Origin of the sequence: Actinomadura opuntiae (assembly GCF_030283205.1) — a bacterium.
GTDB lineage: Bacteria > Actinomycetota > Actinomycetes > Streptosporangiales > Streptosporangiaceae > Spirillospora.
The window spans coordinates 110,872-164,963 of the sequence record NZ_JASNWF010000002.1 but is presented as its reverse complement, the minus strand read 5'-3'; the positions used below and the strand labels follow the sequence as shown (position 1 = coordinate 164,963).

At 71.8% G+C, this 54,092-nt stretch carries 58 protein-coding genes, 1 tRNA gene and 1 pseudogene (2 of these 60 only partly in view); 29 read left to right on the top strand and 31 right to left on the bottom strand.

Features of this window, described 5'->3' with window-relative positions; translation table 11 throughout:
* A protein-coding gene (locus tag QP089_RS04215) for a CaiB/BaiF CoA transferase family protein (protein WP_285909916.1) crosses the window boundary here: on the top strand, positions 1-707 show its 3' portion. It extends 484 nt beyond the left edge of the window; the window shows 707 of its 1,191 coding nt (coding positions 485-1,191); the start codon falls outside the window, past its left edge; the stop codon is at positions 705-707.
* A 48-nt stretch (positions 708-755) separates the two neighbouring features.
* Here the strand turns inward: QP089_RS04215 and QP089_RS04210 are convergent, their stop codons facing one another.
* Together QP089_RS04210 and QP089_RS04205 are read right to left on the bottom strand one after the other, a co-directional pair.
* Positions 756-1,178, bottom strand: a complete 423-nt coding sequence (locus QP089_RS04210; protein ID WP_285909915.1) for a lamin tail domain-containing protein — start codon at positions 1,176-1,178, stop codon at positions 756-758.
* A 186-nt stretch (positions 1,179-1,364) separates the two neighbouring features.
* Complete coding sequence (locus tag QP089_RS04205) at positions 1,365-2,294, bottom strand: NADP-dependent oxidoreductase (protein ID WP_285909914.1); 930 nt, start codon at positions 2,292-2,294, stop codon at positions 1,365-1,367.
* Between the two features lie 83 nt (positions 2,295-2,377).
* Between QP089_RS04205 and QP089_RS04200 the strand changes: the two genes are divergently transcribed.
* Complete coding sequence (locus tag QP089_RS04200; RefSeq protein ID WP_285909913.1) at positions 2,378-2,947, top strand: TetR/AcrR family transcriptional regulator; 570 nt, start codon at positions 2,378-2,380, stop codon at positions 2,945-2,947.
* A gap of 16 nt (positions 2,948-2,963) precedes the next feature.
* Here QP089_RS04200 and QP089_RS04195 read toward each other — a convergent pair whose 3' ends face one another.
* Positions 2,964-3,092, bottom strand: coding sequence for a hypothetical protein (locus QP089_RS04195; protein WP_285909912.1), 129 nt, complete (start codon positions 3,090-3,092; stop codon positions 2,964-2,966).
* 57 nt (positions 3,093-3,149) lie between these two features.
* A complete protein-coding gene (locus tag QP089_RS04190; protein WP_285909911.1) occupies positions 3,150-3,911 on the bottom strand; it encodes an SDR family NAD(P)-dependent oxidoreductase in 762 nt (253 codons plus the stop codon).
* A 78-nt stretch (positions 3,912-3,989) separates the two neighbouring features.
* Between QP089_RS04190 and QP089_RS04185 the strand changes: the two genes are divergently transcribed.
* Together QP089_RS04185 and QP089_RS04180 are read left to right on the top strand one after the other, a co-directional pair.
* On the top strand, positions 3,990-4,574 hold the full coding sequence (locus QP089_RS04185) for a hemerythrin domain-containing protein (protein ID WP_285909910.1): 585 nt from the start codon (positions 3,990-3,992) through the stop codon (positions 4,572-4,574).
* Positions 4,575-4,593: 19 nt separating this feature from the next.
* Complete coding sequence (locus tag QP089_RS04180; protein WP_285909909.1) at positions 4,594-5,364, top strand: SDR family NAD(P)-dependent oxidoreductase; 771 nt, start codon at positions 4,594-4,596, stop codon at positions 5,362-5,364.
* Positions 5,365-5,383: 19 nt separating this feature from the next.
* Here QP089_RS04180 and QP089_RS04175 read toward each other — a convergent pair whose 3' ends face one another.
* Together QP089_RS04175 and sigK are read right to left on the bottom strand one after the other, a co-directional pair.
* Positions 5,384-6,094, bottom strand: a complete 711-nt coding sequence (locus tag QP089_RS04175; protein ID WP_285909908.1) for an anti-sigma factor — start codon at positions 6,092-6,094, stop codon at positions 5,384-5,386.
* The gene (gene sigK, locus QP089_RS04170) at positions 6,091-6,672 is read right to left on the bottom strand and encodes an ECF RNA polymerase sigma factor SigK (RefSeq protein WP_285909907.1); all 582 of its coding nucleotides are present in this window, start codon (positions 6,670-6,672) and stop codon (positions 6,091-6,093) included. The genes QP089_RS04175 and sigK overlap by 4 nt, the downstream gene beginning before the upstream one ends.
* Positions 6,673-6,807: 135 nt before the next feature.
* Here sigK and QP089_RS04165 point away from each other — a divergent pair, with 135 nt between their 5' ends.
* The 3 genes from QP089_RS04165 to QP089_RS04155 all read left to right on the top strand — a co-directional run bounded on the left by QP089_RS04165 (position 6,808) and on the right by QP089_RS04155 (position 10,613).
* Complete coding sequence (locus QP089_RS04165) at positions 6,808-8,382, top strand: molybdopterin-dependent oxidoreductase (protein ID WP_353070483.1); 1,575 nt, start codon at positions 6,808-6,810, stop codon at positions 8,380-8,382.
* Positions 8,383-8,443: 61 nt separating this feature from the next.
* A complete protein-coding gene (locus QP089_RS04160) occupies positions 8,444-9,079 on the top strand; it encodes a fasciclin domain-containing protein (RefSeq protein ID WP_285909906.1) in 636 nt (211 codons plus the stop codon).
* A 106-nt stretch (positions 9,080-9,185) separates the two neighbouring features.
* The gene (locus QP089_RS04155; RefSeq protein WP_285909905.1) at positions 9,186-10,613 is read left to right on the top strand and encodes an MFS transporter; all 1,428 of its coding nucleotides are present in this window, start codon (positions 9,186-9,188) and stop codon (positions 10,611-10,613) included.
* Here QP089_RS04155 and QP089_RS04150 read toward each other — a convergent pair.
* Complete coding sequence (locus tag QP089_RS04150) at positions 10,610-10,930, bottom strand: hypothetical protein (protein WP_285909904.1); 321 nt, start codon at positions 10,928-10,930, stop codon at positions 10,610-10,612. The two genes, QP089_RS04155 and QP089_RS04150, sit on opposite strands and share 4 nt — an antisense overlap.
* 144 nt (positions 10,931-11,074) lie before the next feature.
* On the opposite strand from QP089_RS04150, the gene QP089_RS04145 reads away from it, so the two are divergent.
* The gene (locus tag QP089_RS04145; RefSeq protein WP_285909903.1) at positions 11,075-11,596 is read left to right on the top strand and encodes a GNAT family N-acetyltransferase; all 522 of its coding nucleotides are present in this window, start codon (positions 11,075-11,077) and stop codon (positions 11,594-11,596) included.
* Between the two features lie 151 nt (positions 11,597-11,747).
* Positions 11,748-13,112: a carbohydrate-binding protein gene (locus QP089_RS04140; protein ID WP_285909901.1), complete on the top strand. Its 1,365-nt coding sequence runs from the start codon at positions 11,748-11,750 to the stop codon at positions 13,110-13,112.
* Between the two features lie 68 nt (positions 13,113-13,180).
* Here QP089_RS04140 and QP089_RS04135 read toward each other — a convergent pair whose 3' ends face one another.
* Together QP089_RS04135 and QP089_RS04130 are read right to left on the bottom strand one after the other, a co-directional pair.
* Entirely contained in the window at positions 13,181-14,746 is a 1,566-nt protein-coding gene (locus QP089_RS04135) for an outer membrane protein assembly factor BamB family protein (RefSeq protein ID WP_285909900.1), read from the bottom strand.
* Positions 14,747-14,758: 12 nt separating this feature from the next.
* Positions 14,759-15,655, bottom strand: coding sequence for a hypothetical protein (locus QP089_RS04130; RefSeq protein WP_285909899.1), 897 nt, complete (start codon positions 15,653-15,655; stop codon positions 14,759-14,761).
* A gap of 187 nt (positions 15,656-15,842) precedes the next feature.
* Here QP089_RS04130 and QP089_RS04125 point away from each other — a divergent pair, with 187 nt between their 5' ends.
* The 3 genes from QP089_RS04125 to QP089_RS04115 all read left to right on the top strand — a co-directional run bounded on the left by QP089_RS04125 (position 15,843) and on the right by QP089_RS04115 (position 19,169).
* Positions 15,843-16,085 (top strand): hypothetical protein, encoded by a 243-nt coding sequence (locus QP089_RS04125; protein ID WP_285909898.1) that lies wholly within the window; start codon positions 15,843-15,845, stop codon positions 16,083-16,085.
* 68 nt (positions 16,086-16,153) lie between these two features.
* On the top strand, positions 16,154-17,593 hold the full coding sequence (locus tag QP089_RS04120) for an MFS transporter (protein ID WP_285909897.1): 1,440 nt from the start codon (positions 16,154-16,156) through the stop codon (positions 17,591-17,593).
* Between the two features lie 94 nt (positions 17,594-17,687).
* Positions 17,688-19,169, top strand: a complete 1,482-nt coding sequence (locus tag QP089_RS04115; RefSeq protein WP_285909896.1) for an amidase — start codon at positions 17,688-17,690, stop codon at positions 19,167-19,169.
* A gap of 47 nt (positions 19,170-19,216) precedes the next feature.
* On the opposite strand, the gene QP089_RS04110 is transcribed toward QP089_RS04115, so the two are convergent.
* Positions 19,217-20,419: a lipase family protein gene (locus tag QP089_RS04110; RefSeq protein ID WP_285909895.1), complete on the bottom strand. Its 1,203-nt coding sequence runs from the start codon at positions 20,417-20,419 to the stop codon at positions 19,217-19,219.
* A 212-nt stretch (positions 20,420-20,631) separates the two neighbouring features.
* A complete protein-coding gene (locus QP089_RS04105; protein WP_285909893.1) occupies positions 20,632-21,276 on the bottom strand; it encodes a TetR/AcrR family transcriptional regulator in 645 nt (214 codons plus the stop codon).
* Positions 21,277-21,400: 124 nt separating this feature from the next.
* Between QP089_RS04105 and QP089_RS04100 the strand changes: the two genes are divergently transcribed.
* The gene (locus QP089_RS04100; protein WP_285909892.1) at positions 21,401-22,702 is read left to right on the top strand and encodes an acyl-CoA dehydrogenase family protein; all 1,302 of its coding nucleotides are present in this window, start codon (positions 21,401-21,403) and stop codon (positions 22,700-22,702) included.
* An 11-nt stretch (positions 22,703-22,713) separates the two neighbouring features.
* Positions 22,714-23,514: an enoyl-CoA hydratase-related protein gene (locus QP089_RS04095; protein WP_285909891.1), complete on the top strand. Its 801-nt coding sequence runs from the start codon at positions 22,714-22,716 to the stop codon at positions 23,512-23,514.
* Between the two features lie 25 nt (positions 23,515-23,539).
* Here the strand turns inward: QP089_RS04095 and QP089_RS04090 are convergent, their stop codons facing one another.
* Positions 23,540-25,333 carry a S9 family peptidase gene (locus tag QP089_RS04090; protein WP_285909890.1) on the bottom strand — a complete coding sequence of 598 codons (1,794 nt, stop codon included), beginning with the start codon at positions 25,331-25,333 and terminating at the stop codon, positions 23,540-23,542.
* A gap of 257 nt (positions 25,334-25,590) precedes the next feature.
* Here QP089_RS04090 and QP089_RS04085 point away from each other — a divergent pair, with 257 nt between their 5' ends.
* The gene (locus QP089_RS04085; protein WP_285909889.1) at positions 25,591-26,178 is read left to right on the top strand and encodes a COG4315 family predicted lipoprotein; all 588 of its coding nucleotides are present in this window, start codon (positions 25,591-25,593) and stop codon (positions 26,176-26,178) included.
* Positions 26,179-26,222: 44 nt separating this feature from the next.
* Here the strand turns inward: QP089_RS04085 and QP089_RS04080 are convergent, their stop codons facing one another.
* Positions 26,223-27,092 carry a helix-turn-helix transcriptional regulator gene (locus QP089_RS04080; protein ID WP_285909888.1) on the bottom strand — a complete coding sequence of 290 codons (870 nt, stop codon included), beginning with the start codon at positions 27,090-27,092 and terminating at the stop codon, positions 26,223-26,225.
* Between the two features lie 145 nt (positions 27,093-27,237).
* Between QP089_RS04080 and QP089_RS04075 the strand changes: the two genes are divergently transcribed.
* Entirely contained in the window at positions 27,238-28,155 is a 918-nt protein-coding gene (locus QP089_RS04075; protein ID WP_285909886.1) for an NADP-dependent oxidoreductase, read from the top strand.
* A 64-nt stretch (positions 28,156-28,219) separates the two neighbouring features.
* On the opposite strand, the gene QP089_RS04070 is transcribed toward QP089_RS04075, so the two are convergent.
* Positions 28,220-29,380: an epoxide hydrolase family protein gene (locus tag QP089_RS04070; protein WP_285909885.1), complete on the bottom strand. Its 1,161-nt coding sequence runs from the start codon at positions 29,378-29,380 to the stop codon at positions 28,220-28,222.
* Between the two features lie 34 nt (positions 29,381-29,414).
* Positions 29,415-30,068: an HAD-IA family hydrolase gene (locus QP089_RS04065; RefSeq protein ID WP_285909884.1), complete on the bottom strand. Its 654-nt coding sequence runs from the start codon at positions 30,066-30,068 to the stop codon at positions 29,415-29,417.
* 54 nt (positions 30,069-30,122) lie between these two features.
* Between QP089_RS04065 and QP089_RS04060 the strand changes: the two genes are divergently transcribed.
* On the top strand, positions 30,123-31,331 hold the full coding sequence (locus tag QP089_RS04060) for an ROK family transcriptional regulator (RefSeq protein ID WP_285909883.1): 1,209 nt from the start codon (positions 30,123-30,125) through the stop codon (positions 31,329-31,331).
* A 9-nt stretch (positions 31,332-31,340) separates the two neighbouring features.
* Here the strand turns inward: QP089_RS04060 and QP089_RS04055 are convergent, their stop codons facing one another.
* A complete protein-coding gene (locus QP089_RS04055; protein ID WP_285909882.1) occupies positions 31,341-32,054 on the bottom strand; it encodes a dienelactone hydrolase family protein in 714 nt (237 codons plus the stop codon).
* A 102-nt stretch (positions 32,055-32,156) separates the two neighbouring features.
* Here QP089_RS04055 and QP089_RS04050 point away from each other — a divergent pair, with 102 nt between their 5' ends.
* Complete coding sequence (locus QP089_RS04050; RefSeq protein WP_285909881.1) at positions 32,157-32,984, top strand: helix-turn-helix domain-containing protein; 828 nt, start codon at positions 32,157-32,159, stop codon at positions 32,982-32,984.
* 11 nt (positions 32,985-32,995) lie between these two features.
* On the opposite strand, the gene QP089_RS04045 is transcribed toward QP089_RS04050, so the two are convergent.
* A complete protein-coding gene (locus QP089_RS04045) occupies positions 32,996-34,468 on the bottom strand; it encodes an MFS transporter (protein ID WP_285909879.1) in 1,473 nt (490 codons plus the stop codon).
* 261 nt (positions 34,469-34,729) lie between these two features.
* Here QP089_RS04045 and QP089_RS04040 point away from each other — a divergent pair, with 261 nt between their 5' ends.
* Positions 34,730-35,278: a cadmium resistance transporter gene (locus tag QP089_RS04040; RefSeq protein ID WP_285909878.1), complete on the top strand. Its 549-nt coding sequence runs from the start codon at positions 34,730-34,732 to the stop codon at positions 35,276-35,278.
* A gap of 12 nt (positions 35,279-35,290) precedes the next feature.
* On the opposite strand, the gene QP089_RS04035 is transcribed toward QP089_RS04040, so the two are convergent.
* Positions 35,291-36,421: a serine/threonine-protein kinase gene (locus QP089_RS04035; protein WP_285909877.1), complete on the bottom strand. Its 1,131-nt coding sequence runs from the start codon at positions 36,419-36,421 to the stop codon at positions 35,291-35,293.
* A 112-nt stretch (positions 36,422-36,533) separates the two neighbouring features.
* Here QP089_RS04035 and QP089_RS04030 point away from each other — a divergent pair, with 112 nt between their 5' ends.
* Together QP089_RS04030 and QP089_RS04025 are read left to right on the top strand one after the other, a co-directional pair.
* Complete coding sequence (locus QP089_RS04030; RefSeq protein ID WP_285909876.1) at positions 36,534-37,232, top strand: SDR family oxidoreductase; 699 nt, start codon at positions 36,534-36,536, stop codon at positions 37,230-37,232.
* A gap of 68 nt (positions 37,233-37,300) precedes the next feature.
* Positions 37,301-37,426 (top strand): hypothetical protein, encoded by a 126-nt coding sequence (locus tag QP089_RS04025; protein WP_285909875.1) that lies wholly within the window; start codon positions 37,301-37,303, stop codon positions 37,424-37,426.
* A gap of 678 nt (positions 37,427-38,104) precedes the next feature.
* Here the strand turns inward: QP089_RS04025 and QP089_RS04020 are convergent.
* Genes QP089_RS04020 through QP089_RS04000 form a run of 5 tightly spaced genes read right to left on the bottom strand, consistent with a single transcriptional unit; the run spans position 38,105 to position 40,783 of the window.
* Positions 38,105-38,770: a winged helix-turn-helix transcriptional regulator gene (locus QP089_RS04020; protein WP_285909874.1), complete on the bottom strand. Its 666-nt coding sequence runs from the start codon at positions 38,768-38,770 to the stop codon at positions 38,105-38,107.
* Positions 38,771-38,818: 48 nt separating this feature from the next.
* Complete coding sequence (locus tag QP089_RS04015) at positions 38,819-39,562, bottom strand: methyltransferase domain-containing protein (RefSeq protein WP_285909873.1); 744 nt, start codon at positions 39,560-39,562, stop codon at positions 38,819-38,821.
* Positions 39,562-39,912, bottom strand: coding sequence for an ArsR/SmtB family transcription factor (locus tag QP089_RS04010; protein WP_285909871.1), 351 nt, complete (start codon positions 39,910-39,912; stop codon positions 39,562-39,564). The genes QP089_RS04015 and QP089_RS04010 overlap by 1 nt, the downstream gene beginning before the upstream one ends.
* Before the next feature lie 52 nt (positions 39,913-39,964).
* A complete protein-coding gene (locus QP089_RS04005; RefSeq protein ID WP_285909870.1) occupies positions 39,965-40,375 on the bottom strand; it encodes an arsenate reductase ArsC in 411 nt (136 codons plus the stop codon).
* Between the two features lie 30 nt (positions 40,376-40,405).
* Positions 40,406-40,783, bottom strand: a complete 378-nt coding sequence (locus QP089_RS04000; RefSeq protein ID WP_285909869.1) for an ArsR/SmtB family transcription factor — start codon at positions 40,781-40,783, stop codon at positions 40,406-40,408.
* Positions 40,784-40,891: 108 nt separating this feature from the next.
* Between QP089_RS04000 and QP089_RS03995 the strand changes: the two genes are divergently transcribed.
* Positions 40,892-41,395 (top strand): ArsI/CadI family heavy metal resistance metalloenzyme, encoded by a 504-nt coding sequence (locus tag QP089_RS03995; protein ID WP_285909868.1) that lies wholly within the window; start codon positions 40,892-40,894, stop codon positions 41,393-41,395.
* A gap of 95 nt (positions 41,396-41,490) precedes the next feature.
* Here the strand turns inward: QP089_RS03995 and QP089_RS03990 are convergent, their stop codons facing one another.
* The gene (locus QP089_RS03990) at positions 41,491-42,525 is read right to left on the bottom strand and encodes a hypothetical protein (protein ID WP_285909867.1); all 1,035 of its coding nucleotides are present in this window, start codon (positions 42,523-42,525) and stop codon (positions 41,491-41,493) included.
* Positions 42,522-42,899 carry a PadR family transcriptional regulator gene (locus tag QP089_RS03985; protein ID WP_285909866.1) on the bottom strand — a complete coding sequence of 126 codons (378 nt, stop codon included), beginning with the start codon at positions 42,897-42,899 and terminating at the stop codon, positions 42,522-42,524. The genes QP089_RS03990 and QP089_RS03985 overlap by 4 nt, the downstream gene beginning before the upstream one ends.
* Positions 42,900-43,133: 234 nt before the next feature.
* Between QP089_RS03985 and QP089_RS03980 the strand changes: the two genes are divergently transcribed.
* Positions 43,134-43,469 carry a hypothetical protein gene (locus QP089_RS03980; protein ID WP_285909865.1) on the top strand — a complete coding sequence of 112 codons (336 nt, stop codon included), beginning with the start codon at positions 43,134-43,136 and terminating at the stop codon, positions 43,467-43,469.
* A 100-nt stretch (positions 43,470-43,569) separates the two neighbouring features.
* Here QP089_RS03980 and QP089_RS03975 read toward each other — a convergent pair whose 3' ends face one another.
* The gene (locus QP089_RS03975; RefSeq protein WP_285909864.1) at positions 43,570-43,929 is read right to left on the bottom strand and encodes a 5-carboxymethyl-2-hydroxymuconate Delta-isomerase; all 360 of its coding nucleotides are present in this window, start codon (positions 43,927-43,929) and stop codon (positions 43,570-43,572) included.
* A gap of 916 nt (positions 43,930-44,845) precedes the next feature.
* Between QP089_RS03975 and QP089_RS03970 the strand changes: the two genes are divergently transcribed.
* On the top strand, positions 44,846-45,244 hold the full coding sequence (locus QP089_RS03970; RefSeq protein ID WP_285909863.1) for a hypothetical protein: 399 nt from the start codon (positions 44,846-44,848) through the stop codon (positions 45,242-45,244).
* Position 45,245: 1 nt separating this feature from the next.
* Here QP089_RS03970 and QP089_RS03965 read toward each other — a convergent pair whose 3' ends face one another.
* Both QP089_RS03965 and QP089_RS03960 read right to left on the bottom strand, forming a co-directional pair.
* Positions 45,246-45,446 (bottom strand): hypothetical protein, encoded by a 201-nt coding sequence (locus tag QP089_RS03965; RefSeq protein WP_285909862.1) that lies wholly within the window; start codon positions 45,444-45,446, stop codon positions 45,246-45,248.
* A 281-nt stretch (positions 45,447-45,727) separates the two neighbouring features.
* Positions 45,728-45,798: transfer RNA gene (locus QP089_RS03960), tRNA-Gly, on the bottom strand.
* A gap of 100 nt (positions 45,799-45,898) precedes the next feature.
* On the opposite strand from QP089_RS03960, the gene dcd reads away from it, so the two are divergent.
* The 4 genes and pseudogenes from dcd (at position 45,899) to QP089_RS03940 (ending at position 49,768) form a co-directional block, all read left to right on the top strand.
* Positions 45,899-46,474, top strand: coding sequence for a dCTP deaminase (gene dcd, locus QP089_RS03955; protein WP_285909861.1), 576 nt, complete (start codon positions 45,899-45,901; stop codon positions 46,472-46,474).
* Between the two features lie 252 nt (positions 46,475-46,726).
* Positions 46,727-47,944 carry a quaternary amine ABC transporter ATP-binding protein gene (locus QP089_RS03950; RefSeq protein WP_446474009.1) on the top strand — a complete coding sequence of 406 codons (1,218 nt, stop codon included), beginning with the start codon at positions 46,727-46,729 and terminating at the stop codon, positions 47,942-47,944.
* A 166-nt stretch (positions 47,945-48,110) separates the two neighbouring features.
* A pseudogene (locus QP089_RS03945) lies at positions 48,111-48,833 on the top strand (ABC transporter permease); the annotation flags it as partial.
* A 53-nt stretch (positions 48,834-48,886) separates the two neighbouring features.
* Complete coding sequence (locus QP089_RS03940; protein ID WP_285909860.1) at positions 48,887-49,768, top strand: glycine betaine ABC transporter substrate-binding protein; 882 nt, start codon at positions 48,887-48,889, stop codon at positions 49,766-49,768.
* A gap of 136 nt (positions 49,769-49,904) precedes the next feature.
* On the opposite strand, the gene QP089_RS03935 is transcribed toward QP089_RS03940, so the two are convergent.
* Complete coding sequence (locus tag QP089_RS03935) at positions 49,905-50,666, bottom strand: ZIP family metal transporter (protein WP_285909859.1); 762 nt, start codon at positions 50,664-50,666, stop codon at positions 49,905-49,907.
* Positions 50,667-50,849: 183 nt separating this feature from the next.
* The gene (locus QP089_RS03930; RefSeq protein WP_285909858.1) at positions 50,850-52,997 is read right to left on the bottom strand and encodes a (Fe-S)-binding protein; all 2,148 of its coding nucleotides are present in this window, start codon (positions 52,995-52,997) and stop codon (positions 50,850-50,852) included.
* 312 nt (positions 52,998-53,309) lie between these two features.
* Between QP089_RS03930 and QP089_RS03925 the strand changes: the two genes are divergently transcribed.
* Positions 53,310-53,903 carry a TIGR03086 family metal-binding protein gene (locus QP089_RS03925; RefSeq protein ID WP_285909857.1) on the top strand — a complete coding sequence of 198 codons (594 nt, stop codon included), beginning with the start codon at positions 53,310-53,312 and terminating at the stop codon, positions 53,901-53,903.
* Here the strand turns inward: QP089_RS03925 and QP089_RS03920 are convergent.
* A protein-coding gene (locus tag QP089_RS03920; RefSeq protein ID WP_285909856.1) for an SDR family oxidoreductase crosses the window boundary here: on the bottom strand, positions 53,872-54,092 show its final stretch. Its footprint extends 1,288 nt past the window's final position; the window shows 221 of its 1,509 coding nt (coding positions 1,289-1,509); its start codon lies beyond the right edge, outside the window — the gene reads right to left on this strand; its stop codon occupies positions 53,872-53,874. The two genes, QP089_RS03925 and QP089_RS03920, sit on opposite strands and share 32 nt — an antisense overlap.

The following is a 54,092-nucleotide window of genomic DNA, read 5'->3' as shown; positions in this document are numbered from 1 at the left end:
GCGCGGGGATCTCGCTCGGCGACGAGCTGGCCGGCACGTTCGCCGCGCTCGGCACCCTCGTCGCGCTGCACGCCCGGCACCGGACGGGCCGCGGCCAGATCGTCGACTCCGCCCTCTACGAGGCGGTGCTCGCGCTGATGGAGTCGCTCGTCCCGGAGTGGGAGATCGCCGGCTACCAGCGGGAACGCACCGGGTCCGTGCTGCCGAACATCGCGCCGTCCAACGTCTACCCCACGCTGGACGGCCCGGTCCTGATCGCCGCGAACCGCGACACGATCTGGCGGCGGCTCGCCGCGCTGATGGGCCGTCCGGACCTGGCCGACGACGAGCGCTACGCCACGCACGGCGCGCGCGGCGCGAACGCGGAGGAACTGGACGACCTGATCGGCGCGTGGACCTCCGGCCAGAGCTCCGCGTCGCTGCTGGAACTGCTGCACGAGAACGGCATCCCGGCCGGGCTGACGTACCGCGCCAAGGACATGCTGTCCGACCCGCACTACAAGGCCCGCGAGGCGATCATCCGGATGGCGCACCCCGACTTCGGCGACTTCCCGATGCACAACGTGTTCCCGAAGCTGTCCGAAACCCCGGGCGAGGTGCGCACGCTCGGCCCCGCCCTGGGCCAGCACAACGCCGAGGTCTACGGCGACCTCCTCGGCCTGCCCCCCGACGAGATCGCCGCCCTGAAGGCGGCCGGCACCATCTGACGGCCGGACACCGCCGCCCGGATAGAGCGTCCGGGCGGCGTGCCGTTCTCAGCAGTACTTGGACGAGCCGGCGCTGCCCCACGAGCAGGAGTCCGCCGCCGCGCCGCTCGGGTAGCGCAGGTAGGCGGTGTCACCGGTGTTGTTCCAGATGTAGGCCCTGGAGCCCCAGTACCGGTTCGTCGCGGTGTTCGTCCCCCGGCCCGTGTGCACGTAGACCGACTTGTGCCCCTTGATGGTGAACGAGCCGAACGTATATGTGTGGCCGGACTTGTCGCGCAGCGTGACCCCCTTGAGCTGCTTCGACGTCGTCGAGGTGTTGTAGAGCTGCACCCATTCGGCGTTCAGCGACGTGTTCGACCCCGTGTCCGTGCCGGGCGAGTCGAAGTAGACCCGGTAGATCTGCACCGGGCTCGCGGCCTCCGCCGGCGCCGCCGCCATCAGCCCCGCCGCCACCGCTCCGGCGATGGCCACGGCCCCCGAAACAACGATCCTCTTCACCCCGGGAACCCCTTTCGTCGATCAGCGAATGCCTATTTGTACAGGTATTCGCGGACACATGGTTGGGTGTGGCCATGTGTGGGTCCGAGGGCAACCGCGAGGCCCTCTCAGACGTCCCCCGACTCCGTGTTTTCCCTGATGAAGCCCGAAGTCGCGGCGTCAGAACGTGACGACGACCTTGCCGTGGACGTGCCGTCCGGCCTGCAGCGCCACCGCGTCGCGGACCTTCTCGATCGGGAAGGTCGCGGCGATCGGGACGGTGAGCTCGCCGGCGACGATCGCGTCGGCGATCCGCTCCAGGGCGTCCGGTCGCGCGTCGAAGCCGCCGGTGGGGCGCACGCCGCCGGGAGGGGTGGGCCCCGCGGCGATCGTGGAGATCCGCTCGGGCGGGACGCCGAGCGCGAGCGCGGTCTCGGCCGTCTCGGTGCCGAACAGGTCGGTCGCCGCGGTCACGCCATCGGGAGCAATGGCCCGTACCCGGTCGGCCAGCCCGGCGCCGTAGGCCACGGGCTCGGCGCCCAGCCGCCGCAGGAACCCGAAGGTGCCCTCCGAGGCGGTGCCGATCACGGTGGCGCCGGCGAGCTTCGCCAGCTGGACGGCGAACACGCCCACGCCGCCGGCGGCACCGCCGATCAGGACGGTGTCGCCGGACCGCAGGCCGATCGCCGCCAGAGCGGCGGCGGCGCTCAGCCCGGCCACCGGAAGCGTGCTCGCCACCTCGTCGCTGACGCCGTCCGGCGTGTGAAAGAGCATGTCGAACGCCCCTGCCGGCACCTTGACCACCAGGAACTCGGCGGCGGCCCTCCCCAGCGCGCCGCCGTGGACGCGGTCGCCGGCGGCGAAACCCGTGACGCCGGCGCCGACCTCGTCGACGACGCCCGCGAAGTCGGATCCGAAGCCGGACGGCAGGGTGATGCCGAACCGCGCCGCCGCCTCGGGCCGCGCGGCGATGCTCCAGTCCATCGGGTTCAGCCCGACGGCCGTCACGCGGACGCGGACCTCGCCCGGGCCGGCGTGCGGCTCCGGGACGTCGCGCAACTCCAGTACCTCGGGACCTCCGAACGTCTCATGGATGACGGCTCGGCTCATGGCGGACCTCCTGCAGCACAGTGATAGGACTCGGTCCCATCACTGTACCCGAGTGATGGGACCAAGTCCCGTACACTGTCCTCATGGCCCGCTGGCAGCCCAACGCGTCGCAGCGACTCGTCGCCGCCGCCCTCGACCTCTTCGCGGAGCGCGGCTACGAGAACACGACGGTGACCGACATCGCGCAGCGCGCCGGCCTGACGAAGAGCACCTTCTTCCGGCACTTCCCGGACAAGCGGGAGGTCCTCTTCGGCCGGGACACGATGACCGAGCTCCTCGCCAAGGGGATCGCCGCGGCCCCCGCGACCGCCACCCCGCTCGAAGCGGTGGCGAGCGCCCTGGACGCGGTCGGACGCGAAGCCTTCACCCCCGCCCGCCGCGAGTTCGCCGCCCGCCGGCGGGCGGTGATCGTCACCCACCCGGAACTGCAGGAACGCGAGGCGCTGAAGGGACTCGCCCTCACCGCCGCGATGGCCGGCGCGCTCCAGCGGCGCGGCGTTCCCGACCTGACCTCGCGCGTGGCCGCGGAACTCGGCGCGCTCGCCATGAAGATCGCCTTCGAGCGCTGGAGCGACACGTCCAACGACGACGACTTCGGCGAACTGGCCCACCAAACCCTCCGCGACCTCCACGAGGCCAGCGCCTCCTGCTGACACGCGACGCGTCGGATCAGAAGTCGGCGCGGTGCCTGCCCTGGTACCGGGAACGCGTCGCCATCGCCGTCGCCGACGCGCCGAGGAAGGCCACGCCCCCGGCCACGAAGCCGAGCACCGCCGCCGTGACGACCATCAGGCTCACGGTTCCACCCCCGGCTTCGAGCAGCGTCGGCCTAAGTCGTGAGCGGGGGGTTCTTGGTCAGGCCTGTTCGGGGTCTTGGCCTTGGGCGGAGCGGCCGCCGTCTACCGGGACGATCGCGCCGTTGATGAAGCTCGCCTCGTCCGACAGCAGGTGGCGGACGGTGGCGGCGACCTCATCGGGGCGGCCGACGCGGCCGAGCGGGTGGAGGGCGCGCATCTCGGCCTCGATCCGCGCGACGGTGGCCGGGTCCTGCGCGGCGAGGTACGCCTCATAGCGGGCGGTGGTGATCGAGCCCAGCGCGACGACGTTCACCCGGACGCCGCGCGGGCCGTAGTCCACCGCGAGGGCGCGGCTGAAGCCCTCGACGGCCGCCTTCGCCGTCGCGTAGGTGAGCGAGCCCCGGACGGGCCGCGTCGCCTGGTGGGACGAGACGTTCACGATCGCGCCGCCGGTGCCGGCGTCCAGGAAGCGGCGGATCGCGGTCAGCGATCCCACGACGGCCGGGTCGAAGTTCAGCGCCACCGCGTCGAGGACCTCGCGCGGGTCCGGGACGTCCACGGCGGCGTCGCGGAAGACGGCGGCGTTGTTGACCCAGCCCTTGAGGGTCCCCATGGCCTGCGCGGCGTCCGCTGCCCGCGCCGCGACGGCCTCGTCCCGCAGGTCGCCGGCTACCGCCGCGACGCGCGGGCCGGTCGCCCAGTCGAGGGCGGACGGGTCCAGGTCGGCCGCCACCACGTGCCCGCCGTCGGCGAGGAGGCGCTCGGCGATGGCCCGGCCGATGCCGCGGGCGGCGCCGGTGACGACATAGGAGAGCTCCACGGTCCGGAAGGTACCACCGCGTTTGGCCTTGGACGTGGGGGCAGGGGACACCCCGACACGGGTTTCGAGGAGGAAGCGATGACCGACGTCTTCACGGTGCTGGCGAACGACCACACCGAGGTCAAGCAGATGCTCACCGAACTGGAGGCCGGCTCGGCGGGCGCGTCCCAGGCGTCCGTCCACGGCGAGGACGCGCTCCAACTGCGCAAGAAGATGGTGGAGCAGCTCATCATCGAGGAGTCCAAGCACGAGGCGGTCGAGGAGGAGTACTTCTGGCCGGCCGTGCGCGAGCTGGTGACCGACGGCGACCGGCTCGCCGACCATGCCGTCGAGCAGGAGCAGGCGGCGAAGAAGGTGCTCAACGAGCTGATCGGGCTGGACGCGGGCGAGGCGCGGTTCGAGGAGCTGCTGGCCAGCTTCGTCACCGACGGCCGCGCGCACATCGCGTTCGAGGAGACCGAGGTCTGGCCGGCGCTGCGCAGGGTCATCACCGACGAGCGGGCGGAGCAGCTCGGCGAGAAGCTCGAGAAGGGCAAGAAGACGGCGCCGACGCGCCCGCACCCGAACACCCCGCCCAAGCCCGGAATTCTCAAGGCCGCCGGGCCCGCCGTCGCGGCGGCCGACAAGGTCCGCGACAAGCTCACCGGCCGGGGCCAGGACTGACATCCCAGGAGGAACGGCCATGACCGACTCGACGCGGCTGGCGCTGGTCACCGGCGCCTCCACCGGCATCGGACGCGCGCTCGCGGACGAGTTCGCCCGGCACGGCTTCCACGTCATCATGGCGGCGGAGAACGCGGAGATCACCGCGGCGGCGCAGGCCGTCGGCGACGCGACGCCCGTCCGGGTGGACCTGGCGCGGCCGCAGGGGGTCGAGGAGCTGTACGCCGCGGTGGGCACGCGCCCGCTGGACGCCGTGGCGATCAACGCGGGCGTCGGCGTGGGCGGCGACTTCGTCCGCGACAACGCGCTCGCCGACGAGCTGAACCTCGTCGACCTGAACGTCCGGTCGGCCGTCCACCTGGCGAAGCTCGTGCTGCACGACATGGTCCGGCAGGGCCGGGGCCGGATGCTGTTCACCTCGTCGATCGCCGCGACGTCGCCGGGGCCGTACCTGGCGACGTACGCGGCGTCCAAGGCGTTCCTGTACTCGTTCGCGGAGGCGCTGCGGCACGAGTTGCAGGGCACCGGCGTCACCGTGACGGCGCTGCTGCCCGGCCCCACCGAGACCCGGTTCTTCGAGCGCGCCGGGGTGCTCGACACCCGGCTCGGCAAGTCCGGCAAGGACGATCCGGCGGACGTGGCGCGGCAGGCCTACGACGCGCTGATGGCCGGCAAGGACCACGTCGTCACCGGCTCGGCGCGCAACAAGGTGCAGACGACGGCGTCCAGGGCCATGTCCGAGCCGGCCAAGGCGAAGATGCACGCCCTGATGTCCAAGCCCGGCGGCTGACCCGGCCCGCCGCCGCCCGTCAGGCGAGCGCGAGGGTGATGATCGGGGGGCTGGTCGGACGGCTGGAGCCGCCCGCCGGTTCGATCGTGACGCCGAAGCTCCGCGCGTCGCCGAGCCCGCCCGCGACGACCGGACGCGGCTTCCCGGACAGGTCGAGCGTCCCTGCGGAGCGCGGCGCGGTCGGGCCGAGCCACCACATCTGGTAGGTCCGGGCGGGGGGTAGGTGCCGCAGCCGGGACGTGGTGACGACCGCCTTGCCGAGCGAGCGCGACGACACGACGGTGACGGTGGCGCCGGTCGGTGCGCGGGTGGTCGAGGTATGCGCGTCCGGCGCGGTCATTACGGCCGTGACCTGGCGGTTCAGGGCTTGGGCGTGCTCGGCGGAGCGCTGGAAGTGCCATGCCGCACCGCCGCCGAGCACGGCCAGCACGAGGCAGGCCGCGGCGGCGAGCCACGCCAGTCCGCGGGTGCCGGGGGACGGGAGGCGGCGGCCCAGCGGCGGCGGCGACTGGCGGGTCCTGGCGATCTCCGCCATGACGCGTCCGCGCAGCTCGTCGGGGGGCCGGCGGGACGCGGCCAGCGCGAGCCGGGCCGCGGTCTCGCGGAGCCCGGCGGCCTCCTCGGCGCAGGCGGTGCAGCCGGACAGGTGGCGCTCGAAGCGGCGCCGCTCGGTGTCGGCGAGCGCGTCCAGGGCGTAGGGGCCGGCGAGGTCGTGCGGGTCGTGGGTCATGGCTGCACTCCCAGGCAGTCACGCAACCGGATGAGTCCGTCGCGCATCCGGGTCTTGACGGCGGCGAGGCCGACGCCGAGCAGCTCGGAGACCTCGCGGTAGGTGTAGCCGCCGAAGTAGGCGAGCGTGATCGACTCGCGCTGCGTCTCGGTCAGGTGCCGCAGGCAGCGGCGCACCTGCCGGTGCTCCAGCCGGGTGCCGACCTCCTCGGCGACCTGGTCGTAGTCGGGCGCGGGCGCGGCGGCGCGCTCCTGGCGGGCGCGGTCGGCCTGGCTGGAGCGCACCCGGTCGACGGCGCGGCGGTGCGCCACGGTCAGCGCCCACGACGTCGCGCTGCCGCGTTCGGGGCGGTAGTGCGAGGCCTTGCGCCACAGCTCGACCAGCACGTCCTGCGCGATCTCCTCGGCCTGCGCCGGGTCGCGGACGACCCGCAGCGCCAGCCCGTAGACGGGCCCGGACAGCCGCTCGTACACCTGCCCGAACGCGTCCTGGTCGCCGCGCGCGACGCGGCCGAGCAGCTCGGCCAGGTCGGGCGGCTCCGCGCCGGTCGCGCGCGGCCCTTCGACCGGTTCGTTCATCTTCACACCGGTGGTTCGGTGCGGACGGCCCCGAGGATGGGTCCCGATCCCGATCGAGATCCGACCCATCCGCCCGCCGTCCGGCCCCGAACACCGGGTGTGACAGGCGAGAGAGCAACCGGACCACTGCGGTGGGTGACGGCCGCGCTGCGCGGGCTACTGGCCGCCGCCGCCGCGATGGGGGTGGCGGAGCTGGCGGCCGGCGTGCTCGGCCGGGCGTCGTCCTCGCCGCTGCTCGCGGTCGGCGCGGGGTTCATCGACCTCACCCCGGTGTGGTTGAAGGACTTCGCGATCCGGCATTTCGGCAGCGACGACAAGACGGTCCTGCTGCTCGGCCTCGGCGCCGGGATCACGGTGGCGGCCCTGGTCATCGGGCTGCTGAGCCGGTTCCGGCTCGCCTGGGGCCTGATCGGGCTCGGCGCGTTAGGGGCCGCCGGGGTCGTCGCGGCGCTGACCCGGCCGGTCGCCGAGCCGGTCGACGCCGTCCCGTCCGCGATCGGCGCGCTCGCCGGCATGACGGCACTGGCCCTGCTGGTGCGCGGTACCCGCCCATCCTCCATCGCGCCTCCCGAGGCTCGCGGCACCGCTACCCCGGACGACGGCGGCGCAACCGAGCAGCCGGAACGCCGCCCCGAGGACGCGGGCGTCGATCGCCGCCGCGTGCTGCTGACCGGTGCCGGGGTGATCGGCGTCGCCGCGGCCGGCGGGGTGTCCGGGCGGGTGCTGCTGCGCCGCGGCGACGTCTCCTCCGTCCGCGCGAAGCTGCGGCTGCCGCGCGCGGCGAGCCCGGCGCGGCCGGTGCCGCCGGAAGCCCAGATACGGGTGCCGGGGATGACGCCGTTCCGCACCCCCAACAGGGACTTCTACCGGGTCGACACCGCGCTCACCCTGCCGCAGGTCGAACCGCGCGACTGGACGCTGCGCATCCACGGCATGGTCGCCCGGCCCGTCGAGATGTCGTTCGACGACCTGCTGCGCGAGGCGCTGATCGAACGCGACATCACGCTGTCGTGCGTGTCCAACCAGGTCGGCGGCGACCTCGCGGGCAACGCCCGCTGGCTGGGCGCGCCGCTGGCGCCTCTGCTGCGCCGGGCGGGGATCGCTTCCGGCGCCGACCAGATCCTGTCCCGCTCGTCCGACGGCATGACGCTGTCCACCCCGATCGAGACGATCCTGGACGGCCGGGACGCGCTGCTGGCCGTCGGGATGAACGGCGAGCCGCTGCCGGTCGCGCACGGCTTCCCCGCCCGGATGGTCGTCCCCGGCCTGTACGGCTACGTCTCGGCCACCAAGTGGGTCGTCGACCTCAAGGTCACCCGGTTCGCGACCGACCACGCGTACTGGACCAGGCGCGGCTACGCCGAGCGGGCGCCGATCAAGACGTTCTCCCGCATCGACGTGCCCAAGCCGCTGGCCACCGTCAACGCCGGACGGGTCGCCGTCGCCGGCACCGCGTGGGCGCAGCACCGCGGCGTCGACGCCGTCGAATGGCAGGTCGACGACGGCCCGTGGCGGCAGGCGCGGCTCGCGCCCGTCCCCGGCCTGGACACCTGGCGGCAGTGGATCGCCGAGTGGGACGCCGCGCCCGGGTCCCACACGCTGCGCTGCCGCGCCACCGACGGCACCGGCCGCACCCAGCCCGAACACCGCACGCCGCCGTTCCCGGACGGCGCGACCGGCTGGCATTCGGTGGTGGTCACCGTCACCTGACCGGCCCCGCCGCAATCCACACCACCCAGAACCCATCGGTATCCGAAGCAAGGAGATCACCATGTACCGCACCCGCATCGCCGCAGGCGTCCTCGCCGCGGCCGCCGTCGCCACCGCAACGGCGGCCTGCTCCAGCAACGACGACGGCAAGGACGGCGGCACCGCCGCCGCGCCCGCCGGTTCGGCACCGGCCACGGCCGCGAGCAGCTCACCGGCCTCCGACCAGCCGTTCGGGCCAGCCTGCTCGGCCGTCCCGGCGTCCGGCAAGGGCAGCTTCAGCGGCATGTCCGCCGACCCCGTCGCGACCGCCGCGTCCAACAACCCGGTGCTGTCGACGCTGGTCAGCGCCGTGAAGAAGGCCGGGCTGGTCGACACGCTGAACTCGGCCAAGAACATCACCGTGTTCGCGCCGACCAACGACGCGTTCAACAAGATCCCCAAGGCGACGCTCGACAAGGTCCTGAGCGACAAGAAGACGCTGACCGGCATCCTGACCTACCACGTCGTCGGGCAGCCGATCACGCCGAGCGGGCTGTCGAACGGCGACTTCAAGACCCTGAACGGCGCGATGCTGAAGACCAGCGGCTCCGGCGAGTCGTTCACGATCGGCAGCGACGCGAAGGTGGCCTGCGGCAACGTCCACACCGCCAACGCCACCGTCTACATCATCGACAGCGTCCTGATGCCCCCGAAGTGACGCGGCGGCAGGCCGGGACCCGCGTTCACCCGGGGTCCCGGCCGCCCCGCCGCCCACCCGCGCCCCGGTCACATACCTCGCACGCGACCGGGCACTACGTGTAGTTGTGATCAAGGCGCAGGCCCCGCGGCGGTGGGGACGGGCGGTCGACGCCCTCACCCGTCGGCTCGGCGGGCCCCGCCAGGCCCGCGTCGTGCTGCTCCTGGCCTGCGTCCTGGCACTCAACACCGCCGACTCCGGCGTCATCGGCGCGATCGTCGAGGAGCTGCGGCACGCCCTGCACATCGACAACACCGAGGTCGGCGTCCTGACCGCCGCGCCCTCGCTGGTCGGCGCCGTCGCCACCGTCCCGGTCGGCATGCTCACCGACCGCGTGCCCCGCGTCCCGCTGCTCGCCGGCAGCATCATGCTGTGGAGCGCCGCCATGATCGTCGGCGGCCTCGCCACCTCCTACGACTGGCTGCTGACGTCGCGGGTCGCGCTCGGCGCCGTCACCGCGACCGCCGGACCGACCGTCGCGTCCCTTACCGGCGACCTGTTCCCGCACCAGGAGCGGGCCGGCGTCTACGGGCGGATCCTCGCCGGCGAGCTGATCGGCGCCGGATTCGGGCTGGTCGTCGGCGGCAACGTCGCCGCCGCGCTGAGCTGGCGGTTCTCGTTCTGGTTCGTCGCGGTCCTCGGCATCGCGCTGGCCGCGGCCGTCTGGCGGCTGCTGCCCGAGCCCGCCCGCGGCGCGCAGGGCCGCCCCGCCGGCGACCCGCGCGGCGGCTCCGGGGCCGCCCAGCAGGCGGTGGACGAATCGGACGTCCAGGCCCGCCCGGAGAACGTGCTGGCGACCGACCCGTCCCGGATGACGCTGCTGCAGGCCGCCCGGCACGTGCTCCGCATCCGCACCAACGTGATCATCATCCTCGCCTCGGCCATCGGCTACTTCTTCTTCTCCGGGCTGCGCACGTTCGCGATGGTCTTCGTCCAGCACCGCTACGGCGTCGGGCGCGCCGAGCTGAGCCTGCTCGTCCCGGTGATCGGCGCCGGCGCGCTGGTGGGCGTCCTCACCGCCGGCCGGATCGCGGACCGCCTCGTCCGGCGCGGCCGGATCGCCGCGCGCGTGCTGGTGCCGAGCGTCGCCTACACCGCGTCCGCGCTGCTGTTCCTGCCCGGCCTGCTGACCACCTCGGCGTGGCTCGCGATGCCGCTGTTCTTCCTGGCCGCCGCCGCGCTGGCCGGCGCGAACCCGCCGCTGGACGCCGTCCGCCTCGACGTCGTCCATTTCGGGCTGTGGGGACGCGCCGAGAGCATCCGCACGATCCTGCGCATGACGGGCGAGGCGATCGCGCCCGTCCTGTTCGGCTGGCTGTCGGGGGTGTTCGCGCCCGGCGACCACTCCGGCACCGGCCTGGACCGGGTGTTCCTGCTCGCCCTCATCCCGCTGCTGGTCAACGGCCTGCTCCTGATGCGGGCGCGGCGCACCTACCCGGCGGACGTCGCGTCCGCCATGGAGTCCGAACGCCGGTTCACCGCCGCCGAGCGCTAGAACACCAACCGCCGGGACACCAGCCCGTGGCCCACCTTCGTCCCGTGCCACAGGTCGAACCGGCAGCCCGCCGCGAACGCGTCCTTGCCGGCCGTCTCGGTCAGCAGCGTCATCGTCACGATGTGGTCGACGTCGCCCGGCCGCAGCGGCTCACCGTCGTCGGTCGTCATGACCACCTTGTGGAACGCGCTCGGCTTCGGCTCCGCGCCCTTCTCCCGCAGCGTGAACGGGCAGTTCTGGGCGGGAAGGTCGGTTCCGATCGCCGAGGCGCTCTGCTCGTCCAGCGAAACGAGCGCCTTGAACTTCGTCAGCTTCATGCGTCGCTCCTTCCCCCGAGGTCGCGCCCCCGCGTCACCGCCGCGCGGCCTTCGCCATGAACGGTCACCTCCATGGATACCCCCGAGGACGACCGGGCCCCCACCCCCGCGTGAGATGATGATCACGGTGGAGGTGGCTGACGCATGGCAGTGGTCCGGGCGGCGCGGCCGGACGATCTCGCGGCCGTGGCCGAGATCGGCGCGCACTACGTGCTGAACACCGTGGCGACGTTCGCGGAGACGCCGCAGACCGTCGCGGAATGGCGGGAAAGGCTCGACGACCTCGCTCGGCGCGGCCTGCCGTTCCTGGTGGCCGAGGCGGACGGGGAGATCGCCGGATACGCGTACGCGGGCCCCTGGCGGCCGAAACCGGCGTACCGCTACACCGTCGAGGACACGATCTACCTGGCCCCCGCGCACACCGGCAAGGGGCTGGGGACGGCGCTGCTCGGCGCGCTCGTCGACGGCTCGGAGAAGGCCGGGATGCGGCAGATGATCGCGGTCATCGCCGACACCGGCGAGCCCGGGTCGGCCGCCCTGCACCGCCGGTTCGGGTTCGTCGAGGCGGGCCGGCTGGACGACGTCGGCTACAAGCACGGCCGCTGGATCGCCACGACGCTGATGCAGCGCCGCCTCGGCCCCGCCGTACCCGCCGTACCCGCGTAACTCGGCCCTTCACGGCCCGGCCCACCGGGGTTACCCTTCCCATGCGTCCGTGCCGGTCGTTTGCGCCTCGACTTGGGAGGGTCCCGCCCGCGGGACGGTTCGGCTCTGACACCGGCTCCTCTGTGTCCCGCTGTACCGAGGAGTCGTCCCCATGCAGTTCAAGCACAAGCGATGGTCCGCGGCCGCCGCCGCGCTGGCCTCGGCCGCCGCGGCGCTCGTCCTGTCGCTCGGCGCGCTGGTCGTGCTGTCCGCCCCGTCGTCCGCGCGGTCCGCCCCGGCGATCGCGTGCGCGTACCCGGCCTGGGCCGAGGGCACCACCTACAAGGTCGGTGACAAGGTCACCTACAAGGCAGACGGGTACGAGGCGCTCGTCGCCCACACCGCCTACCCGGGCGCGAACTGGAACCCCGCGTCCACGCCCACGCTCTGGCGCGATCTCGGCGCCTGCGACGCCTCGACACCCCCGACGACGCCGCCCACCACCCCGCCGACCACACCGCCCACCACGCCCCCGACCACACCGCCCACCACGCCTCCCACCACGCCGCCGACCGGGAGCGAGACCTGCCCGGTGAAGTCCAGGCCCGCCGGCAAGGTGCTGCAGGGCTACTGGGAGAACTGGGACGGCGCGTCCAACGGCGTCCACCCGCCCTTCGGCTGGACGCCGATCGACAACCCGGTGATCAGGCAGCACGGCTACAACGTGATCAACGCGGCGTTCCCCGTCATCCGCTCCGACGGCACCGTGCTGTGGGAGGACGGCATGGACGCGGGCGTCAAGGTCGCAACCCCCGCCGAGATGTGCGCGGCGAAAGCGGCCGGCGCCACGATCCTGATGTCGATCGGCGGAGCCGCCGCGGGCATCGACCTCGGCTCCAGCAGCGTCGCCGACCGGTTCGTCCAGACGATCGTGCCGATCCTGAAGAAGTACAACTTCGACGGCATCGACATCGACATCGAGACGGGCCTGTCGGGCAGCGGCAACGTGAACCAGCCGTCCACGTCGCAGGCCAACCTGATCCGCATCATCGACGGCGTGCTCGCGCAGATGCCGTCCAACTTCGGCCTGACGATGGCCCCCGAGACCGCGTACGTCACCGGCGGCAGCGTCACCTACGGCTCGATCTGGGGCGCCTACCTGCCGATCGTCAAGAAGTACGCGGACAACGGCCGGCTGTGGTGGCTCAACATGCAGTACTACAACGGCAGCATGTACGGCTGCTCCGGCGACTCCTACTCCGCCGGGACGGTCGAGGGCTTCGTCAAGCAGACCGAGTGCCTGAACAGCGGCCTGACCGTCCAGGGCACCACGATCCGGGTGCCGTACGACAAGCAGGTCCCCGGCCTGCCCGCACAGCCGGGCGCGGGCGGCGGCTACATGTCGCCGAGCCTGGTCGGCCAGGCATGGAACCACTTCAACGGCGCCCTCAAGGGCCTGATGACCTGGTCCATCAACTGGGACGGCTCGAAGGGCTGGACGTTCGGCGACAACGTCCGCACCCTCCAGGCCCGCTGACCTCCGGGACAGGCCCAGCGCGACGGCCGGGCGGGAGAGTTCCCGCCCGGCCGCCGCAGACACCAGGGTCAGGAAGGGGAGAACGCGTACAGCTTGTTGTTCTGTGCGCACTTGTAGGTGCCGTCGGAGCAGAGGCCGAACCAGTAGCCGGAGCCCCAGTAGACGGTGCCCGCGACGACGGCCGCGCCGCCGATCACCGAGCCGCCGCTGTTGTACCGCCACAGGATGTTCCCGTTGGCGGCGTTCAGCGCGAACATCGTGTCGGCCGCGCCGTTGATGCCGCCGGCGTAGACGACGCCGTTCGCGGCGCTGAGGAATCCGATGTCGAGCGTGCCGTACGGGTCGCCGACCTGCCAGAGGATCTTGCCGGTGGCCGCGTCCAGCGCCGCCCACGAGCCGCCGTCGACGGTCGTCTTCGTCCCGTCGGCGCCGACGATGTCGTACTCCTCGTGCTCGGCGTTGCCGATGCCGACGTAGACGCGGTTGCCGTCGGTCGCCGAGCCCCACTCCATGCCGCCGAGGTCGCTGCCGGGCCCGACCTGGGTGTGCCAGATCTCCTTTCCGGTCGCCGGGTCGAGCGCCCAGTAGATGCCGCTCTTCTGGCCGACGCCGAGGATGCTGCGCATGCGGCCGCCGTCGGCGACCTGGTACAGGTTCGGCGCGGACCCGAAGTCGAAGTCGGGGCCGCAGGTCTCGCAGTCCTCGCTTCCGACGTCGGCGGACAGCGTCTTGAACGACCAGGCGACGGCGCCCGTCCGCAGGTCGAGGCCGACGACCGCGTCGGTGTAGTTGTCGGCCGGACCCTGCTGGCAGTCCTCTTCGCCGGGACGTGTGCAGATTCCGTCGGGAACGGTGTAGTTGTTGCCGGTCGTCACGAACAGCCGCCCGGTGGTGTGGTCGACGACGAACGAGCTGCCCCACACCGAGTTGCCGGTGTAGCCCTCGGGCGCCATGTACCGCCGCCACCGGACGGCGCCGGTCGTCGCGTCCAGCGCCACGACGCTGCCGCGGAACCGCACCGGGTTCTCGTCGCCGAACTCGACGCGGCTCGCCGTCCCCACGTAGACGGTGTTGCCGTCCACCACGGGCGACGTCGTGACCATCGCGGCCGGGTCCGCGTCGATCAGGGTGCTCCAGCGCTTCGCGCCGGTGACCCGGTCGGCCGCCATGACGCGGGCGCCGCTGTCGCCCGGCGTGCTGGACACTCCGTCGCCGAAGACCAGTTCCGTCCCGGCGACGGCCGGGCTGGTCCTCGACACGTCCCCGGACACGCCGCTGTAGTACGAGATCGGGCGCTGCCAGCGGACGGCGCCGGTGAGCGCGTCCACCGCCGACAGGTTGCCGCCGTAGTCGGGGACGTAGACGGTGCCCAGCGACACCGTCGGGGTGGCGGACACGTTGCCGCCCAGGGTCGCGGTCCAGCGCGGCTTGAGCCGTCCCACGTTGCCGGGCGAGATCGCCGTCTCCGTCGCGGCGTACCGGGTGTTGGACAGGTTCTGCCCCGCGACCGTCCACCCGGGCGTGTACGGGACGACGCCGGACGGCGCGGCGGACGAGGCGGACGGCAGCGCCAGGAGCGCGGCCGTGAGGACACCGGCGGACGCGAAGGCCGGGGCCTTCCTGCCGATGCGCATGCGGGCCATCCGTCATCCCTCCGCGATGTAGGCGTGCACGATGCCCATGACGTCGTTCTTCGCGGTGGGCGAGTCGTAGTAGCTGGTGACGGTCAGCCGGTCGCCGCGCGAGATCGTCGCGAGCGGATCGCCGGAGCAGGTGCCCATCTTCACGATGGTCCGCATTCCGCCCATCGTGTCGTAGGTGGCGGGCGAGTCGCAGATGAGCGTGCCGGTGGTGTCGTCGGCGGCCTTCACGTGGACGCCGCCGGCGTGCTGGTGGCCGTTGGCGAACACGATGCGCCCGCCGACCGTGGAGGTCCAGCTCCAGGTGTGGGTGCTCGGCCCGGCCGGGACGCTGTAGTCGGAGGACAGGCAGCCGCCCGCGTCCAGCCACAGGGACCGCACCGGCGTGGTCGTCGCCGCGGCGGCGATGGTGTAGGTGATGGAAATGTAGACCGTCTTCGGCGCCGACGAGTAATTCATCAGGTCGGTGAGCATGGCCCAGCGGTCATAGCTTTTCACCGGCACGCCGTAACCGTCGGGCATGTTCTTTTCGGTGCGCTCGTCGCCGGACGCCCAGATCCGGTCCGGGCTGAACGGGCAGACGGTGTCGCGCGCCGACAGGTTCGAGATGACGAAGTGGTGCAGCATCGGGCCGCTGTTCATGTCGGCGGTGGTTCCGTCGGCGTACACCAGATCCGGCTTCTCACCGACGATGTCGCAGGTCGAGCACGGCTTCGGTGCCGCCGACACCACGTTCGGCAGTTCCCCTGGACGGTCCATGGTGCCGCCCGGGATCGTCCACGGTCCGTATTTCACCGTCACCGTCTGCGTGGCGGGCGCGGCCGGCGCGGCCGCCGGCTGCGCCATGGCATTTCCCGTGCATGCGAGGGCGGCCAACACGAAGGCGGCCACCACGAGGATCATTGAGCGGAATCTTCGGCGCACTGCGATCACCCCATTCTGGGCTCGACGCGAAATGAATCCGAAATCGCGTGCGGCCCGACGGTACGGCCGCGTTCGCGTCCCGCCATCGGCGAAACCACCTGCCGCCCGCCGTTGCGCCCGCGACCAACGGGTGGATCGCGTGGGGTTGCGGGTGCACACTGCGGTCATGGCGGAACCGCGCTACCTGCTGGGGCCCGACGGGCTACGGGTCGAGGCCGTCCGGCTGGGCGAGGCGGACCTGGCGTTCGTCCGGGCGCAGCACCGGGACGCGGCCCCCGGGCAGGCGTGGTTCCTGCTCACCCGCGACGGGCGCCTGGTCGCCTACTGCCGCGACATCGAGGAGGTCGCCGAACATGTGGACCTGATCGAATTGCACGGTCCCGGTGAAGCGGCGGAAGACGCGGGATGACCTGCCATTTCCCGGCGACCTGATCGACCGGGAGTTTGATCGCCGCGCATTCGGCAATCGAGGTCCCCGTGACAGAGCAGAGCACGCGGCAGGGCATCGTCGACACGAAGATCCCGGCACGGCTGGACCGGCTGCCCTGGTCCCGCTGGCACTGGATGATCGTCATCGGGCTCGGCACCGTCTGGATCCTGGACGGCCTCGAGGTCACCATCGTCGGCAACCTCGCGCCGCAGCTCGCCAAGGCCGGCAGCGGCGTCGACATCACCTCCGGCCAGGTGTCGGGGTTCGGCGCCGCGATCTACGTGGTCGGCGCGTGCCTCGGCGCGCTGTTCTTCGGCTGGCTGACCGACCGCTTCGGCCGCAAGAAGCTCTTCATGATCACGCTGCTGGTGTACCTGGCCGGCACCGCGCTGACCGCGCTGTCCTGGACGGCGTGGTGGTTCTTCCTGTGCCGGTTCGTCACCGGCTTCGGCATCGGCGGCGAGTACGCGGCGATCAACTCCGCCATCGACGAGCTGATCCCGAGCAAGCACCGCGGCCGCATCGACATCGTCATCAACGGCAGCTTCTGGCTCGGCGCCGCCGCGGGCGCGCTGCTGACCATCCCGATCCTCGGGCAGTTCGCGGTGGACGTCGGCTGGCGGCTGGCGTTCGCGCTCGGGGTCGTGCTCGGGCTGGTCGTGCTGCTCGTCCGGCGGCACGTCCCGGAGAGCCCGCGCTGGCTGATCATCCACGGCCGGACGGAGCAGGCGGAGAGGCTCGTCGGCGACGTCGAGGAGACGGTCCGGGCGGAGAGCGGCGACCGGCTGCCCGAGCCCGGCGGCTCCATCCGCATCCACCAGCGCAAGAGCCTGGGTTTCGGAGTGATCGCCGGGTCGCTGGTGCGGCGGTACCCGAAGCGGGCGATCCTCGGGTTCGCCCTGTTCATCGGGCAGGCGTTCCTCTACAACGCCATCACGTTCGGCTATGCGGACATCCTGAACACCTTCTTCCACATCGACACCAACACCGGCTACTACTACGCCGTCATCGCGGCCGGGAACTTCCTCGGCCCGCTGTTGCTGGCGCCGCTGTTCGACAGCTGGGGCCGCAAGCCGATGATCAGCGGGACGTACCTGCTGTCCGGCGTGCTGCTGCTCGGCACCGCGGTCCTGTTCGACCAGGGGCAGCTGACCGCCACCACGCTGACGGCCTGCTGGTGCGTGGTGCTGTTCTTCGCCTCCGCCGGGGCCAGCTCGGCGTACCTGACGGTCAGCGAGGTCTTCCCGATGGAGACCCGGGCCCTCGCCATCGCGTTCTTCTACGCGATCGGCACGGCGGCCGGCGGCATCTCCGGGCCGCTCGTCTTCGCCAAGCTCACCGCCACCGGCGTGCCTCGCGACACCGCGATCGCCTTCACCATCGGCGCCGTCCTGATGATCGCCGCCGGGCTGGTGGAGGCCGTCCTCGGCGTCAAGGCCGAGCGCAAGGGCCTGGAGGACATCGCCCGGCCGCTCACCGCCCAGTGATCTCTCTTTTTCCTTCCGCGGGGACGTCGAGGATCGGCCGGACCGGCCGGGAAGTAGGGTTCCTGGCACCGAATCCAGTTCTCCGGAGGGTGCCGTGGACTACGCCGAGTACCGTGCCCGCGACGCGGTCGGGCTGGCCGCGCTCGTCACCGCCGGCGAGACGACCCCCGCCGAGCTCCTGGACGCCGCGATCGCGCGCGCCGACGCCGTGAACCCGAAGATCAACGCGATCGTCGCGCCGATGCACGAGCAGGCCCGCGCCCGCGCCGCCGAACCGCCGGCCGGACCGTTCGGCGGCGTCCCGTTCCTGATCAAGGACCTGTCGCAGGACTACGGCGGGCTGCCCACCGGCAGCGGCAACCGGGCGCTGCGCGACGTCCCCGCCGCCGGGCACGCCGAGGTCGTCCGCCGCTGGCTGGACGCGGGCCTGGTCGTCTTCGGCAAGACCAACACCCCCGAGTTCGGCGCCAAGGGCATCACCGAGCCCGAGGTGAACGGCCCGACCCGCAACCCGTGGGACCTCGCCCGCACGCCGGGCGGCTCGTCCGGCGGGTCGGCCGCCGCGGTCGCCGCCGGGATCGTCCCGGTCGCCGGCGCCAACGACGGCGGCGGCTCGATCCGCATCCCGGCGGCCTGCTGCGGGCTGTTCGGCCTCAAGCCGGGCCGCGGCCTGGTCCCCGCCGGGCCGCTCCACGCCGAGCACCTGCACGGCGCGGCCGTCGACGGCGTCGTCTCCCGGACGGTCCGCGACAGCGCCGCGATGCTCGACGTGCTCACCGCGACCGCCGACCCCGGCGGCCCCTACCTGCCCGCCAAGCCCGGCCTCCCCTACGCCGAACTGGCACGGCGCGCACCCGAGCGGCTGCGCATCGGGTACGCCACCGCCTCCCCGCTCGGCACCGACGTCCACCCGCAGGCCGTCGCCGCCGTCGAGGATGCGGCCAAGCTGCTGGAGTCCCTCGGGCACGAGGTCGAGCCCGCGCGGACCGGCATCGACGAGCGCCGCCTCGCCTTCGACTTCCTCGCCATGTGGTCGACGCAGCTCGCCTGGACGGTCGACGAGATCCGCCGCGCCACCGGCGCCCCCCGCAGCGCCTTCGAGCTGGACACCCACCTCGTCGCCGCGGCCGGACGCGTCCAGTCGGCCCCGGCCTATTTCGCCGCCCACGAGCGCTGGAACACCTACAACCGCCAGCTCGCGGATTTCCATTCGCGCTACGACCTCCTGCTCACTCCGACGCTCGCGCGACCGCCGATCCGCATCGGCGAACTGGACACGCCCGCCCCCTTGCGCGCCATTGGAAAGGCTGCCCTCTCCCTCGGTCTTGCCGGTCTGCTGTCCAAGACCAAACAATGGCGGGACGCCGTCATCGCCAATCTCGCGCCGGTCCCCTATACGCAGTTCGCCAACATCACCGGGCGTCCGGCGATGAGCGTCCCCACCTACCGCACGCCCGACGGCCTGCCGCTCGGCGTCCAGTTCGTCGGCCCGCTGGGCGGCGAAGGCCTCCTGCTCGCCCTCGCCGCCCAACTCGAAGCCGAACGTCCCTGGTCACACCTGGAACCGTCCCTCTGACCGACCCGGGCCCGCCCGGCCCGGGTGGTGCCGGGCGGGCGCGCGGTTCAGCCGCAGTTTCCTTGCGCCGGGTCGTCCGCGAGGCGGGCGGCGAGCCAGTCCAGGGCGGTGCCGGCGCCGAGGACGGCGGCGCCCATGTGGTCGGCGAGCGGGTAGGACCGCCATTGCACGGTGGCTCCGCGGGAGCACCAGTCGGTGCGCAATTGTTCGCCGATTCCGTAGGAGACGATCTGGTCGGCGGTGCCGTGCCACAGGTACACCGGATAGGCGGGCGCGTGGTCGCCGAGGCGGTCCTGCTTGAGGCGCTCGATCCAGTCGGGGGCCTTGAGCGGGTCGCTGACGGTCAGGTCGTCGAGGTTCTTGCCCATCGTTTCGAGTGACGCTTCGACGACGCAGCTGTCGCGCAGTTTCGCGACGAGGGCACGGCCGTCGTCGTTGAGGTATTTGTCGAGGTTCAGTTCCGGATAGGCGGCGTCATGCCCGATGGCCGTCATCAATTCCAGCCCGAACGTCGAGCCCCCGCCGGAGCCGGACGTGCCGCTCAGCAGGTCGGCCGGCACGCCTCCGGCCGCGACGCCCTTGACGTGCAGGTCGGGGGCGTAGGAGCGGGCCAGTTCGGCGGCCCAGCCGCTCGCCTGCCCGCCCTGGGAGTAGCCCATGACGGCGACGGGCGAGGAGGCGGTGACGCCCGTCTTCTGTGCCTGCGGCAGGCGTTCGGCGGCGCGCGCGGCGTCCAGCACCGCGGTGCCTTCGGCGCGGCCGACGAGGTAGGTGTGGTCGCCGGGCGTGCCGAGGCCCTGGTAGTCGGTGACGGCGACGGCCCAGCCGCGCAGCAGCGCCTGGTTGAGCAGGGGCGAGTTGACGGGGTCGCCCTTGGGGAAGGCGGCCGACGGCGCGCACTGGTCGCCCATGCCGACGGTGCCGACGGCGTAGGTGAGCACGGGACGGGTTCCGGTCCGGCCGTCCTGCGGAACGATGACGGTGCCGGACACCACGTCGGGCCGGCCGGTGGCGTCGGTCGACCGGTAGTGGATCTTCCAGGCGTCGGTCGGCGTGGGGAATCCGGGCGGGAGGCGGTACGCGGACGGCTCGGCGCTCACCACGTCCCCCGGCCGGGCGCCCGTTGCGGGCGCCTGCTCGGCGGCGGCCGTGCCCGCGAGGGCGGTGAGCGACGTGGCCGCCGCGACGATCGCGGCCGAGGCCGCGGGCAGGCGGTGCCGGGGCGTGGAACGGGTGCCCTTGCGTCTCATGGGTGCTCCCTTGGGGGTGGGGGGACCGGCCGTGCCGCGCGCATGCCGAAGGTGGGGCGGCCGCCGGGCCGTCCCGCGCGATGGGCCGGGTGCCGCAATGAAACCTCCGGGCCGGACGCGACTCAAGACTTGAATTTGGCTTCAAGTTCGTGTAGTCGCGCGCACACAGAAAGGCCCATCGAAAGGGCGTTGACCTGCGCGAAAAGGACGGTTCAGGCCGATGGCCCGAGGTCCAGCGCGTTGAACCAGATCCTGTTCAGCGTGGTGACCAGCCGGTCGTAGGTGATGTCGATCCGGGCCACGTAGTACAGGTAGGCCATCCGGCCGACCATCGCCGAGAGGGAGAGCGCGGTCACCAGCGGGTCGAGCTCCGGATCGGCCTCCCCGCGCTCCTGAAGGCTCCGGATCATCTGCGCGTTCCGCTCGGCGAAGGCGTTGCCGCGCTCGACGCGGAGCCGGTGGAACTTCTCGTCGATCTGGGCGACCTGCTCGAACAGCGCCATGAGGCGGGCGTTGCGCTCGTAGGACCGCAGGTACTCGCGGTTCGCCGCGTCGATGAGCTCGCGCGGGCCGGTGACCCCGGTCCGTTCGCGCAGGTGGGGGTGGAGCATCTCCTCCTGCACCTGCTCCACCAGCGCGGCGAAGATCTCTTCCTTGTCGGTGAAGTAGGTGTAGAAGGACCCGGCGGCGACGCCGGCGGCCTTGGAGATGTCGGTGATGCGGGCGTCGAGGTAGCCGTCGCGCTCGAACACCTCGCGGGCGGCGGCGATGAGGGCCTGCCGGGTGCGGACGCCGCGCCTGCTCCGCGGAGCGGGCCGGGACGGCCGCCCGCCGCCGGTCACGTCCTGGGATTCCACTGCGGTCGGTCGCCTTCGGTCGGTCCTGCGCTCGCTCGCGTGCAGGTTAGCAGCAGCCTCGCGGCCGGGACGTCCGGCGGCCGAGGGCTTGAACTTGAAGCCGGATTCAAGTATTCCTGTGGGCATGGCACGACGACGGGAGCCTTCCGTGGACCTGTTCACCGTCTCCGACCGGCTGCGCCGCTACCGCGCCGACCTGCTGGAGTTCATGGACGAGTACGTGTACCCGGCCGAGGCCGTGTACGACGGGCAGATGCGCGCGGCGGGGGATCCGCACCACCATCCGCAGATCGTCGAGGACCTGAAGGCCGAGGCGCGCCGCCGCGGCCTGTGGAACCTGTTCCATCCGCATCCGGAGTGGGGCCCCGGCCTGACCAACCTGGAGTACGCGCCGCTGGCGGAGATCATGGGCCGCAGCGCGCACCTGGCCCCCGAGGCCACCAACTGCGCGGCGCCCGACACCGGGAACATGGAGGTGCTCACGCTGTTCGGCAGCGACGAGCACAAGGAGAAGTACCTCAAGCCGCTGCTGGACGGGACGATCCGCTCGGCGTTCGCGATGACCGAACCCGGCGTCGCCAGTTCCGACGCGACCAACATCGAGCTGCGCATGGAACGCGACGGCGACCACTACGTGCTGAACGGCCGCAAATGGTTCGCCTCCAACGCCATGCACAGGAACTGCAAGGTGCTCATCGTCATGGGCAAGACCGATCCCGGCGCCCCGCCGCACCGGCAGCAGTCGATGATGGTCGTCCCGATGGACGCGCCCGGCGTCACGATCGTCCGCAGCCTTCCGGTGTTCGGGTACATGGACCGGGAGGGCCACGCCGAGATCCGTTTCGAGGACGTGCGCGTGCCGGTGAGCGACGTCCTCAAGGGCGAGGGCGAGGGCTTCGCGATCAGCCAGGCGCGGCTCGGTCCCGGCCGCATCCACCACTGCATGCGCGCGATCGGCGTCGCCGAACGGGCCCTCGAGCTGATGTGCCGCCGGGCGGACGCGCGGGTCGCGTTCGGGCACCGGCTGAGCGACAGCGCCAACATCCGCGACTGGATCGCCGAGGCGCGGGTCGACATCGAACGGACCCGCCTGCTGACGTTGAAGGCGGCCTGGATGATGGACACCGTCGGCAACAAGGCGGCCCGCACCGAGATCGCCGCGATCAAGGTCGCCGCGCCCGCCATGGCGCTGACGATCGTCGACCGGGCCATCCAGGTGCACGGCGGAGGCGGCGTCACCGACGACTTCCCGCTCGCCAACGCCTGGGCGCAGCTGCGCACGCTCCGCCTCGCCGACGGCCCCGACGAGGTCCACAAGCGGTCGATCGCCCTCTGGGAACTGCGCAAGCACCGCGACCCGGCCGACGCCCCGTGGGTGCCGGACGTCCCGGTCGACCGGACGATGAAGGTTCCCGCCTCGCGCTGAAGGAGACGACCATGACGCAAGCCCCCTCCGCCGACGAGACGGTCCTGGCCGAGCGGCGCGGCCCGGTGCTCGTCCTCACCCTCAACCGGCCCGACCGCCTCAACGCCTGGAACGACGAGCTCGAACGCCGCTACTTCGCCCTGCTCTACGAGGCCGAGGCCGACCCGGACGTCCGCGCGGTCGTCGTCACCGGGGCGGGACGCGGCTTCTGCGCCGGCGCCGACATGGCGGACCTGAAGCAGGCGAGCACCGCCGACCACCTCGACGCCGGGCGGCCCCGCCCGCGCACGTTCCCGCTGACCGTCCGCAAGCCCATGATCGCGGCGATCAACGGGGCCGCCGTCGGGCTCGGCCTGGTGGAGGCGCTCTACTGCGACGTCCGGTTCGCCGTCCCGTCGGCCAAGCTCGGCACCGCGTTCGCCCGGCGCGGGCTGATCGCCGAGTACGGCGTCTCCTGGCTGCTCCCCCGCCTGATCGGCACCGGCCGCGCGCTCGACCTGCTGCTGTCGGGACGGATCGTCCAGGGCGAGGAGGCGCTCGCGCTCGGCCTGGTCAACCGGGTGGTCGAACCCGGCGAGCTGCTGGACGCCGCCGTCGGCTACGCCACCGAGCTGGCGACCTGGTGCTCGCCGGCGTCGATGGACGTCATCAAGCAGCAGGTCCACCGCGACCTCGACCGCGGCTTCGCCGAAGCGCTCGCCGAAGCCGACGCGCTGATGGTCGCCTCGTTCCGGCACCCGGACGCGGCCGAAGGCGTCACCTCGCACCTCGAGAAGCGGCCGCCGGCCTTCAAGCCGCTGAATCCCGGATGAAAGGGCCTCCTCTGCGGGCGCGTGCTCAGCCGAGCAGGTGCCCGCAGAGGAAGCCCGCGATCTCCTCGTGCGCCCGCAGCTCGTTCTCGCGGTCGGTGAACCCGTGGCCCTCGTCCTCGAAGATCTCGTAGCGGACGTCCACGCCGCGCTCGCGCAGCCGGGCGACGAGCCGGTCGGACTCCGCCCGGGGGACGCGCGGGTCCCGCGCGCCCTGAAGGACGAACAGCGGCGCGGTGATCGTGTCGGCGTAGGTGATCGGCGATCGCTGCGCGAGGTACTCGGCGTCGGTGTCGGGGTCGCCGAGGACGGTGGCGACGAAGTGCCTCCAGGTCGGCGGGCACGCGCGGGCGAGCGTCACCAGGTTGGCGGGCCCGTACAGCGACACCCCGGCCGCCCACCGGTAGGGCAGCCTCGCCAGGCAGGACAGCGTGGCGAAACCCCCGTAGGAACCGCCCATGACCGCGATGCGGTCGCCGTCGATGCCGGGATCCGACCGCATATGGCAGACGGCGTGGTCGAGGTCGTCCAGGTCGATGCCGCCCCAATTGCGGTAGATGAGTTTCTGGTGCCGTTCGCCATAACCGGACGACCCGGCGATGTTCGGCGCGAAAACCGCGATGCCCTGCGCGACGAGATGCTGGTAAAGGCCCGACCGCAGATATCCGGGACGTTCCTGCGCCTCCGGGCCGCCGTGGATCGACAGCACGGCCGGGTGCGGCCCCGGTGAATGCGGCCGGTAGAGCAGGGCGTGGACGTCCCGTCCGGCGGACGAGGGGTAGACGACCGGCTCCGGCTCGACCGGCTCCACGACGGACAGCGCGGGCGGACGCGAATCGGTGAGATAGCGGAATCGGTTCTCCGCGTCCAGGACCGCGATGTCGGCGGGCCGGGCTGCGGTGTCGAGAAGAACGACGACCGGCCTGGCTCCGGGCGCGAGCGCCAATGCCTGGACGACGCCCGGCGGAATGGCGGGAAGGGGAAGGACGTCGTCGCCGTGGCGGGCGTGCAACGTGGACCGCCCGTCCTCGTTGACCGTCCACACGAGCGTTTCGCCCGCGACGTCGATGCGTTCGACGTCCCAGTCGTGCTGGGCGACCGGTTCGAGGGTCCCGGTGTCCAGCCGGTAGAACGCGGCGGCGACGAACTCGCCCCACAGATCGGTGCGCAGGTAGAACCCGGTGGAATCCGCCGCCCAGGGGCCGGGGTCGAACAGCCCGTCGCCGTGGTCGGCGGTGACGCACACCGGTTCCGCGCCGGCGGCCGACAGGTCGACCAGGTAGGCGGCGACATGGGTGTGGGAGCGGAACCCGCCGGCCAGCAGCCACCGCCCGTCCGGCGAGAACCCGGACGGCTGGAACACCACGCCCGGCGGCGGCTCGATCCGCCGCTCGGTGCCCTCGCCCAGGTCGCGCACGAGGAGGTCCTGAACCGTCTCATCGCGGTCGTTCGCCGCATAGAGCAGGTAGCGCCCCTCGGCGTCGAACGGCGCGGGGCCGAGGACGCGCTGGCATTCGGGGCCGAGGCTGATGTCGACGGGCTCGTCCGCGTCCAGCCCGACCCGGTACAGCCGGTACTGCTCGTCGCCGTCGCGGTCGGCGGTGAACACCAGGCTCTTGCCGTCCGGCGCCCAGGCGATCCGCCGGACGGCCCGCCCGGCGAGCCGGGTCAGCCGCCGCGGCCCGCCGCCCGCGACCGGGACCGTCCACAGGTCGAACCTTCCGCCCGCGTTGCCGGAGAACGCCACCGCGGCCCCGTCCGGGGACAGCGCCAGGGTCGGCTGGAAGCCTTGTCGAGGCACGAAGTCGCGGTAGCCGGGCATGAAGGCCTTCCAGACTCGACGGACCTGGGCCGGGCACAGAGAGTAGCGAGCGGGCCTGGAAGAGTTACATCCCCGGTCCGGTGAGTCTTTCGTTCTCAACGGAGAGCACCGCCCGCCGGGCGGTTCCCCGGCGGGCGAGAAAGGGCTGGTCAGGGTCCGGGAAAGTCCGTTCGCCCGGCGGCTCGCGGGGTACGGGCGGCCCGGAAGGAAGGCATCGGACAACCGTTACCGAACTCCCTAGGGGAAGGACGTTCGCGATGTCCTCGACGAACCGGTGGAACACCCTGCACTCGTCCGGTCCGGCGCGGTGGCGGAGCCGCGGGCTGCGGGCGGCGGTCCCGCTGGCGGCGCTGGCGGCCGCGGCCGCCGCGTGCGGCGGGTCGGGCGGCTCATCCGGGCCGGGCGCCGCCGCGCCGCACCGTCCCGCCGTGCCGATGGCCGCCTCGTCCGCACCGAACACGTCCGGCGCGGGCGGGACGATCGCGACGGCGAAGGTCGCGAACCTGGGCCAGGTCCTGGTCGACGGCCAGGGCCGCACGCTGTACCTGTTCGAGAAGGACACGGGCGGCAAGTCGTCCTGCTCCGGAGCCTGCGCGGCGGTGTGGCCGCCGGTCACCACCACGGGCAAGCCGCATGCCGGGTCGCAGGCGAAGGCGGCGATGCTCGGCACCACGAGCCGCAGCGACGGGAAGACGCAGGTCACCTACGGCGGGCACCCGCTGTACTACTACGCCCCCGACGGCGCCGCGAAGGGCAGCGCCAAGGGGGAAGGGCTGAACCAGTTCGGCGCCGAGTGGTACGTGGTGTCCTCGGCCGGCAAGAAGGTCGAGAAGGGCGGTTCCTGACCTCGCTGCGGTGGCCCCGCCGGCACGCGACCGACGGGGACGCCTCACTGGCCCCCGTTCGCGGACGCGCCCGCCGCGGCGGATCCGTGCCGGTGCTGCGGGCCCAGCTCGCGCAGCATGTCCAGTGTCCCGGTACCGCCGGGCGGCGGGGTGAAGACGCGCAACCGCTGGTCCGCCGCGGGCGTCGCCAGCACCTCGCAGTCGAACTCGATCCGGCCCAGCTCGGGATGGACGATCCGGTACGGATGCGACCTGCGCACCGCGACCTCGTGCCGGTCCCAGAGCGCCGCGAACTCGGCGCTGGCCGCGCGCAGCCGCGCGACCAGGGAGCGGGACGCCTCGTCGCCGCCGCGCCGGGCCACCGCGGCGCGCAGGTCGGCGACCATCTGACGGGCCTGCTCCTCGTGCTCCTCGGCCGGAAAATGGCTCCGCACGTCCGGATCGGTGAACCAGCGCACCACGATGTTGCGGTCCTCCGGGGCGACCGTGCACACGCACCCGAACAGCGCGAGCGCCATGTCGTTCTGCGCCAGCAGGTCGCCGAGGTCGCCCACGACCTGCACCGGAACGCTGTCCAGCTGGTCGAGGAGGTACAGCAGGCTCGGCCGCAGGTACTCCCCGGCCCGCACCCCCTCCGGCGGGTGGTGCCCGGCGAGCAGGTACAGGTGGTCGCGCTCGTCGATGGTCAGCCGCAGCGCGCGCGTCAGCGCGGACAGCATCTGGACCGAGGGCTGCGGGCTCCTGGCCTGTTCGAGCCGCATGTAGTAGTCGGCCGACATCCCGGCGAGCGCCGCGACCTCCTCGCGGCGCAGCCCCGGCGTCCGCCGCCGCGGCCCCGCGACGAGCCCGACGTCCCGCGGAGCCAGCCGCTCCCTGGACCGGCGCAGGAAATCGGCCAGGTCATCGCGGTGCATCCCCATATCGCTAGTGGTATCACCCTTCGCCGGATCCCATCCCCGGACCGCCGATCCTAGGGAAACCGCTCCGCTCCCGAGCCGCGGCCGGAGAGGGCATCGTCGAGGCACGGCCATCCCGACGAGGAAGAACGGTGATCACGCGATGAAGGCAGTGCGGTTCCACGGGTACGGCGGGATCGGCGTCCTGCGGGTGGAGGAGGTCGAGCGCCCGGTGCCCGGCCCGGCGCAGGCGCTGGTCGAGGTGCGCGCGGCCGGGATCCAGCCCGGCGAGACCCACATCCGCTCCGGCGACCTGCACGAGCGGTGGCCGGCGGCGTTCCCGTCCGGGCAGGGCAGCGACCTGGCGGGCGTCATCGTGGAGGCCGGCGCGGAGATGCGCGGCTTCGCGGTGGGCGACGAGGTGCTCGGCTTCACCCACCGAAGGGCGAGCCACGCGGAGTTCGTCGTGGTCGACGACGTGAACCTGGTGGCGCGTCCGAAGGGGCTGCCCTGGGACGTGGCCGGGTCGCTGTACGTGGCCGGCACGACCGCGTACGCCATGGTGTTCGCGGTCGACCCCGCACCGGGCGACACGGTCGTGGTGTCGGGTGCGGCGGGCGGCGTCGGTTCCCTCGCCGTGCAGCTGGCCCGGCGGCGCGGCGCCACCGTGATCGGGCTGGCGAGCGAACCGAACCACGCCTGGCTGAAGGAGCACGGCGTCATCCCGGTCGCGTACGGAGAGGGCGCGGCCGAACGGATCCGGCAGGCAGCCGACGGGAACGTCGACGCATTCATCGACACTTTCGGCAACGGCTACGTGCGACTGGCGATAGAGCTGGGCGTCCGGCCCGAACGCATCAACACGATCCGCGACTGGCAGGCCGCGGCGGAAGTCGGTGCGCGGACCTACGGCGAAGGCGCGGCCGCCTGCGCGGTCGTCCTCGGCGAACTGGCCCGCCTCGCCGCGCGCGGAGAACTGGAAGTGCCGATCGCCCGCACCTACCCGCTTGACCAGGTCCAGGACGCTTACCGGGAACTGGAGCGGGGCCACACCCACGGCAAGATCGTCCTCTGCCCCTAGCAGCCGCGACCAGTCCAGGTGATCATTGATCCAAAGGCGCGCCTATGCGGCTCGTGTTCCGCGGTCAGCGGACGAGGCGGAAGAAGGAGCGGAGCTCGTCGACGAAGAGGTCGGGTTGCTCGAACGCCGCGAAGTGGCCGCCCTTGCCGGGCTCGTTCCAGTACCGGATGTCGGTGAAACGCTTCTCGGCCCACCGCCGGGAGGGGCGGGGGTTCTCCTTCGGGAAGACCGAGCATCCGGCCGGGACGGTCACCAGGTCCGTCGTCTCGGCGGTGAAGAGCTTCTGGACCTGCTTGAAGCTCTCCCAATAGAGGCGGGCGGCGGACGCACCGGTCCCCGGCAGCCAGTACAACATGAGGTTGTCGAGGAGTTCGTCGCGGGTGAGCGCGTTCTCCGGGTGGCCGTCGCAGTCGGTCCAGGAGCCGAACTTCTCGATGATCCACGCGCACAGCTGCACCGGGGAGTCGACGAGCCCGTACCCGATGGTCTGCGGACGGGTCGACTGTTCGAGCGAGTAACCGTCCTCCCACCGCTGGCCCTCCTCCAGCGCGGACAGCGCGGCACGCTCGGCGCCGGTGAGGTCGTCGAACGTCGCGGGGTCCGGAGCCGCGAGGGGCGGGGTGAGATGGATCCCGGCCAGGTGCGCCGGATCCTTCTGGCCGATCAGCGCGGTCACGGTGGTGCCCCAGTCGGAGCCCTGCGCCCCGTACCGCTCGTAGCCCAGGCGGGCCATGAGCCGGATCCAGGCGTCGGCGATCCGCTCGACGCCCCAGCCGCGGCGGGCCGGTTTGTCGCTGAACCCGTAGCCGGGCAGCGAAGGGCAGACGACGTGGAACGCGTCGCGGGCGTCGCCGCCGTACGCCGTCGGGTCGGTGAGCGGCCCGATCACCTTGAGGAACTCCACGACCGAGCCCGGCCAGCCGTGCGTCAGGACGAGCGGCAGCGCCGCCTCGTGCGGCGAGCGGACGTGGACGAAGTGGATCCCGAGCCCGTCGATGGACGTGCGGAACTGGGGCAGGGCGTTCAACCGGCGCTCGGTGGCCCGCCAGTCGTACTCCTCGGCCCAGTACCGGCACAGCTCGCGCAGGTAGCCCAGCGGGACGCCCTGCGACCAGTCGTCGACGGTCGCCTCCTCCGGCCAGCGCGTCCGGGCCAGGCGTTCGCGCAGGTCGGCCAGGTCGGACTCGGGGACGTCAAGGTGGAACGGGGTGACTTCCTCGGACATGCCGTCCTCCTCGTCGGAGCGTCGGTGGTGAGGGTCAGCTGCGGCATGGGCGCGCCCGCGAGTCCTCCAGCAGGCGGGCCAGCCGGCCGAGGTCGGGCAGGGACACGTCGCCGGGCAGGCCCCGCAGCGCCGCGGTCGGCATGCCCGCCGCCCGGCCGGCGGCCAGGCCCGGCTCGGAGTCCTCCACCACGAGGCAGGCGGACGGGGCGATGCCCAGGCGGGCCGCCGCCTCCAGGTAGCCCTCGGGATCGGGCTTGCCCGCCGTCACGTCGTCGAGGGTGAGGAGGAGCGGCGGATCGATGCCCGCCGCGTGCAGGCGCGTCTTGGCCAGCCGCCCGTCGGAGCTCGTCACCACGGCCCACGGCAGGTCGAGCCGGTCGAGCGTGGCGACCAGGAGTTCCGCGCCGGTCGCGGCGGTGACGTCCGCCAGGTCCTCGTACTGGAAGGCGTGCTGCCGCTGCGCCGCCGCCTCGACCGCGTCGTCATCGAGGTCGGGCCGCAGGTGCCGGACGGTATGCGCCGCCGGGTTTCCGTGGGCGATGGCGAGCACCGCGCCGGCGTCGACGCCGTACTCCCGCGCCCAGGTCGTCCAGGCGCGCTCGACGGCGGCGTCGGAGTCGATGAGCGTGCCGTCCATGTCCAGGAGGACCGCCTGGATCGTTCCAAGGTCCGTTCGCCGTCGCAGCACCGCGTTCCCTTCGAATAAACTCGTCCAACGAGCATAAAGGAGGGGACGGTACGCATGGCAAGCCCCCGGAACCGATCAGGGTCCCCGCGCGCCAGGGACGCCCGCTGGCGCGGCGCGCTGGCGGTGCTGGACGAGATGCGCCGCGACCCGGGCGCGACCCGGGTGGCCGTCGCGCGCCGGCTCGGCCTCAGCACCGGCTCGGCCACCGAGATCACCGCCCGGCTGCGCGACCTCGCCCTCCTCGCCGAGGCGCCCGCCGCGGCGGCGGGCCGGGGCCGTCCGACGACCGCGCTCGTCCCGCATCCGGACGGGCCGCTCGTGATCGCGGTGGACCTCCGGCACGAGGACTGGCGGTGCGCGGTCGCGGCCCTGGACGGACGGCCCGAGATCGCCGAGACCGGCACGCACCGGAGCCGCGACCCCGGGCATGTGATCGACGCGGTCGCCGCGGCGGTGGGACGGCTCCACCGCCGCCACGGCGCACGCGTCCGGGCGGTGTCCGTGGCGGTCGCCGCGACCGTGCAGCGCGGCCGGGTCGTCCAGTCGTCCGTGCTCGGCTGGGACGCGGTGGACCTGACGGCGCTGGCGGCGCCGGCGGCCGATCCGCGCGTCCCGCTGCTGATCGGCAACGACGCGACCCTCGCCGGCCTCGCCGAGGCCCGGCAGGGCGCCGCCGCCGGCGCCGCGACCGTCCTGCACGTCACCGTGGAGGTGGGCGTCGGCGGCACCCTGGTCGTCGACGGCCTGCCGGTGGACGGCGCGACCGGCGCCGGCGGGGAGTTCGGCCACCTCCCCTTCGGCGACCCCGGCCTGCGCTGCCCCTGCGGCGCGTCCGGCTGCTGGGACCTGGTGACCGACGGCCGCGCCATCGCCCGCCACCTCGGCGACCCGCCGCCCCGCGACCCCCGCACGTACGCGGACCGGGCCCTCGCCCGCGCCCCGGCGGACCCGGCCGTCCGGACCGCCGTCGCCCGCACCGCGACCGGGCTGGCCCGCGGCGTCGCCGGGCTGATCAATGCCCTGGACCCCGGCGTCGTCACGCTGGGCGGCCTCGCGGAGTCGCTGCGGGCCGCGGCCGAGCCGGAGTTCGCCGCCGCCCTGACCGGCGGCCTCATGCGCTTCCGCCGCCCGGACCCGCCTCCCGTCGTCGCCGCCGCGCTCGGCCGCGACGGGGCACTGCACGGGGCGGTGGTGACCGCGCTCGACCACGTCCTCACCGAAGACGGCCTCGCCGCCTGGGCGTCCCTCCGCTCCCCCGGGTAGCGCCGGCGCCTATGCCGTGAACGCCAGGATGCGGCGCCATGCGTCCTCGCACGCCTGCGCCCAGTCGCCGTAGGAGCGGTCGAAGAAGGAGTGCGGGGCGCCTGCGTAGACGTGCATCTCGTACTCCTTGCCCGCGCGCTCCAGGTCGGCGGCCATCGCGTCGAACTCTTCCTGCGGAGTCGCGACGTCGTCCCCGGCGAGCAGCATGAGCAGCGGCGCCTCGACCTCGGCCGCCGCGTCGCCGAAGAAGCGCGGCGGGCCGTAGAAACCGATCGCGCCCGCGATGCCCGGCAGGGTCGCGGCCTGGCGCCAGGCGTGGCCGCCGCCGAGGCAGAAACCGACCGTGAACACCCGGCCGGACAGGCGCGCGGCCGCGGCGGCGACGTCGGCGTCCACATGCGCGGATTCGAGAAGGGGCAGGTGCTTCATGCCGTCGAAGCCGTCGTCGCGCGGCGCCGTCCCGGCGGTGCGCCCGTAGAAGTCGATCGCGATGGTGTCGTATCCGGCCTCGGCGAAGCGCTGGGCGAGCTCGGTATAGAACGGGTGCAGCCCGCGCACGTCGGGCAGCAGCACCAGGCCGCTCCCGTTGGGCACCTCGGGTTCGGCGCGGTAGGCCGCGAAGCGGTTGCCGTCGCGGGCGGTGATCTCCAGCGGGCCCTGCGCGGCCACGCCCCCGGTGACGGCGGGCGAGGCGGGCGGGCGGCCGTCCGTTGAATGGCACATGCCGGAGAGCCTGGCCGGACGCCGCGGGACGGCCCAGGCCCGCTTCATACGGGTAACGGCAGGGCCACCCTCGCCGTCCCGCGTCCGGCGATACTGATCGGCATGGGTGATGGACTCGGGAGCTTCCTCAAGTCGCGGCGGGCGCGCCTGGCACCGGAGAGCGTCGGGCTGCCCGGCGGCGCGCGGCGGCGCGTGCCGGGGCTGCGGCGCGAGGAGCTGGCCCAGCTCGCCGGGATCAGCGTGGAGTACTACCAGCGCCTGGAGCAGGGCCGGTCGCATCGTCCCTCCCCCGAGGTGCTGGACGCGCTCGCGCGGGCGCTGTCGCTGGACGAGGTCGAACGGGCCCACCTGGAGGCCCTCGCCCACCCGCGCCGCACCGGGCCCGCCGCCCGCCCGGACGAGGACGGCGCACGGCCCGAGCTGCAACGGCTCCTCGCCCTGATGGACCGCGTCCCGGCCATGATCATCAACGACCGCTTCGACGTGCCCGCCGCCAACCCGCTCGCCGCGCGCCTCTTCGCCGGAGCCCTGGCCGGGCAAGACGCGGCCGGACGCAACCTGGCCCGCTACCTCTTCCTCGATCCGGCCGCCCGCGACTTCTACGTCACCTGGGACGAGGTCGCCGCAGCCACGGCGGCCCAACTGCGGCTCGTGTCCGCCCGCCATCCCGGCGACCACGCCCTCGCCGGCCTGATCGACGAGTTGCACGCCGGCAGCGCACGGTTCCGCGAGTTGTGGGCGGCGGGCGACGTGCAGCTGCGGACGTTCGGCGTGAAGAACCTGCGCCATCCCGCCCTCGGCGTGCTCGCATTCCACTACGAGAACTTCGGCGTGCCCGGCGACCCGCGCCGCCGCATGGTCACCCTGACCCCGGTCGAAGGCGCCACCGAGGCCGCGCTCCAACTCCTGTCCACCTGGACGGCCGGATAGCCCCGAACCGCTCACCGCCGTCCCGCCGATCCACGCCCGACGATGAGCAGCGCCGCGGTGACGAGTGCGGCGGTCAGCAAGATGATGAACCCGGCCGTCAGCGCGGTGGTGTAGCCGTGCACAATGGCCGCCTTGGCCGCGCCATTGCGATGGGAGGCCAGATAAGCGGCGGTCGCACTGGCCGCCACGGTGTTGAGCAGAGCCGTGCCCAGCGCCGCGCCCAACTGCTGGGCGGCGTTGTAGGCGGCCGATGCGGCGCCGATGTCGTGCCCGGACATCCCTTCGGTGGCCAGGCTGGCGGTCGGGGGCATGACACAGCCGAGGCCGAGCCCGGTGAGCACCAGCGCGGGCAGCAGGTACACGGCGAGAACGTCGCCGCCCGCGTCCGGCAGCCGGGTCAGGATCACCATGCCGATGGCCGCGGTCAGCAGACCAGGAACCAGAAGCAGCGCGGGCGGGACGCGGCCGTGCAGCCTCGCGGCGATGAACATGGAACCGACCAGCGCGGCCAGCGCATTGACGATCAGCGTCAGCCCCGCCTGCACCGGTGAATAGCCGAGCACGACCTGGGTGTAGTAGCTCATGAACAGGTAGAACCCGAACATCGCCACGAACATCAGGGTGATGGCCACGAACGCGCCGGCGCGGACGCGGTGCAGCAGCACCCGCATCGGCAGCAGCGGATGAGCCGCCCGCGCCTCCACGACGGCGAACGCGGCGAGCAGCACCGCCCCGCCGGCCAGCCACGCCGCCACTTCACCCGACCCCCATCCGAGGGACTCCGCCCGGGCGAACCCGTACACGACCGCGGCGAAGCCGGCGAGGCTGAGCAGCGCACCGGCGACGTCCAGCCGCCCTCGTCCCGCGATCGGCCGAGGCGCCGGCACCAGGGCGACGCCGAGCACCGCCGCGAACGCGATGGGCACGTTGATGTACAGGCACCAGCGCCAGTCGGCGTACTCGGTCAGCAGGCCGCCGGCGACCAGCCCGACCGCCGAGCCCGCGGCACCGACCGCCGCGAACACCCCGAACGCTCGGCCGCGTTCGCGGGCCCCGGTGAAGGTGCCGGTCAGCAGCGACAGCCCGGCGGGCGCGAGCAGGGCGGCGAACGTCCCTTGCAGCGCCCGCGCCGCGAACAGCATCGCGGCGCTCATCGCCGCGCCGCCCAGCGCGGACGCGGCGGCGAAGCCCACCAGCCCGACCAGGAACGCGCGCCGGTGGCCGAGCGTGCCGCTGACCCTGCCGCCGATCAGCAGCAGCCCCCCGAAGGCCAGCGCGTAGGCGGTGATCGCCCAGTGCCGGTTCCCGTCCGACATCTCCAGCGCCCGCTGCGCGGACGGCAGCGCGATGTTCACGATCGTCCCGTCCAGGACCACCAGCAGCTGCGCCGCGCTCACCACCGCCAGCGTCCACCACCTCCGCTCCGCCCCGCGCCGGCCGCCGGCGGCCTCCGCCTTCTGCGTCGTGTCGTCTTCGAGATCCATGTCTTCGAGCGTTCCGTTGAACCGGCCCCGGAGACTTCCCGCCACCGACCGCACACCGACCGGCCCCACCCACCGAACAACCCTCAACCGGAGGTAGAACCCGGACCGATGCAGCGACCGCCGTCCGGCTCGGCTGGGAGTCGTTGCGGTCGTCTGCGCTTCGCCTGGCTGGGGCCGGGTGTTGATCCGGTAGGTTCGCGGCCTATGAGCGGGGTCGCAGGAACCATCGCCACTGCGGCCGGAATGTTCGCCGGGACGAACGTGGACGACATCATCGTGCTGACGGTCCTGTTCCTGTCGTCGCGCGCCGGCGGCACCCTGCGTCCCTGGCAGATCTGGGGCGGCCAGTACGCCGGTATCGCCCTTCTGGTCCTCGTCTCGGTGGTCGCCGCCCTCGGTCTCACGGTCGTGCCCGACGACTGGGTCGGCCTGCTCGGGCTGGTGCCCTTCGCCCTTGGCGTCAAAGGCTTGATCGCGGCTGTCCGCGCTCGCAACGACGGAGGGAACGCCTCGCCCGCGGTGGCTACCGGATTGGTCTCGGTGGCGGGGGTGACCATCGCGAACGGGGCCGACAACATCTCCGTCTACACGCCGGTCTTCCGCACCATCGGGACCGGCCCCACGGTGGTCACCATCTGCGTCTTCGCCGTCGGTGTCGCCCTGTGGTGCTTCGCCGCCTCCTGGCTCGGCTCCCACAAGAAGATCATCGAGTTCGTCGAACGCTACGGGCAGTGGCTCGTACCCGCCGTGTTCATCGTCATCGGCGGCCTGATCGTCATCGAGTCCGGCGTCTTGGCCAAGGCGCTCTAAGCATCTGAGGGGTCAGGAGGGCGCCGCGGCCTGGGACGGCGGGCGCGGCCGTGGCAGCGGGGTGTACTCGAGGAGACCGGCCACGCCTCTGCCGACGAAGACCAGCACGGTGGCGACGATCTCGAACGCCGCTCCGCCGAGAAGGAACCAGTCCACGTGACCGGTGATCGAGCTCCAGATGTAGGACACGTCGATGACGAGCATGGCCACGATCGTCGCGAAGCCCGTCGCGACGACGGTCCCGTCGAGGAAGCGGATCTCTCGGTGCCGCAGGCCGAAGACGAAGACGGTGCCACCGGCGATGGAAGCGGCCCCGAGAAGGATGTCTTCGATGTGCGGATGCTGAGCGATCTCGTGGCCTGCGTTCTTCCGACTGTGACGGCCCTTGATGGTCTCGGCGACCCGGAGGGCGGCGTCGAGATCGCGCAGCTCGAGCAATGCCGTGACGAAGCGCTGCAGGAGCCGATCGATCTCGTCGGGGACGTCCGGACGGATCGCCCGGACGCTGGGAGGCGGCGCGGTCACATGCTGGACGGCCACGGCGTGCGCGTCGCCGAGGAAGACCGGCCGCCCGGTGAGGAGCCGGAACAGGGTGGCGCCCAGCGCGTACAGGTCGGACCGTGCGTCGACCTCCCTTCCCTCGACCTGCTCGGGCAGCATGTAGGGGAGCGTCCCGATGACCCCGCCGGTAAGGGTCAGGCCGGTCGACGCGCCCTCCACGCGGGCGATCCCGAAGTCGCAGATCTTCACGACGCCGCCGTCCACCAGCATCAGGTTCTCCGGCTTGATGTCCCGATGGACGATCCCGGCCGCATGCGCAACCGCCAGACCCGACGCCACCTGGGCGCCGTAGGCCAGCACCTGGTCGACGGGAAGGCCGTGCCGGAACTCGTCGAGGACGCTGCGCAGGTCCCTGCCGTGGAGCAGTTCCAGCACCAGGAACGGCAGGCCCTCCTGCTCTCCGAGGTCGCGGACCTCGACGATGTGCGGGTGGGTGAGCTGCCGGGTGGCCGCGGCCTCCCGGTAGAAGCGGCGTAGCGCCTCCTCCCGGTTGCCGTCCGCGTCCAGCAGCCGAGGCCCGATGATCTTCACGGCGACCGGCCGGCCGTCGACCCGGTCCGTCCCGCGCCAGACCTGCCCCATGCCGCCCCCGCCCCCAGCCCGAAACCCCGGCACAGACTGTTACTTGATACGAAAGTTGTACTAAGAAGTATCGATAGATAACCTGAGGTCGCCGAATAACCAAGGAGAAGCCATGAAGCTAGAGGGAAGTACGGCGTTCGTGACGGGCGCCAACCGCGGCCTGGGACGGCGCTTCGCCGAGCAGCTCGTGACCCGGGGCGCCACCGTCTACGGCGGTGTCCGCAACGTGGCGTCGCTCGACGTGCCGGGCGTGATCCCGGTGCGGATCGACGTCACGGACCCGGCGTCGGTGGCCGCGGCGTCGGACGCCGCCCAGGACGTGTCGCTGCTGATCAACAACGCGGGCTCCTACACCGGGGCGTCGGTGTCCGACGGGTCGCTGGAGGACATCCGCCTGGAGATGGAGACCCACTACTTCGGCACGCTGGCGGTGACCCGGGCATTCGCCCCGCACCTGGCCGCCAACGGCGGCGGCGCGATCCTCAACGTGCTGTCGGTGCTGTCGTGGCTGACCTTCCCCGGCTACAGCGGCTACGCGGCGGCGAAGGCGGCGCAGTGGTCGCTGACCAATGCCCTGCGGCTCGAGCTGGCGGCGCAGGGCACGCAGGTCGCCGGGTTGCACGTCGGCTATCTGGACACCGACATGGTCGCGTCCGTCGACGCCCCCAAGAGCGACCCGGCGGTGATCGCCGCGCTGGCGCTCGACGCCCTCGAACAGGGGGCCGTGGAGATCCTCGCCGACCAGGACGCGCAGCGGACCCAGGCCGACCTCGCGGGCGGCGTCACGAAGCTTTTCCCGGTCGACGCCTGACCATGGCGGCTGGGCGCGATGAAGGCGCGGCCTCTGGGCGGGCTTCGCACGGTGCGGGCTACCGGGCCGTGTTCGCGGTCCGGGAGTTCCGGGCCGTCTTCGCGGCGCACGTCCTCTCCGTCATGGGCGGCGTCCTCGCCGAGGTGTCGCTGGCCGTCCTCGTCTTCCGCCAGACCGGTTGCTCACGGCCCTGATCTTCGCTCTCGGGTTCCTGCCCTACGCGCTGAGCGGGGTGCTGCTCTCCGGTCTCGCCGACCGCTGCCGCCCGCGCCGCGCTGGGCACGGCCGCCGTCGCCTTCCTCGGTTCCGCCCTCGTGCTGCGTCTCGGCACTCGGGAGCGGCCCGCCCGGATGTCGGGCGGCGGCGCGGTCATGCGCCGGTCGATGGCCTCGGCCGCGCTGCTGCTGGGCGAGCCCCGCATCCGGGCGCTGCTGCTGATGTGGTGGATCCCGCCGATGTTCTTCGTCGTCGCCGAGGGGGTCGCGGCGCCCTTCGCGGACGCGGCGGGCGCGGGAGCGGCCGGGTTCGGGGTGTTCCTCGCCGCGATGCCCGCGGGCACCCTGGTGAGCGAACTGCTCGCCGGCACCCTGCTCGGAGCCGCGCTCCTCCTGCTCACCCGACTGTGCACCGCCTACACGCTCGGCATGGACCGATGGTTCGTGGACGCGGTGCCGGAGGAGATTCGCGGCCGGGCCATGTCCCTGCTGGGCGCCGGACTGATGACCCTTCAGGGTCTCGGAATGGCCACCGGCGGGGCGCTCGCCTGCCTAGCTGACGCAGGCGCCGGGCCGGGTGATCCCACCTTGGTCACCGGCTGGAGGAGGTGGCGAGGCTCGTCCTCGCCACCTCGTTCCAGCGCGACCCGAGGTCGCTCACGGAGAGGGCACGACCTCGGGACGCGTGAACGCGGCGAGGAGGCGCTCGAAGGCCTCCGGGGCACCGCTCAGAGCGGCCCGGCCCGAGCGCACGGCCTCCTCCAGGCTCTGGCTTCCGATCATGAGGGACGCGAACGTCCTGGCGTCGGTGTCGATCGCGGCGTCGGGGCGGTCCGCGTCCCCGCGTTCGATGTCGAGGCGTCCGGCGGCGACGCGGACGACGTAATGGTCCTCGCCGAAGCGGATCGCATAGGTGGCGTCGAGGCCGCCACCGGCCGCGGGAGAGAAGTCGTCGCGCAGCGCCAGCATGATCGCGTCGCTGCTGACGTGGGCGTCCAGGTCGCGGAACGGCGAGCGGCGACCCCAGCGGCCGAGCGCGACCAGGACCGGCTCGAGCTCCCGGCCCCAGTCCGTCAGCTCGTACACCCACGACGCGCTCGGCGGGGCGAGCCTGCGGCGGCGGACCAGCCCGAGCCCTTCGAGCTCGCGAAGGCGGCGGGACAGCCGGTTGGGCCCCGCGTTGGGCAGCCCGGCCCGCAGGTCGGTGAACCGCTTGGGACCGAACAGCAGCTCGCGGACGACCAGCAGGGCCCAGCGCTCACCGATGAGGTCCAGCGCGTGCGCCGTCGCGCAGGCCTCGCCGTAGGTACGGGTGCTCTCCACGCTCCGATTCTACCCGGCGAGGTTCCCCCACGAATCTCATTGGTTCCCTTACCGTACTAGCTCTCCGCTCGCCTTGGCGGCCTGGACGATGGCGGCGTGGAGCCCGTCGCCGGTGTCGGCGGTGGGGGTGATGGTGATGGCGGTGAACCCGGCGGCGTGCAGCTCGCGGCGGTACTCCTGGGCGGTGAGGGTGGAGGCGGCGCAGCCGATGCGCTGCTCTGCGGCGGCGCGCTCGTCGGGGTCGAGGCCGGGCTCGGCGATGATGTCGCTGACGCCGAATCGACCGCCGGGACGCAGGACGCGGAAGGCTTCGGCGAGGACGCGGGCCTTGTCGGTGGCGAGGTTGATGACGCAGTTGGAGATGACCACGTCCACGCTCGCGGCGGGAAGAGGGATGTCGTCGATGTGGCCGCGCAGGAAGCGGACGTTGTCGGCTCCGGCCTGGGCGGCGTTGGCGCGGGCCAGGGCGAGCATGTCGTCGCTGGCGTCCAGGCCGTAGGCGATCCCGGTCGGGCCGATGCGACGGGCCGACAGCAGCACGTCCAGCCCGCCGCCCGACCCGAGGTCGAGCACGGTCTCGCCGGGGCGCAGGTCGGCGACGGCGAGCGGGTTGCCGCATCCCAGGCTCGCGCGCAGGGCGGCCTCGGGCACCTGGTCCTCGGCTTGATAGGCGGCGGCGCCGAAGCAGGAGTCACCGCTCTCGCCTTCGTGCGGGGTGCCGCCGGCGAGGGCGGCCCGGGCGAGACCGGAGTAGCGGGCGACGATGGCGTCCGTGGTGCGGGAGTCGGGCATCAGGTGTCTCCTTCGGGCGGGCAGGCCGGCGCGGCCGGTGCGGGACGTCCCATGACCAGGTCGGCGGCGGTGGGGAAGCACTCCACGCATGCGGTGTTGATCCGGTAGAAGCGCGAGGTGCCGTGCCGGTCGACCAGGACGAACCGGACCTCGGCCAGCACCTTGAGGTGCGCGGACACGGTCGACTGCCCGACGTGGACGGCGTCGACGATCTCCCCGACGTTCATCGGCCGTCCCTGCCGGGCCAGCAGGGACACGATCTGGACGCGCGTCGGGTCGGCCAGCGCCTTGAACCAGGACGCGTACTCGGTGGCGGTCGGCCGGTCGAGCGGCCCTTTCTCCCTATTCATCGTCCATCGACGATAGACGATAAAACCCCGCTGGGGAAGGCGGCGACCGCGCTCAGCCGTCAGCGGGCAGGAGTTCGGCGAGCAGGGCGCGGACGCGGGCGTCGATCTCGTCGCGGATGGGCCGCACCTTCTCGATCGGCTGACCTGCGGGGTCGGGAAGCTGCCAGTCCAAGTACCGCGTGCCAGGGAACACGGGGCAGACGTCGCCGCACCCCATGGTGACGACCACGTCGGCGGCCCGGACGGCTTCGCCGGTGAGCGGCTTGGGGAACTCCCTCGACAGGTCGAGCCCCAACTCGGCCATCACCTCGACGACGGCGGGGTTGACGGTCTCGGCGGGCGCCGACCCGGCCGAGCGGACACGGACCCGTCCGGCGGCGTGATGATCGAGCAGGGCGGCGGCCATCTGTGAACGTCCGGCGTTGTGGACGCACACGAACAGCACCTCAGGTGCCTGGATCACGGGGTCTCCTGCGGAGTCGGGCTCGTTCGGTCACGAAACGGCCGCGGCGATGCGTGGCCTGAGGATCGCCGACAATCGTTCCAGGACGCCGGGGTTGAGCCAGTAGTAGACCCACGTCCCGCGCCGTTCGGAGTCGATCAGACCGGCCTGCTTGAGCACCTTCAGATGATGGCTGATCGTCGGCGCCGTGAGGTCGAACGCGGCGGTCAGGTCGCAGACGCACGCCTCGCCGCCCTCATGGCAGGCGATCAGCGACAGCAGCCGCAACCGGACCGGATCGGCGATCGCCTTGAACAGCGGCACCAGCTCGGCCGCCTCGGCCTCACCCAACGGCTCGCACGCCAGCGGCGCGCAGCACTCACCGTCCCCTTCACCAGGGTTCACGATCGACACCAGCTGCTTAGACATGCCTCTAATTTGACATCCATCTACATACGGATGCAAACTCGGGCTACCGGCTACTTAGACGTCCATCTAAATTGCCGGTCGACCGCCCGCGACACGAGGAGTGACCACATGTCCCGCGTCCAGCTCGCCTTGCGCGTGTCCGACCTGGAGGGCTCGATCGCCTTCTACTCCAAGCTGTTCGGCATCGAGCCGGCCAAGCTCCGGCCCGGCTACGCCAACTTCGCCGTCACCGAACCGCCGCTCAAGCTCGTCCTGATCGAGGGCGAGGACGGCGAGCCGACCCGGATGGACCACCTCGGCGTCGAAGTCGAGGACTCCGGCCTCGTCACCGACGCCACCAAGCGCCTGACCGACGCCGGACTCGTCACCCTGGAGGAGAACGACACCTCCTGCTGCTACGCGCTCCAGGACAAGGTCTGGGTCCACGGCCCCGGCGGCGAACCCTGGGAGGTCTACACGGTCAAAGCCGACGCCGAAACTCTCGCCAAGAGCACCGCCACCTCAGCGGACTGCTGCGGCACCACGGCCTGCTGCACCCCCGACGAACAGGCCCTCGACCCCACCCAGACGCCCGCGGAAGCCAAGGCCGCATCCGGCTGCGCCTGCACCTGACCAACGCCCGTCCCGGGCCACGGGTCGCAGTGGGGGCCGATGTCGCTGTAGAGGATCTCGGCCTCCTTCAGCAGGACGTCCAGCCGTGCGGCCGCTCAGGCGGGGATGTGCTCGCGAGGCGTCCGATTCCTGGACGGCAGTTCGACCAGGCGGACGCAGAGCATCGTGACCGCGAAACCGATCAGGCACTTGGCCAGCAGGTTCGGCAGGACCGCGGCGTCCCCGGTCGTCGTGGTGAAGATCGCGAACGGCATGAGGAAGGGCGCGACGGCGGGCGCCAGCAGGGCGCAGGTCCGGCGGCCTTCGCGGGTGCGCGCGAGGGCGACGGCGGCCAGGACGGTGGCGGCGACCACGGCGGCGAACCCCAGCATGTCCCAGAGCTGCGGGAACGCCGAGATCCTGGCGGTGGCGTTCGGCTTCCCCAGGTTCCCCTGGTAGACGAGCGTGAAGAAGGGCAGCGAGTTGAGCACGACCAGGGTCCCCGCCATCGCCGCGGCTGCGGCGACGCGCGCGCGTCCCAGCAGGCGGGCGCCGTGGCGGGGGCCAGGCGAGATGAGCAGGGACGCCGTGGCCAGCAGCGCGAGGGGCAGCGGGACGCTGGCCAGGGACGCGCCCACGGAGGCCCCCGCGCGGTGCGGGAAGGTCGTCCCGTAGACGGCCAGGACGGTGTGGACGGCGGTGACCGCGCAGGCAGCGGTGGTGGCGGGGCGGCGCAGCCCACGCCAGGCGAGCACGGCGATGGCCGTCCACGCGAGCCAGTAGGGGCCGGTGCCGAAGTCGTAGAACAGCGAGTACTCCAGCGATGGGCCATGGTCGGCGGCGAGCTGCATCAGTTGCGGGATGTTCACCGCGAACCGTGCGGCTTCGGCGACGAGGAGCAGCGTGGCCAGGAAGCCGGTGATGGCCAGGGCGTCGGTCCAGGGGGAGGCGCTGGTGCCGGAGGCCGCGTGGCGGCGCCGGATCCGGGCGGCGCCCCACAGCAGGTCGGCGGTGTCGGCGGCGGACGGACGGGTCTGGCCGGGCCGCGCGGCCGACAGCAAGATGTCCAGCATCTCCTGTTCGTGGGCCTCGCGGTGGGCGGCCGGGTACAGGGCCAGCAGGCGCCGGTAGCGGTGTTCGAGCGTGCTCAACGCAGCCCCCTCGGGGAAAGACCGACGAACGCCGGGGCGGCGCCGTCGCCGGGAAGGCGGAAGGCGGCGAGCCGCCGGGCGGCGGCCTCGGTACGGCGGCGCAGCGCGTCGACCTCGGCGGCGAGCGCGGTGGCACCGTCGTCGGTGAGCCGGTAGTAGCGGCGCAGCCGGCCGTCGACGACCTCTTCGCGGTCGGCGGCGATCCGCCCCTCGGCCTGGAGCCGGTCCAGCGCGGCGTAGAGGGTGCCGGCCCGCAGCCGGGTGCGCCCGCCGGAGATCCGCTCGACGTCGGCGACGATCCCGTAGCCGTGCTGCGCGCCGTCCGCCAGCGCCGTGAGGATCAGGAACGTCGGTTCCTGCATCGGCTTGCTCATGCCACCGTTATATATCGATGATCTACCTATCCACAACTCCACCGGCACCGCCGAGCACCGCCGCAAAGTGCGCGACGAACGACACTCCAGCGCGCTCCGCAACACCTTCAACCGCATGACCGGCTGCCTCTACCACTGTCTGCAAACCGGCCGGCCCTACGACGAGAACGCGGCCTTCGGCACACGCCTGGCTCTGGCAGCCCGGACGTCGGAGGTGCCCGCTACGGTTCCCGCATGATCACCCGCCCTACCGAGAACTGGCGGCACCTCGGCACCTGTCCCAACTCGCTCCTGGGGCAGGTCGACCAAGCGCTGCTCGCTTTCGAAACCGAGCTGACCGCCCTGGACCACACCTCCGACCAGGCCATCATGGCCGCGGTCGAACACGTGGTCGTCGCGCTGAACCGGATCGACGGCACTGACGACCACAGCTTCGACACCATCGACCGCGAGGAACTCTGCGAATACATCGACCACGCACTCACCCAGACCGGGATCGATGTTGAAGCGCTGGCACGCCGGCAGGGCATCGACCCGGCCGCGCTCACAGACCGGTGGCGAGACTGGTGAACAAAAGGGCCAAGCCCGACTCAAGTTGACGGCTTGAACAGATCGGATGTCTCATCCACCCCGGAACCGTGGTCATCGCGGCGGCTGCACGCCTGGTCGGCTACGGCGCCAAGACTCGCTTGTGGTAGCTCGCGATGTCTCGAACCTCGACGGTGGCCTGAATGTTCAGCCCCGCTCCGGGCTTGATGTGGTCACACAACACCGTGAGAGCCAGGTCTCCAAGACGAGCTTTGATCTCGGGGTCGCGGCCGGGCAGGATCGCCAGGTCAACATGCACCATCGCTTCGCCGGCTTCGCCGCTGCCGATGACCGCTTCGCCGATCGCGTGGAAGCGGGTCTTGAAGTCTGGCAGGGCGCTGCCGATCAGGTCCGCTGCAGCAGGGTGGAGCGCCAGCGCGAATCCGCGCCGATCGAACCACACCGCCAGGGACTCCGAGTACTCAACCGTGATCTGCGGCATCTCGCATCGATCGTCCCACATGCCGAGGCGCACCTAGCGGTTCCCCGTCGAGGCGCTCGGCGTCCCGAACCTGCACTTCCATGGCCTTCAGCACACCGGCAACACCCTCGACGCAGATTCAGGTGCCCAACCCAAGGCTCGTCCGCCCGACGACGGTTCGGCGGGTGACCTCGTCCCGGTGGCGCAATCGCCCGCTAGCCTCATCAGTTCGATCACGGCCGAGGGGGCTAGCGCGCTCCGACCCGGGTGACAGCTTGGGTACAACACCTGTCGGCATTGAGCAGTCATATGATCGCCCGTAGCATCCTATCCATGCCCCTGATTGAGCACGGAATGACCAAGAGGCAGGTCAAGCGCCTCCTCGGACCTCCGCATAATCGCCTCAGCCAGAGGGCGTTCGAACGCCAATACAGAAGCGCGACGTTCGTGGGGGGTCGGCGCCACCGAGGGGACGCTTGGCTGTACCTCAACACCCCGCAGGCCGGAGATATGACGTTCATCGCCTTCGACGGAAGGCGGGTCGCCACTGTGCAGGTTCAAAAAGCCTCAAACCAATAGGTCGTCGCCGAGTCCCCGACCTGACCGGCCAGCACTCCGCGTACACCGCACCTACGCGCAAGCTGCAACAGACGAACAAACCCGTCCGGAGGCTGCTCCCGGTCGCGGGGGTCCAAGGGGCTGCGAGCCCGGACGGGGCGGGGCCAGCGGACGCGTCACGACGCAGCGCTCCGGCGCGGCCACCCGGTGCCCGGCGCCCACGCCGCCCGCGCCCGGCGGCCAGGCGCACCGCCTGCCTGTGCTTGTCGGCCACCTTCGGCCAGATGAGGCACGAAGCGTCAGATCACCCGAAGATGAGACTTGATCTTTCCGCCCCGTCGGGAGGTGCAGGTTGTCGTACAGGCCGAATGCCATATTCATGCAGATTCTCTTGATGGTGATCAGTTGCGCCGTGGCGGTCTTCGTGATCTCTGGAGGCAGTTGGTCCGTCGCCCTGCAGGAAATCGCCTTCTTTATGGGCGCGGGCGGAATGATGGTGATGTTCTACCGGTGGCGACGGCAGGGAGATCGGGTCGCCGCAATGTTGCTCGTACTCGCCTTTGTCACATGGGCGATGGCGGTTGCCGTTGCCTCGATTACCGGCGTCGAGCCCGGAACTCCTGCTTTCTGGATCGCCGGCGTGGCTCTCCTCTTCGGTGCCAGCGGCGGAGTGGTGACGCTGGCGCGAATGTACCGCGAGCGCGGTAAATACAGCGAAGCTTCGTCGTCCGAGCAGGGAACCGGTGACTCGACACGCGGCTCGAATCTTCGGCCATAGCTCACGCTCTGGGCGACGCGGCGGAGCGGGCGTCCTTGACACGGCGGAAGCGAACGAGCTTCAGGCTCTGCACAATGGAGATCGCGTCGCGCAGGACGGATAGCGCACGTTCGACCCTGGCGCCGGACGCACCGAATCGCTCCCCCAGCTTCGCTATGGAGGACAGAACTCCGCGCTCGGCGTCCCGAACCTGCACTTCCATGTCCTTCGGCGCACCGGCAGCGTCTGGCTCCGGAACCTGAGGGCGCGCATGGGCCGCGACAACGAGCGGACCGCGCTACCGCAAAAGTCCGCCAAGGGTGACCGCGCGACCGCCGATGGCCTCGACGCGCTGGGAGCAGGGCCAGGACGATGACGACGGAGCGGCCGGATCGCTGGTGCCGGTGGCGTAATTGCACGCTAATTGCACGGCGGCTCTCTGAGGCCCCTACAAAGATCAAGGCCCGGGTCGGGGTTCGTGTCCTGACCTGGGCCTTCTCGGTGAGCGGGTGACGGGAATCGAACCCGCGCTGTCAGCTTGGGAAGCTGAAGTTCTACCATTGAACTACACCCGCGTGGCGGGTGGTGGGGGCCGCCCGCGCTTGGACATCGTACCGGATAGTCGGGTGGGACGTCGTGCGGGTTGCGGGGCCGGGGGTGGGATAGCGTTTCCAGGTGCTGCTCTCCGATCGCGATATCAGGTCCGAGCTCGAGTCCGGGCGGGTGAAGATCGACCCGTACGAGCCGGGGATGGTCCAGCCGTCCAGCGTGGACGTCCGGCTGGACCGGTACTTCCGGGTGTTCGAGAACCACCGGTATCCGCACATCGATCCGGCTGTGGAGCAGCCGGATCTGACGCGGCTGGTGGAGGTGGACGCCGAGGAGGCGTTCGTGCTGCATCCCGGGGAGTTCGTGCTGGCCTCGACGTACGAGGTGTTCGGGCTGCCCGACGACCTCGCGGCGCGGCTGGAGGGCAAGTCGAGCCTCGGGCGGCTGGGGCTGCTGACGCACTCGACGGCGGGGTGGATCGACCCCGGGTTCAGCGGGCACGTGACGCTGGAGCTGTCGAACGTGGCGACGCTGCCGATCAAGCTGTGGCCGGGGATGAAGATCGGGCAGATGTGCCTGTTCCGGACGAGCTCGCCGGCGGAGTATCCGTACGGGTCGGAGCGGTACGGATCGCGGTACCAGGACCAGCGGGGACCCACCCCGTCGCGGTCGTACCTGAACTTCCACCGCACCGTGGTGTGAACCCGGTCACGTGGCGCAGATCACCAAAAGATGAAACATCTTCTCGGGACGGGTAGTTTCAAGCGACGCACAGCCTTGGCATCTGGTTGACAGCCTCTTTCCCGGAGGCGGGTCGACGGGTGCCCTACGGATGAGCTACCCGTTTCCGCGCCGTCCCCGGGTGTGGGAACACGGAAGGAGATCGTGTCCATACTCCGCGCGGAAAGCGTCACCAAGCTGTTCGGCCGGAAGGCGGCCGAGGCGCAACGGAAACTGAAGGCGGGCGCCGGCCTGGCCGACGTCCGGAAGCTGGGCGTCACCCCGGCCGTCCTCGACGCCACGTTCGAGGTCGAGCAGGGCGAGATCTTCGTGGTGATGGGCCTGTCCGGGTCCGGTAAGTCCACGTTGATCCGGATGCTGAACGGGCTGCTGGAGGCCACTTCCGGGACCGTCGAGATCGACGGCCAGGATATCGCGAAGCTGTCGCCGAAGGCGCTGCGGGCGCTCCGGCAGAACAAGGTCAGCATGGTCTTCCAGCACTTCGCGCTCTTCCCCCATCGGTCCGTCCTGGCGAACGCCGCGTACGGGCTGGAGGTGCGCGGTGTCTCCAAGGAGGAACGCGAGGGCAAGGCCCGGGAGTTCCTGGGACTCGTCGGGCTGTCCGGGTGGGAGGACAAACTCCCCGGCCAGCTGTCCGGCGGCATGCAGCAGCGGGTCGGGCTGGCCCGCGCGCTGGCGGCGGGCACCGACATCATCCTGATGGACGAGGCGTTCAGCGCGCTGGACCCGCTGATCCGGCGCGAGGTGCAGGACCTGCTGCTCGACCTGCAGGGGCGGTTCGGCAAGACGATCGTGTTCATCACCCACGACCTGAACGAGGCCATGCGCATCGGCGACCGCATCGCGGTGATGCGGGAGGGCCGGATCGTGCAGATCGGCACGGCCGAGGAGATCCTGACGGACCCGGCGAACGACTACGTCGCCCAGTTCGTCGCGGACGTGGACCGTACCAAGGTGCTGACGGCGGCGTCGGTGATGGAGAAGCCGCTGGTCACCGTGCTGTCGACGACCGGGCCGCGGACGGCGCTGCGCACCCTGCGCGAGCACCAGACCGACGCCGCGTTCGTGATCGGCCGGGACCGCAGGCTGATCGGCAAGGTGAAGGCCACGGCGGTCGCGGACGCGGTGAAGGAGAACGTCCAGACGCTCGACGGCCTGATCGACCCGGAGGACCTGGAGCCGGTGCCGCCGGACACCCCCGTCGCGGACCTGTTCTTGCGCTCCGCGGAGAGCGACCTGCCGGTGCCCGTGGCGGACGCGGACGGGACGCTGCTCGGCGTGATCCCGCGGGTCACGCTGCTGGCGGCGCTCGGCGCGATCAGCACGCACGTGGACGAGGTCGCCGCGGCCTCCGGCGAGGACGGCGAGGACGCCGACGACGCCGGGACGCCGGCGCTCGCGCTGACGAAGGAGGGTTCCGTTGACGACTGACGTGCTCGCGAGCGAGTTGCCCCGGGTGCACGTCGGCGACTGGTTCTCCGACCTGGTCGACTGGTGCACCACCAATCTGAGCTGGCTGTTCGACGGGATCGGGTCGGCCGTCACGTGGGCGGTCGAGAATCTGACCGACCTGCTGAACCTGCTGCCGCCGATCGGTCTGACGGTGGTGCTGGCGGTGATCGCGCTGGTGCTGAGCGGCTGGAGGCTCGGCGTCTTCGCGCTGCTCGGCTTCGGGCTGATCGACAGCATGGAGCTGTGGGATCCGGCGATGGACACGCTGGCGCAGGTGCTGGTGGCCGCGGTGGTCGGGGTGGTGATCTCGATACCGATCGGCATCGCGGCGGGCCGCAGCGACGTCGCGAGCCGGATCGTCCGCCCGGTCCTGGACTTCATGCAGACGATGCCGGCGTTCGTCTACCTGATCCCGGCGATCTTCTTCTTCCACATCGGCGTCGTGCCGGGCGTGGTGGCGACGGTGATCTTCTCGCTGCCGCCGGGGGTGCGGCTCACCGAGCTCGGCATCCGCGGCGTGGACCCGGAGATGGTCGAGGCGGGCGAGGCGTTCGGCACGCCGCCGATGCGGGTGCTGACCCGGATCCAGATCCCCCTCGCGATGCCGTCGATCATGGCGGGCGTGAACCAGCTGATCATGCTGTCGCTGTCGATGGTGGTCATCGCGGGCATGGTCGGCGCGGGCGGCCTCGGCGGCGTCGTGCTGGAGGGCATCCAGCGGCTGGACATCGCCAAGGGCTTCGAGGGCGGCCTCGGCGTGGTCGCGCTGGCCATCTACCTGGACCGCCTCACCGGCGCGTTCGGCGGCGACAGCCCGCGCGGGCTGCGGACGCTCTGGTCGAGCGGCATGGCCAATCCTCTGCTCTGACCGGCGCGCACGATCTTCCCCACCCCCTCTGCAAGGCGACGAAAGGAAGGGCATTGCGTCCTAAATTCAAGGTTCTGGCCGCGGCGGCGATGGCGCTGGCGCTCGGTGCGACGGCGAGCGCCTGCAACGGCTCGGACGACAAGAAGAACAGCAAGGATCTGACGATCGGCGTCGTGTCCGGCTGGGCGGAGGGTGAGGCCGCCACCGCGCTGTGGAAGAAGGTCCTGACCGACAAGGGCTACAAGGTCTCGGTGAAGGAGCTCGACACCGGCCCGCTGTACGCGGGCATGGCGCAGGGCGACGTCGACCTGTTCCTGGATTCCTGGCTGCCGGGCACGCACGAGGACTACTGGAAGCAGTACGGCGACAAGCTGGAGAAGGTCGGGATCTGGTACCCGTCGGCGCCGCTGACGATCGCCGTGCCGAACTACTCGCCGCTGCACTCGCTGGCCGACCTGAAGGGGAAGGGCTCGCAGTACGGCGGCAAGATCATCGGGATCGAGAAGAGCTCCGGGCTCTACCGGGTGTCGCAGACGAAGATGCTGCCCGCCTACGGCCTGGACAAGGAGTACACGGTCACGACGTCGTCCACGGCGGCGATGCTGGCCGAGCTGCAGAAGGCGGTCACCGCCCACAAGGACATCGTCGTCACGCTGTGGCGCCCGCACTGGGCGTACGCGAAGTTCCCGATCCGGGACCTGCAGGACCCGAAGGGCGCGATGGGCAAGCCGGACGGCGTGAACACCGTCGCGCGCAAGGACTTCGGCAAGGACGAGCCGCAGGTCGCGGGCTGGCTGAAGAATTTCAAGATGGACGACAAGCAGCTGGGCTCGCTGGAGGACCTGATCGCGAACCAGTACAAGGGCAAGCCGGACCAGGCGGTGGACGCGTGGCTGAAGGCGAACCCGGACTTCGAGAAGTCCCTGGCGGGCTGATGCGTCGTCCCGTCCCCGAAGGAACGTTCCAGCGCTCCTGAAGGCGTCAGAGGGCCGTCCGGAACCCACCCGGACGGCCCTCTGCCTTTTGCCCGACCTGGACCGTTTCAGGACGTTCTGAGCCGTCTCCTCCCTGTCAGCCCGCGAGGCCGACGCTGAAGAGCACCACGAGCAGGCCGAGGCCGGTGGCGCACAGCGTCATCACGCGCGGGTGGCCGCTGTGCGCCTCCGGCAGGATCTCGGCGGCGGACAGGTACAGCAGGACGCCCGCGAACAGCCCGAGGTACGGCCCGAGGACGCCCTCCGGGACGGTCCCGAGCAGGGTGAGCGCGGCCCCGGCGATCGGCGCGACGGCGTCGGCGAGCAGCAGCGCGAGCGCGGGACGGCGGTCCCGGCCGCCCAGCGAGGCCGCGGTGAAGGTGTTGAAGCCGTCCGCGAAGTCGTGCGTGATGACGGCGAGCGCGACGAACGCGCCGACCCGGTCGCCGGTCTGGAAGCCGAGGCCGATGCTCAGGCCGTCCACCAGGCTGTGCCCGACGAGCGCGCAGGCGGCGAGCAGCCCGGCACCGCCCGGTCCGGCTCCCCCGGGGTGGCCGTGGCCGTGCGCGTGGACGTGCGGGGCGTACTCGCCCTCGTGGGCGCGGTGGACCGCCACGGACTGCTCCACCACGTGCAGCAGCAGGAACCCGACGGCGAAGCCGATCATGGGGGCGGGGACGCCGAGGGGCCGTTCGCCGGGCATCTCCAGCGACTCGGGGATCAGGTCGAACGCGACGACGCCGAGCATCAGCCCGCCGGCCAGCCCGAGGACGAGGTGCCGCTTGTCGCGCACCCGCATCGCCGCGAGGCCGCCGGCGAGCGTCATCAGGAATGCCAGGGCGGACACGAGCACGGCCATCCCCTGGTCTTACCAGGCCGTTCGCGGGTCACTCCTCCGCCGCGCCCATGATCGGTCACGGTTCGCCCGACGGACGGAAACGGCCCCGGCCCCGCGGAACGGGGACCGGGGCCGCGCGGCCTGCGCCGGACGTCAATCGGCGTCGACCGTCACTCGGCGTCGACTGCTACTCGGCGGTGACTGTCACTCGGCGGCGACGGGCTCCTTCTGCTGGGCGGTGCCCTCGCCCTTGATGGAGCGGATGAGGAGCTGGGAGACGTCGACGACTTCCAGGGACTCCTTGGCGTCGCCGGAGTTCTTCTTCTCGTTGATGGCGTCGCCGAGCATGACCAGGCAGAACGGGCACGCGGTGGAGACGGTGTCGGGGTCGGTGGTCAGCGCCTCGTCCACGCGCTCGGTGTTGATGCGCTTGCCGATCCGCTCTTCCATCCACATCCGGGCGCCGCCGGCGCCGCAGCAGAACCCGCGGTCCTTGTGGCGGTGCATCTCCTGGGTCTTGACGCCCGGGACGGTGGCCATGATGTCGCGGGGCTGCTTGTAGACCTTGTTGTGGCGGCCCAGGAAGCACGGGTCGTGGTAGGTGATCTTCTCCTCGATCGGGGTGACCGGGGTGAGCTTGCCCTCCTCGACCAGGTGCGCGAGCAGCTGGGTGTGGTGGACGACCTCGTAGTTCCCGCCGATCTGCGGGTACTCGTTCGCCAGGGTGTTGAAGCAGTGCGGGCAGGTCGCCACGATCTTCTTCACGCCGGCGTCGTTGAGCGTCTCGACGTTCTGCTGGCCGAGCATCTGGAAGACGAACTCCATGCCCAGGCGGCGGGCGGGGTCACCGGTGCAGGCCTCCATCGGGCCGAGCACGGCGAACTTGACGCCGGCGATGTGCAGCAGTTCGGCGACGGCCTTGGTGGTCTTCTTGGCGCGGTCCTCCAGGGCGCCGGCGCAGCCGACCCAGAACAGGTACTCGGTGTCCTCGGAGACCTTGTCGTCGACGACCTCGACCTCGAAGTCCAGCTCCTCGATCCACTCGAGGCGCTTCATCTCGGACATGCCCCAGGGGTTGCCCTTGTTCTCGAGGTTCTTCAGCATGACGCCGGCCTCGGACGGGAACGAGGACTCGATCATGACCTGGAAGCGGCGCATGTCCAGGATGTGGTCGATGTGCTCGATGTCGACCGGGCACTGCTCGACGCAGGCGCCGCAGTTGGTGCACGACCACAGCACGTCGGGGTGGATGACCCCGTCCTCGCCGACGAGCTCCTTGTCGACCTGCATGGCGAGCTTCTGCTCGTCGGTGAACTTCTCCCGCTGCTCTTCGGAGGCGGTGAAGTAGGGGGCCTTGGCGAGGGCGTGGTCGCGCAGCTCCAGGACGAGCATCTTGGGCGACAGCGGCTTGCCGGTGTTCCAGGCCGGGCACTGGGACTGGCAGCGACCGCACTCGGTGCAGGTCGCCATGTCGAGGAAGCCCTTCCAGGTGAAGTCCTCGATCTTGCCGCGGCCGAAGACGTCCTCGTCGGGGTCGGCCTCCTCGAAGTCCAGCGGCTTGCCGCCCGACATCATCGGCTGCGCGGCGCCCAGGCCGTCGGGGCGGCGCTTGAACATGACGTTCAGCGGCGCCAGGAAGATGTGCAGGTGCTTGGAGTGCACCACGAACACCAGGAACACCAGCGCGACGCCGATGTGCAGCAGCAGGCCGATGGACTCCAGGACGTCCAGCGTGTGGTGGCTCAGCCCGTCGAACAGGTGGCCGACGACCCAGGAGAAGTAGGCGCCCTTGCCGTAGTCGAGGTTGCCGTTGGCCCACTCGACGCCCCGGTAGAAGAACATCGTCCAGATCACGTTGAAGATCATGAAGAGCGTGATCCAGGCGCCCGACAGGTGCGAGCCCTTGAACCGGGACCTGCGGTCCAGCCGCTTGGGCGAGTTCTTGATCCGGATCGCGGTGAAGACGATCAGGCCCGCGGTGCAGGCCAGCGCGATGGTGTCCTGGACGAACCCGATCGGCGGCCAGGTCTGCAGCCAGGGGATCTTGCGGTCCAGCCCGGCCAGCAGCGCGACCGCCGCCTCCAGGTAGACCGTGGCCAGCAGGAAGAACGCCCACATCACCGCGGCGTGCGCGGAGCCGGCCAGCGTCCACTTCAGCAGCTTGCGCTGGCCCAGGACCTCGGTGACCTGGCCCTCGATGTCGGCCTTCTTGTCACGCTTGACCCGCAGCACCCGCTCGGGATCGGGCTGCCCGGCCATGGCCGTGCTGTACAGGAAGAGCACCCGCCGGCCGGCGAGCGCCAAGGCGACCGCCGTTCCGGCGAGCCCAATGACCAACGTGATCCAGAACACTGTTCCGTCCTCCTGGGGTACGGGCGATGGCAGTCAGCGTAGGGCTCGCGACAGACCGCACTTCATCCGGGGCCCGAATACTACTCGGTAGTAGCTTACGTGGTCACGTGCGCTGGTCAGCACGTTCTGCGACCGGTCCGCGGCCCGGTCGGCCGCGGACGGGGTGTTCCGCCGTCCCCATACCTTACGGATCCGGCGCGCCGATGAGTATCGGCCGGTTTGCGAGTCGAATCCACAGGACAAGGACCGTCCAGCGCCCGCCGCCCGGCACCGCGCGGGCGGGCCGCCGCACTCGACCACCGGAGGACCCCGATGACCTCGACGAACCCCGACCTCGGACCCGCCGCCCGGCGCCTGGCCGCCCTGCTCGCCGGGGTCCGCGACGACCGGCTCGACGCGCCGACGCCCTGCGCCGACACCACGATCGCCACCCTCGTCGACCACGTCGACGGGCTGTCCCTGGCGTTCACGCAGGCCGCGGCCAAGGAGGTCCCGGAGGGCGGGACGCAGGCCCCGGCCCCCGACGGGTCCGCGCTGACGCCGGACTGGCGCGACCGCGTCCCCGGACGGCTCGACGCGCTCGCCGCCGCGTGGCGCGAGCCGTCCGCCTGGGAGGGGATGACGGAGGCGGGCGGCGTGCAGATGCCCGCCGAGGTCATGGGACGCGTCGCGCTGAACGAGCTGGTCGTCCACGGCTGGGACATCGCCAGGGCCAGCGGGCAGCCCTACGCCTGCGGCGACGGCGAGGTCGAGCAGTGCCTGATGTTCGTCGGGCAGGCCGTCGAGCAGAGCGGCGGCAAGGGCACCCCCGGGCTGTTCGACGCGCCCGTCCCCGTCCCGGACGACGCCCCGCCCCTCGACCGGCTGATCGCCCTCACCGGCCGCGACCCGTCCTGGACGGCCTGACCGCGCCGGCTTCGGCGGCATGGGCGATGCCCCGGCACATGCCGCCGAAGACCCGGTCGTGGAACGGCTTGAACGCCCACCAGTAGCAGTGGCCGAGCAGGCCGCGCGGGTGGAACAGCGCCCGCTGGGTGTAGCGGACGCGGCCGTGCCGCTCCGCCACGCCCAGCTCCAGCCAGGCGAGGCCGGGCA

What these genes read in the sequence shown, in the direction of transcription:
- QP089_RS04175 (WP_285909908.1), bottom strand. Translation starts at nt 6,094, where the DNA reads ATGACCCACGACCCGCACGACCTCGCCGGCCCCTACGCCCTGGACGCG.
- QP089_RS04030 (WP_285909876.1), top strand. Translation starts at nt 36,534, where the DNA reads ATGAAGCTAGAGGGAAGTACGGCGTTCGTGACGGGCGCCAACCGCGGC.
- QP089_RS04185 (WP_285909910.1), top strand. Translation starts at nt 3,990, where the DNA reads ATGACCGACGTCTTCACGGTGCTGGCGAACGACCACACCGAGGTCAAG.
- QP089_RS04050 (WP_285909881.1), top strand. Translation starts at nt 32,157, where the DNA reads ATGGGTGATGGACTCGGGAGCTTCCTCAAGTCGCGGCGGGCGCGCCTG.
- QP089_RS03965 (WP_285909862.1), bottom strand. Translation starts at nt 45,446, where the DNA reads ATGGAAGTGCAGGTTCGGGACGCCGAGCGCGGAGTTCTGTCCTCCATA.
- QP089_RS04135 (WP_285909900.1), bottom strand. Translation starts at nt 14,746, where the DNA reads ATGCGCATCGGCAGGAAGGCCCCGGCCTTCGCGTCCGCCGGTGTCCTC.
- QP089_RS04205 (WP_285909914.1), bottom strand. Translation starts at nt 2,294, where the DNA reads ATGAGCCGAGCCGTCATCCATGAGACGTTCGGAGGTCCCGAGGTACTG.
- QP089_RS03980 (WP_285909865.1), top strand. Translation starts at nt 43,134, where the DNA reads ATGATCACCCGCCCTACCGAGAACTGGCGGCACCTCGGCACCTGTCCC.
- QP089_RS04200 (WP_285909913.1), top strand. Translation starts at nt 2,378, where the DNA reads ATGGCCCGCTGGCAGCCCAACGCGTCGCAGCGACTCGTCGCCGCCGCC.
- QP089_RS03935 (WP_285909859.1), bottom strand. Translation starts at nt 50,666, where the DNA reads ATGGCCGTGCTCGTGTCCGCCCTGGCATTCCTGATGACGCTCGCCGGC.
- QP089_RS03985 (WP_285909866.1), bottom strand. Translation starts at nt 42,899, where the DNA reads ATGAGCAAGCCGATGCAGGAACCGACGTTCCTGATCCTCACGGCGCTG.
- QP089_RS03925 (WP_285909857.1), top strand. Translation starts at nt 53,310, where the DNA reads ATGACCTCGACGAACCCCGACCTCGGACCCGCCGCCCGGCGCCTGGCC.
- sigK (WP_285909907.1), bottom strand. Translation starts at nt 6,672, where the DNA reads ATGAACGAACCGGTCGAAGGGCCGCGCGCGACCGGCGCGGAGCCGCCC.
- QP089_RS03975 (WP_285909864.1), bottom strand. Translation starts at nt 43,929, where the DNA reads ATGCCGCAGATCACGGTTGAGTACTCGGAGTCCCTGGCGGTGTGGTTC.
- QP089_RS04035 (WP_285909877.1), bottom strand. Translation starts at nt 36,421, where the DNA reads ATGGGGCAGGTCTGGCGCGGGACGGACCGGGTCGACGGCCGGCCGGTC.
- QP089_RS04160 (WP_285909906.1), top strand. Translation starts at nt 8,444, where the DNA reads ATGTACCGCACCCGCATCGCCGCAGGCGTCCTCGCCGCGGCCGCCGTC.
- QP089_RS04015 (WP_285909873.1), bottom strand. Translation starts at nt 39,562, where the DNA reads ATGCCCGACTCCCGCACCACGGACGCCATCGTCGCCCGCTACTCCGGT.
- QP089_RS04125 (WP_285909898.1), top strand. Translation starts at nt 15,843, where the DNA reads ATGGCGGAACCGCGCTACCTGCTGGGGCCCGACGGGCTACGGGTCGAG.
- QP089_RS04100 (WP_285909892.1), top strand. Translation starts at nt 21,401, where the DNA reads ATGGCACGACGACGGGAGCCTTCCGTGGACCTGTTCACCGTCTCCGAC.
- QP089_RS04145 (WP_285909903.1), top strand. Translation starts at nt 11,075, where the DNA reads ATGGCAGTGGTCCGGGCGGCGCGGCCGGACGATCTCGCGGCCGTGGCC.
- QP089_RS04000 (WP_285909869.1), bottom strand. Translation starts at nt 40,783, where the DNA reads ATGTCTAAGCAGCTGGTGTCGATCGTGAACCCTGGTGAAGGGGACGGT.
- QP089_RS03995 (WP_285909868.1), top strand. Translation starts at nt 40,892, where the DNA reads ATGTCCCGCGTCCAGCTCGCCTTGCGCGTGTCCGACCTGGAGGGCTCG.
- QP089_RS03970 (WP_285909863.1), top strand. Translation starts at nt 44,846, where the DNA reads ATGCAGATTCTCTTGATGGTGATCAGTTGCGCCGTGGCGGTCTTCGTG.
- QP089_RS04080 (WP_285909888.1), bottom strand. Translation starts at nt 27,092, where the DNA reads ATGCACCGCGATGACCTGGCCGATTTCCTGCGCCGGTCCAGGGAGCGG.
- QP089_RS04130 (WP_285909899.1), bottom strand. Translation starts at nt 15,655, where the DNA reads ATGATCCTCGTGGTGGCCGCCTTCGTGTTGGCCGCCCTCGCATGCACG.
- QP089_RS04045 (WP_285909879.1), bottom strand. Translation starts at nt 34,468, where the DNA reads ATGGATCTCGAAGACGACACGACGCAGAAGGCGGAGGCCGCCGGCGGC.
- QP089_RS04150 (WP_285909904.1), bottom strand. Translation starts at nt 10,930, where the DNA reads ATGAAGCTGACGAAGTTCAAGGCGCTCGTTTCGCTGGACGAGCAGAGC.
- QP089_RS04010 (WP_285909871.1), bottom strand. Translation starts at nt 39,912, where the DNA reads ATGAATAGGGAGAAAGGGCCGCTCGACCGGCCGACCGCCACCGAGTAC.
- QP089_RS04085 (WP_285909889.1), top strand. Translation starts at nt 25,591, where the DNA reads ATGTCCTCGACGAACCGGTGGAACACCCTGCACTCGTCCGGTCCGGCG.
- QP089_RS04110 (WP_285909895.1), bottom strand. Translation starts at nt 20,419, where the DNA reads ATGAGACGCAAGGGCACCCGTTCCACGCCCCGGCACCGCCTGCCCGCG.
- QP089_RS04070 (WP_285909885.1), bottom strand. Translation starts at nt 29,380, where the DNA reads ATGTCCGAGGAAGTCACCCCGTTCCACCTTGACGTCCCCGAGTCCGAC.
- QP089_RS04055 (WP_285909882.1), bottom strand. Translation starts at nt 32,054, where the DNA reads ATGTGCCATTCAACGGACGGCCGCCCGCCCGCCTCGCCCGCCGTCACC.
- QP089_RS04140 (WP_285909901.1), top strand. Translation starts at nt 11,748, where the DNA reads ATGCAGTTCAAGCACAAGCGATGGTCCGCGGCCGCCGCCGCGCTGGCC.
- QP089_RS04180 (WP_285909909.1), top strand. Translation starts at nt 4,594, where the DNA reads ATGACCGACTCGACGCGGCTGGCGCTGGTCACCGGCGCCTCCACCGGC.
- QP089_RS04060 (WP_285909883.1), top strand. Translation starts at nt 30,123, where the DNA reads ATGGCAAGCCCCCGGAACCGATCAGGGTCCCCGCGCGCCAGGGACGCC.
- QP089_RS04095 (WP_285909891.1), top strand. Translation starts at nt 22,714, where the DNA reads ATGACGCAAGCCCCCTCCGCCGACGAGACGGTCCTGGCCGAGCGGCGC.
- QP089_RS04090 (WP_285909890.1), bottom strand. Translation starts at nt 25,333, where the DNA reads ATGCCCGGCTACCGCGACTTCGTGCCTCGACAAGGCTTCCAGCCGACC.
- QP089_RS04075 (WP_285909886.1), top strand. Translation starts at nt 27,238, where the DNA reads ATGAAGGCAGTGCGGTTCCACGGGTACGGCGGGATCGGCGTCCTGCGG.